The organism is Gracilibacillus thailandensis, assembly GCF_010994055.1.
GTDB lineage: Bacteria > Bacillota > Bacilli > Bacillales > Amphibacillaceae > Gracilibacillus > Gracilibacillus lacisalsi.
The window spans coordinates 1-44,148 of sequence record NZ_WJID01000058.1 but is presented as its reverse complement, the minus strand read 5'-3'; the positions used below and the strand labels follow the sequence as shown (position 1 = coordinate 44,148).

The following is a 44,148-nucleotide window of genomic DNA, read 5'->3' as shown; positions in this document are numbered from 1 at the left end:
AACACCGGCAGCTGATTCTTCCGAAATCGAGGCAATTTCCTCAACAGAACCATTAATTTCCTCACTGCTAGTTGCCATTTCTGACAAGTTAGATGTTACCTTCTGGATACTTACAACCATATCTGTTACCGCTTGGTTGATTTGCTCAAAGGTCTCACCTGTTTGCTTTATCTGCTCAGATCCAGCTTCTACTTCACTATATCCTTCTTCAAGTGATTGGGAAACATTCGTCGATTCAGCCTGAATGTTGGTAACAATCCCTGTGATATCAGTAACAGATTCAGCTACTTGTTCTGCTAATTTTCTCACCTCATCTGCTACTACGGCAAATCCTTTTCCGTGTTCACCTGCACGAGCAGATTCAATCGCTGCATTCAGTGCTAATAGATTTGTTTGTTCGGCTATATCTTTGATCACAGCGACCAGCTTCGATATTTCTTTTGTTTGCCCCTCTAATCCTTGTACCTTACCGACGGCATCTTTTACAATCGTGTGGGCTCGTTCCATTTGTGTTACTGAAGATTCCATCATATCCCGACCATCTTCTGTCATATCTAAAACATGAGAAGATTCTGATTCGATTTTGCTGCCATTGTCATTTGCTTCCTGTACCTTTTTGGAAAAGTCACTCATCTTAGCAGCAACATCTCCAGCATGAGTTGCTTGTGTTTCTGTTCCATCAGCTAATTCTCCCATTGTTGTCGCAATCTGCTCTGTTCCTGATTTAACTTCATTGGCCGAGGTGTTTAATTGTTCGCTTTGGCTACTTACCGTATTGGAAACGTCTGCGACTCGCTCAATGATATTACGTAAGCTGGAACTCATTGTATTCATTGCGTTTGCTAATTGTCCTATTTCATCCTTACTTTGATAGTTGAGATTTTCAACTAGTAAATTACCCTCAGCAATTTGATCACTAAAATCCACTACTTTATTTAAGTTTTTGGAGAGTTTACGATTCATCACAGTAATAAGAATAACACTGATAACTAGTGAAATAGCAATCGAACCAACTAATACAGCAATGGCGAACATTTGACTAGATTTTGCATTGTTTACGGCAAGCACACGTTGTTCATTTACAATTGTTTTCAACTTTTCTAATGCTTGTACTGCTTCTGCAGCTATTTGATTTGCCTCATTAGCAGTATTGATCGCAATTTCTTCCTCATCTTGTCGCATATATCCGATTACCTCATTAAATTTCCGATTCAATTGGTCATCCAAATCACTCATTTCTTGGAATAAAGCCACTTCAGCTTCTGTATTCATGCTTGGCTCCAACTGTTCCCGAAGTGCTTCAAATTGTTCGATTCGAGCATGGTATTCCTCATCAATTTTCGTAGATGCACTGTCGACATATTGAAAAATATTAATACTTTTAGCGCGAAGCAGAGATCCCATTTCGGTTACATTTACCGAACGATCCCCTCTTCTTTCCATCGCTTCAATTTCTGATTCGACATTTTGCAATAAGTACCATACGACACCAGTTGAGATTAAAAATAGTGCTAATACAATCGATAATATAATACCGTATTTTGTTCCAACCTTAACGTTTTTAAAATCGAATAATTTCCCCATAAAAGACTTCATCTGTATTCCCTCATTTCTCAGCTAGTCATTTTTTATATATGATTTAAAGTGAAATTGCATGAGTCTATCCTATCAAGAAAACGCATACATTACTATGTTTATTTATAGGTCTTTTAACCTCTCATTGATTCAAAATGCCTGAAAATCTAGATTAGTTTTCTTGTATGTTACAATATTATTAATAGACAATGAAAAGAAAGAAGGTTGTTGAAGATGCGTCTTCAATCTATTTCGGAAAATGCCATCATGATGACATTACAGTATACACCCGATTCATCTGCTTATTTGATTGCAGTGAAACAACAGCTGGAAAATCAATCATTCATTGTTGAAGCAGTAGTTGGTTACAGAACGCTTACCGTATACTTTGATCCTTTACGCATTACTCACCAAGAGATGAAAAAAGTGATTACTGCTGCTAGCGAACAGAAGCTAACAGACAAAATAAATGGTAGATTGCACCACATTCCCGTTTGTTATGACAAAACGTTTGGTATCGATATGGCACACGTCATGAAAAACAAAAAATTATCATGGCAGAAGGTTGTTGCATTACATAGCACCCCTACCTATAACGTCTCGTTTTTAGGGTTCTCACCGGGGTTCCCCTTTTTAACAGGAATGGATCAAACACTTGCTACACCGAGAAAAGACAAGCCCAGACTCGAGGTACCACAAGGATCTGTCGGAATTGCAGGCGGCCAAACAGGTATTTACCCGAGTACGTCTCCTGGTGGTTGGCAAATCATTGGGCGTACACCAGTAAATTTATTACCATTAGCTGATGACAGGCCGACATTATTAGCACCTGGGGATCAAATCAGATTTTATCCAATCACAAAAATGGAATTTGAACAGCTTCAGAATGAGGAGCGAATTATAAATGACCATTGAAATAATAGAAGAAGGATTACATACCACTATCCAGGACCAGGGACGACTTGGCTATCAATCCTACGGGTTCTCAGTCAGTGGTCCGATGGATGAGTTTGCTGCCAAAATGGCGAATATTCTCGTTAATAATGATACCGACGAAGCATTGATAGAGATGAGTTTCATTGGACCAACAATTAAATTCCATCAGCATGCGATTATTGCGATAACCGGCGGAAATATGTCTGCTAATTTAAATGACAGGCCGATACCGCTTGCCCAACCTATCCAAGTCAAAAAGGGCGATATCTTACAGTTTCGAACGGTGAAAACTGGTGGTTTTGGATATATGGCTATTAAAGGAGGCTTGGACATACCTGAAATCCTAGGAAGTCAAAGTACAGTTGTGAGAGCCGAGGTAGAAGGAGTTTTAAGAGGGAAATTAGCTGTGGGTGACATGATTTCCTTTTCTCACTCCTATAAGACCGAAAATCAGCTGCACTGGGGCATTACCCCTGCCCTTTTTAATTATATTGAACAACCTGCAAAGGTAATACGTTATCTCGAAGGTCCACAATATGATTGGTTTGAGTCCGACACATTTGAACAAACGAAATGGACTGCTTCCACACGATCCAACCGAATGGGATATCTCTTAGAAGGAAATCCGATTAAAAAAAGAAAAGATCAACAGCTTTTAACAGAAGCTACGTCATTTGGTTCCATTCAAGTACCCCCGAATGGCCAGCCAATCATTTTAATGGCAGACGGTCAACCGACAGGAGGTTATCCAAAAATCGGACAGGTTGCACGAGTTGATTTGAGTAAAGTAAGTCAATTAAGACCTGGCCAGCCTTTCAGATTTCAGAAGATAACGGTGGATGAAGCAATCATCCTTTTACAATGTCGTGATCGCTTAATTCGAACTATCCAGCGCTTTTGTCAGGAAAAATGGGGAGGGATAAAGCTGTGGCAGGAATAACACTGAATTGCGATTTAGGTGAAAGCTTTGGTATGTATCAAATCGGTAATGATGAAGCAATCATTCCATTAGTTGATGCAGTTAATATTGCATGTGGGTTTCATGCTGGTGACCCACATACGATGAATAAAACAGTACAGTTGGCTAAAAAGCATCAAGTTAATATTGGAGCACATCCTGGTTTTCAGGATTTACAAGGTTTTGGCAGAAGAAATATCGATATACTTCCAGAACAAGCCTATGACTTGGTTGTTTATCAGTTAGGTGCTTTGCAAGGATTTGTGACCATACATGATATGCAGTTAGTTCATGTGAAACCACATGGCGCTTTATACAATATGGCATGCAACAATCGTGAGCTTGCCATTGCTATCGCGCAAGCAGTACATGATGTCGATCCGAACTTAATATTAGTCGGTCTTGCAAATAGTGAGTTAATTAACGCTGGAGAAGAGCTTGGATTACAAGTAGCCAATGAAGTGTTTGCTGATAGAACCTATCAGCCAGATGGCAGTTTAACACCTAGAAGTGAAGCTGATTCCGTTATTCATGATATAGAACAAGCTATGAAACAAGTTTATGAAATCGTTACAACAGGAAAGGTCACTACAATTAATGGAGACCTTATCAATATCAAAGCAGATACTATTTGTGTGCATGGCGATTCAGGAGAAGCATTACATTTTGTCCAGAGAATTCGAGAAATCATTGGATAAGTAAGTGGATCTGGACACTTTTGGTGATTTTCTGGACACTTTTTACGATAATCTGGACAGTATTTCACGTTTTCTGGACACTTTTCGCTATTATCTGGACACTTTATAACATAATCTGGACACTAGTAAAAAAGAATATACGGAAACTATTGAAATGAATAGAATGGCAGAATGATCGAATGTTTTCTAGACTATTGCAATGGTAAACTAAACCGCATGAAAGCTGAATATCATGCGGTTTAAACATTGGTTAGCTAGTAACATTACACCTTCATACAACTTGCTGTTCAACTTTGATAGATAATTTATGAAAGATAAAATACATAGTAAATGCTAAAATACTCCCGAAGATTATCAGAAAAATCGGTGCAATCAAAGTGATTGTAATTACCCCAGTTATCGTTACCAACAGCAAAAGTGTATGAATAAAGTAACCTAATGAAAGAAATAAAGCATTCTTAAGCGTTTGTAATATGGAAAGTTCATAATGCACTAAAACAAAAAAAACATAAATAGTCATAAAAATAAATAGAATAATGGAAAATACCAATAAGGCAAATACTCCCGTCTTTCCAGTAAACTCTACTTGTTGCAGGATTGACCAATCAACAAATAAAATCAATCCTGCAACCGTCCATAAGACACCAATCATAAAGCTTTTTTTAAAATTTTCTCTAAATAGCGAAAAAAACAATCGAACCGATCCTGCATCTGTACCATCTGTGTGCCATTTACGGACAACTCCAAACAAAGCCGTAGTCGCAGGGAAAATAGTTACTATAGGTACAGAGCAAATAATCCAAAGCGCATTGAGCAATACAAAGTGAGCAAAAATATCAAGTATACGAAAGAAAATGTTTTCTGATTTATTCATGTCATCACCCTCATGTAGACATTGTTATATCCTTTTCGATTACACAGGAATCGCGGATAACTAGTTTTGGATCTACCAAAATGGAACCAGGTTCTGTGTTTCCATTGATTAAATCATGCAACATATACGCTGCTAACTTCCCCATCTTATCCTTATCTTGCTTTACAGTCGCAAGCGGAGGATCACTATAGCGACACGCTTCGATATCATCACAACCTACTAGCTTCATATCCTCAGGTACACGTATGCCCTCTTCTTTCAAAGCTTTTAATGCACCTAATGCCATCATGTCTGATGCCGTGTAAACTGCCTCTGGATATGGCTTATTAGCTAATATTTGTTTCATCGCCTGATAACCACTGTCTTCAAAGTAATTACCATATTGAATCCAATTTGATCTAACAGACATCCCAAAAAGGTTAATAAAGTGGATAAAAGCTTCCTTTCGAAGGTTAGAAATGATTGAATTTGATGGACCACCGATAAACGCAACCTTTTTAATGGAATTTAAATATAGATATTCTACTACTTTAGCAGAAACCTTTGCATTATCAGTAGATACATAGCTAGATCTTGGTCCCTTCAATTCAATATCAACTCCAACGCAAGGTACATTACTCTGGTCCAATTGGTTAACAGCTTCCTCTAATTGTTCACCTGCGATAATGACACAGCCATCCAGATGAAAATGTTTACATCTAGCCACGTAATCCTCTTTCATCTTATTAAACTTGTCATTAGAAAAAACTAGAATATCGTATCCTAGTTTTCCTATTGCATTTTTAAATGCATTAACCACTTCATTAAAAAAAGGGTGGCTAAACTCCACATGAACTTCCCCAGCATAAATCAAACCAATTAGATTGGATTTTTTGGTCGCCAATGACTTCGCTGAAAAACTAGGGTGATATCCTGTTTCTTCAATTATTTTCATTACTTTTTTTACCGTTTTTGGACTAATACTGCCGGTTTTGTTGATTACTTTTGATACGGTACCTGGTGACACACCTGCCATATTGGCTATCTCTCTGATTGTTAACTTCATGTGAATCCCTCTATTTTATAATGTATTACCCTAACTTTTTACCGCACCCTCTGTCAGACTTTGGATAAATAATCTATTTAATAACAAGAATACGATAATCAGCGGGACAGTAGCCCAAAAGGTTCCAGACAAGATCATACCATTATCACGCACATAGTTATCAATCAAACCACGTAAAGCAACCTGAATCGTAAATGATGATTCTTCACGCAAGACAACCAACGGCCACAGAAAATCATTCCAAATATACATAAATCGAATAATCGCTAAGGTAGCAAACGCTGGAATAATAACTGGTACGGCAATATTCCAATACACTCTAAAATTAGAGCAACCATCAATTTTGGCGGCATCCACCAGTTCATCTGGAACATTACTACTAATATATTGCCTCATCCAAAATATACCAAAAGCATCGATCAATCCTGGTACAATAATGGCTTTTAAATCGTTTAACCAGTCTAGTTTCGTAATGATGAAATATTGTGGAATTAAACCTAATTGCGGTGGAATCATCATTGTAACTAAAATAAAGATAAATAAGATGTTTTTACCTTTGAAGTCAAATTTAGCAAAAGCAAAGCCTGCTAGAGAACATAGAAATAATACACCTATTGTTGTAACAGTCGATACAATAAGCGAATTTCCAATTGCACCAAAGAAATCAATAGTATCTATTACTTTTTTAAAGTTTGTTACTAATTCTGCTCCAGGAATAAATGCCGGTGGAACACTATTAATCGCACTATTGTGGTTTGTTGCCATTACAAACATCCAATACAAAGGAAAGATGGATAGAAAGGTAGCAATGGCAAGTAGCACATACACAAATACTTTCGAAATGGAAACCTTTTTAGATCCGACCTTTTCACTCATTGACTAACCCTCCTTATCTCCCAATCCGATTTGCAATAAATACGTTAATTGAGGATATGATAATGATAATGATAAATAAGATAATCGCAGCTGCTGAAGCTGGACCAAATGCTAAATTAGAAAATGCTTCACGATATAAATAGAGCACTACAGTTATTCCTTCTTCTCTATAAGTTCGACCAATATAGATCAGTGGTTCGGTGAATAGTTGTAAGGCACCGATTGTTGACGTAAATACCGTTAAAATAATGATTGGTCGTAACATCGGAATCGTAATATATTGTATTTTCTGTCTAATTGTTGCTCCATCAATTTGAGCTGCTTCATACAGTTCATGTGGAATAGCTTGAAGACCTGCAAGATAAATAATCGTGTTGTAACCGACCCAACGCCAGAATACCATTGTGGATATTGCTATTTTTACCCCCCACCATGATGTTCCCCAGTTAACAGGATCCACTCCGAACATACCAAGAATTACGTTAAATAATCCAAATTCCTGGCTATTAAACATAATTCCGAACACGATAGCAACCGCAACCGTCGAAGTGACGTAAGGCATAAAGATAGAAACTCGGAAAAAGCTTTTCATTTTGATCAATGCCGAATTTAACGCATATGCCAGAATAATACCTATTAACAATTGTGGAAGCGTTCCCAATACCCACATAATTAGCGTATTAGTTAAGGAAGTCCAAAATATTCCATCCGTAAGCACCCATTTAAAGTTTTGCAAACCGACAAATTCCATTTCACCTAGACCATTCCACTTTTGAAAGCCAAGGTAAAAACTAAATAGAATCGGAAATAGTCCAAAAATAGCAAATAAAATAAAGAAAGGGGAAACATATAAATAACCTGATATCGCTTCTTTCGTTTTCTCACTCAAGGATGATTTTTTGTGCGTTTTTATCGATACATCTGTCCGGGACATTTCATTCTCTCCTTTCACTGATTTCAAACGGTCTATGAATGAACACCCATAGACCGTTTGATAATCATCCTTATTGTCTCTCTAATTGTGAGTTGATACGTTCAACTGCTGCATCCCATTCCTCTTGAGGGTCCGTACCTTCAACAGCAACATTTATAAGAGCTGTATTCAGTTCTGTGTCAACTATTGCATAATCAACTCCCATATAAACCGTTTTCACTGATTGTGCTGCTTCAGCAAAGATTTGTGCAGTAGGAGCACCATTGAAATATTCATCTGTAGTTGCTAAAAATTCTTCATTTTCATACACATCTGGTGTAGAAGGGAATAAACCTGCAATTTCAAATGATCTCAATTGTTGTTCCGGTGCAGTTAACCATGCAATGAAATCAAATGCTTCCTGTGGATATTCAGACTCAGCAGGAATGGTTAGGAAAGAACCACCCCAGTTACCAGCTCCTTCAGGAATAGATGCGATATCCCATTTTCCCCCTGCATCTGGTGCATTACCTTTCACATTAGCTACCATCCAACCAGGAGCACCAGGCATTGTCGCATAGCTTCCTTCAGCCATTGCATTTCCCCATTCAGGAGTCCAAAGTTCATTTTGGCCAATTAAACCTTCTTGAATCATTTTAGTTGTATAATCATAAGCTTCTTTCACCGTATCTTCGATGATTAATTCATCATCTTCATTAAAATATTGTTGTTCTTGCTGATCCCTTAGCGCATTGAAGACTAGCTGCGGAGCATCAGCCATAGGTTTACCGGTTTCCGCTTTAACGGTTTTAGCTGCCTCATAGTATGCATCCCATGTATCAATCTCTGCAGCAAGTTCTTCACGATCTGTTGGCAACCCAGCTTCTTCCATTACATCCGTACGATAGAACATTGTTGTTGGCCCAATATCAGTTGGTAAACCGATTTGGAAAGAGCCATCAACATTCTGCGCTTGAGCCCACTTCCAATCAAGGAAATTACCAGCAACATCTTCAGCTCCATAGTCGTTTAAATTGTAGAATTGATCTGATGCTTCTAAGAATTTTTCAATCTGGCTAATTTCAATCTGTGCAATGTCTGGTGCACCGCTTCCCGCTGAAATAGATGTAAACAAGTTGTTATGCATATCGTTCATTTCACCTTCGTTAATCGTGATTTCAACATTAGGATGTTCTTCCATGTATTCGTCTACTAACTCACCATAACCTGTACTTCCAAAGATCCAAAAATCTAACGATACCGTTTCACCATCGCCACCACCGTTATCACTACCAGCACTCTCATTGTCATCACTACAAGCAACTAAAGCGAATACTAGCGAAGAGAATACAACTAACATCAACCATTTTTTCATGATTCTAACCCCCATATTTTTATACTTAAATCTAACAACAAAAAAATAATATGAATCAGACTTTTCTACCCCTAGAATACTAAGTATTACTCCAGAAAAAGAAATCGGTTTCCTTAAAAGCGAAAAAAATAAACACATGATTACGCTGCAGCATAATGTATCCGCTTTCTTAATTCATTATATTACTTGAATATTGCAAAATCAATAGTTTTTTGAAATAATTCTTAATAAATTATCTTTATGAAGAAAACGGTTTCCTTTTCCGGTACATTTATGGCTATGATTAACAATTAAGATATGGTAACAACTTCTACAGGATAATCAAGCTATTATCCTCTAAGTCTTCTTTATCCATTATTTAACACTACTATTCATGAATTAAAAAAAATCGAACAAAACCAGCTCGAAAAAGTGGAGCTTCCCGCGGAAAACGAAGTAATTAGTCGGGGCTTGGCGAAAATACATCAAACATTTCAAAATAACTACTTCACTTAATACAGTCATTGCATTGATTTTATCCTTTCTGTACTTACAAGATAGAGCTCTCTATTAATACTTTACTATATAAATAAAACTGCTTCTCAACCTAAGAAGCAGTTAACGATAACGATATTTTAATAAGCACTGATCCAAAAAGTCTTGCGGTAATTTTTTGACAGCTTTTTGCCATATATTAATATGAATAAATGCAAAAAGACTTACACCTGCAATAATTGCCATCGGGAAATATAATCCTACAATTACAAAAATAGCACCTATGCCTCCAATTAATAATATGTCAGGCAAGATGGTAATCGAAGCAATCCAAGCGTGTTTCCATAATTTTAAGCCTTTTAAATGAGATGTGACGATTAATGGGAGCATTGCTATTAAGGTGAGAATAAAAATACTTGCTGCAAATAACCATATTACTTGCATAACAAAATGCAGAAACCCGTTAAATGTCGGAAGAATACTTGCATTCAAATTAAAGATAATCGCAATCACACCCACATTAATTCCCAAAAATAGCGTATTTCTAAAATTCAGTTTAAAAGCTTGATAAAACGTCTTCCATACCCCTGTTATATCTATCCCATGTTTCGACCATTCCAAGACAACAGCATACATAGCAACAGTTGCGGGAATAACGGTAACAATCCCTAATGAGAAGAAAAACCATAATAACTGTAATGCCAAAAACGAAGCAAATACATGTAGAATGCGAAACAGCATCGTCTCCGTCTGGTTCATCTCATCACCCATTTCTCCTATTATTTTAGAATATTGTGTTAACATTATAGCCGTTTTCTAAAATAATAAACGTCCTCAATGAGAAATAGCCAATTAAATTTGTCCGGAATCTCTGATAATTAATTCCGGGTCAACAAATACAGATTTCTGTACTTTCCTCTCATTTATTAAGTCATGCAATATATTCGCTGCCAGTTTTCCTATCTTCATTTGGTCCTGCTTTACTGTTGCCAAGGTAGGATCACTGTATCTACATGCCTCAATGTCATCACAACCAATTATTTTGATGTCTTTAGGAACCGATAATCCCGCTTCTTTAATCGCTTTCAAAGCTCCTAATGCCATCATATCGGACACAGCATAAACCGCCTCAGGTATACTTCCCTCTTCTAAGATTTCCTTCATTTTTTCATAGCCGCTCTCTTCAAAAAAGTTTCCATATTTAATCCAATGATCACGCAGGTCCATTCCAAAATCTTGCATGGATTGTTCATACGATGCTTTACGTACATTGGAGATTATCGAATCTTCTTGTCCACCAATAAATGCTAATTTTCGAATGCCATTCAAATAAAAATACTCAACAACCTGTCTTGAAATTTTTTCATTGTCCGTCATCACATAACTGGAATGCTCGCCAGATAATTCTAAATCGACAGCCACTGTCGGTATATCACTTTGATCTAATTGATAAATTGCTTCCTCGATATGCTCCCCTGCAATAATTAAACAGCCATCTAATTGGTAGTGCTTTGCTCGAGCTACATAGTCTTCTTTCCCAATATTAAACGATTGGTTTGAAAAAATAAGAATATCGTAGCCCAGCTGTCCTACCGTGTTTTTGAAGGAATTAATAACCTGGTTAAAGAAAGGATGGTTGAATTCAACATGAACTTCCCCAGCATATATAAGGCCAATCATATTCGATTTCTTTGTTGCAAGAGCTTTTGCTGAAAAACTTGGTTGATATCCTGTATCTTCTATGACTTTCTTTACTTTTTGAATCGTGTTTGGGCTAATGCTACCAGTTTGGTTAATTACTTTTGACACTGTTCCTGGTGAAACCCCTGCCATTTTTGCAATCTCTCGTATCGTCAACTTCATCATTTTATCCCTCTGCCTCTTTATCTAGTTAAAATGTCCGAATAACAAAACATTCTACACTCTATTTTTAGCTTTTTATTGCCCCTTCTGTCAAGCTAGAAAGCAAATAACTATTCATTTGTTATACGATAATTGAAATGTTCAGATGTAATAATTATCCAACAAATACTTCCTAGCTCTTTTTATAAACAAGTACTTTTTCTATATAGTTAGCTTATCTCAATAAATAATGAAAAAGCTACTCCCTGATCAGGGAGTAGCTTCTCATCTATTATTTCATTTCCGGAATTACTCTTACTTCCTTCTTCATTTCTGATTTACAGATTGGACATGCAGGTTCTTTTTCAAATGAATAATTCTCACGCATCCAGCCTTGACAATCATCACTTACACAGGACCAAACATTCGTCTCAACATTTTGGACAGGTTCTTTCTGGTTATTAAAATAAGCCATACGGCACTCCCTTTCATGGGTGATACCTCTATTATACGCTTATTTGTCCACAAATACAAAGTTATCTGGAAAAACCTTTTAATGTGAATTGATAACGGTAAGAGCGATTCGCATGCAATCGATATTCTGGATGAACCTGTTGACCCCAGCTATCATCTCCTCCAACACCCATTTGCCAACCATTAACACGAACAGAAACTTTATCTGATTCTGGCAATTTATAATGATGACTAGCTTCTTCTAATTCAAATGGTGTATAGGAAAGAGCATTTACTTCAACGGTAGGGTCTCCCGTTATCTTCAGTCCATTGCCTTCTCCATCGGAAAGCTCCAACCAACGGACACCACACTTATTTCCGCTTTCCTGTGGTTTTAAGTATGGCTGTAATTGATCGTTCACTTTACCATTATGAAGGGCTATTTTACCGCTTTTTTGGCGATCCCAATACGTTTCATGTGGTCCTTTACCATACCAAGTCAGATTCTCAAAAGTAGCACCCATTTCAAAGCGCATGCCGATCTCCGGTATATCCGCTGACCTTTCTCCAGGAAGTAATTGCTGTTCTACTTCAATCTCTCCCGTTGGATTTACCGTATAGGTTAAGTTAACCATCGAAATAGTAGATGTTGGCAGGCGATAACTTGCTTCAACTACGATCTGCTTTTCACTGTCATGAACCTTGAAATCAACCAATTTTCTTTCCAAACTAGCTTTACGCCATTCACCACTTGTTTGATCTACCTTTGCACCACGATCATTATCAGTCATTGCTCGCCAATAATTCGGTGTTAAAGGCTGTTTAATAAACTCCTTATCCTTCACTTGATAGGAGGATAATAAACCTGATACCTTATCAAACGTAACTGTAAATGATTCACCCGTCATTCGATAAACATGAGCATCCTCTTCGATATGCACATTGCCACGGACAGGTTCTTTATTTGAAGCAGCAGGGACAATAAATTGCTCAAAAGCCGCCTCATGGTCTGTTTCTGCCCAGAATGGTGGATACTCATAAATTACTTGTAATGTAACAATTTGCTCTTTTGTTGGCTGAAATTGTTCGCTTTGATAGGCTAATTTTACGATTTGTTCACTGCCTGGTTCCGCATCTAACGGGTGAATGCCAGACTCTATCACTTCTCCGTTCTCTTCTACAGTCCAAACTAATTTATAATCGTTTAAACGTTGGAAAAGATGTTTATTTACTACTTTAAATTCACCAGTCTTCCTATTAATAACTTCGAAATCAATATTACGATAGCATGCTTTCGTTTCTAGCAATTTTGGTGAAACAGTACCATCAGCAAAAATCAAGCCATCACCAGCAAAATTACCATCATGTGGGGATTCACCAAAGTCACCGCCATAAGCAAGAAATTCCGTTCCATCTTTCGTCTGATGTCTTAATGCTTGATCTTTCCAATCCCAAATAAAGCCACCTTGCAAGGAAGGATATTGATCAAAAAGCTCTGTATATTTATGGAGGTTTCCGGTGGAGTTCCCCATCGAATGACTGTATTCACACAAAATATACGGCTTTTTCTCTCCCGGCTGCTTTGCATAAAATTCTAACTCCTGCGGGCTACGGTACATGGTAGATTCCATATCAGAAGCAGCATCTGAAGGACGATAATGGAAAACACCTTCATAATGGACAAGACGAGTCGGATCCTCTTTTTTAAAATAATCATGCATTTTCAAGAAGTTATCTCCACCAAATGACTCATTCCCAAGAGACCAAATAACGATCGAGGGATGATTTTTATCACGTTCATACATAGATTTACATCGGTCTAAAACATTGGCAGTCCATTCTGGTTTACTTCCAGGTAAAGCATCCTCCAATGTTTCCTGACCATAACGCCAGGTACCATGGGTTTCTAGGTTGGTTTCGTCAATCACGTACAAGCCATACTGATTACATAAATCATACCACTTCGGATGGTTCGGATAATGGGAAGTTCGAACCGCATTAATATTATGCTGCTTCATCAAGACAATATCATCAATCATATCTTGTTCGGTTACAGCTCGTCCTCTGTCTGCTGTGAATTCATGACGATTAACCCCTTTGAAGATAATCCTTTTTCCATTGATATGCATCAAATTATCGATTAGTTCAAACTGACGGAACCCTACTTTTGTTGCAAATACCTCAACAACCTCATCATTGTCACCTGTTAAAGTAAAAACAAGTGTGTATAAATAGGGGTCTTCCGCACTCCATTTTTTAGGATTTGGTATCGTTGTTTTCGTTGTTACTTCTGCTTTTTCTTTACTCGCAATATCAAGTTCAACTGACTGTTTGGTAACGACTTCGTGCTCATCCGTTAATAATTCTACTTCTAGACGACTGGCAGAGAAGGGTTTTAGATGATAGTTGATTAGTTGTGCTTGCACTTCCAATTCTGCGTTCTCATAGTCTTGATCAAAAGTAGTGCGGACACGATGGTCATATAAGTGAATGTCCGGTAAAGCATATAAGTAAACATCACGAAAAATCCCACTCATACGCCAAAAATCCTGATCCTCTAACCAGCTTGCATCTGCCCAGCGATATACTTCCACTGCTAATTTATTTTCTCCAGTTTGTAAATACGGAGTCAGATTAAATTCAGCTGGTGTAAATGTATCCTCACTATAACCTACGAGCTCTCCATTTAACCACACGTAAAAAGCAGCTTCAACTCCTGCAAAATGTAAGACAACCGGTTGGTCAGCCCACTTTTCAGGCACCTTAAAGGTTGTAACGTATTGACCTACTGGATTATAATTAGTTGGAGCAAAAGGTGCTTTAATGTCATCATGTTCAATCCAAGGATATCTTGTATTGACATATTGAGGATAATCGTATCCTTCTAATTGCCAATGTGCAGGTACCTGAATCTTATCCCAATTGGAAACATCATAATCTGTCTGGTAAAATTCCTTTATTCGTTTGTCTGGATTTTCCGAAAAGTGAAAATACCATTTACCATTTAGATTTTGATAATAAGAGGACTGCTGTTCTTGTTGTGCCAAAGCCTGGTTGCGACTTTGATAAGGAATCGCTATGGCATGCTGTGGCATCCGGTTTAATTGAAATATATCTGGATTATTATTCCATTCCGGATAACCATTCTTTGGAGCTGTGTAATCTAACTTTGATTTGTTTAACATCAAAACCCTCCCCGTTGTGAAATCGTATACATTTTCTAACAAAAGATTGTGTTTTCTTAGCTAGTATAATAAAATAATTAGTAAAACTAGTCAAGTTAATTTTTACTTATTTTACTTAAAGGTAGTGAATAGCATGGCAACCATTAAAGAAATTGCCGAAAAAGCTGGTGTTTCGATCGCAACAGTCTCACGAGTATTAAATTACGATCCGAAGCTATCAGTAGGTGATGACACGAAAAAAAAGATTTTTGAAATCGCAGAATCCCTTTCTTATCAAAAGAAAGCGCCTCGGAAAAAATTAACGAGAAGAATCGCATTCGTACATTGGGTAACAGAAGCTGAAGAACTTACCGATTTATATTACATGGGGATCCGACATGGCATTGAAGAGCAAGCCAATCAGCATCATCTTCATTTATTAAAATATACAGTACATGAATTGGCGGATATTCCGAAAGATATAGACGGCATTCTTGCGGTCGGGCGTTTTAGCAAAAACCAAATTGACCAATTCAAACAGCTAACACAACATATTGTCTTGGTCGATTCTGACATTGAACATACTGGTTGTGACGCGGTACTGACTGATTTTCGCAGCGTGATCAGACAAGCAGTCGATCATTTTTTAACGCTTAATCTCAAGCAGATTGGCTTTATCGGCGGGAAGGAAACATTACAAGGAACAGCCGATCCTGTCCAAGATATTCGTGAACATTACTTTCGAGAATATTTGAAGGAAAAAGAATTATTAGATGAAAGGCTGATATTATTAGATCATTTTAATGTTGGCAGTGGGTATGATTTAATGAATCAATTTTTGCAAAGTCCATTGGAAAATAAGATTGGTTTTGTCGCCGCTAACGATCCGCTAGCTATCGGTGCACTGAAAGCAGTAAATGAAGCCAAAATCGAGATACCTGATCATATCAGCTTAATAGGTATTAATGATATTAGCGTTTCGAAATATGTTTACCCAGCACTCACAAGTGTTCGGATTGAAAAAGAGTTAATGGGGAAAACTGCGGTAGACCTGATGATGGAACGGTTGCGAGATGATCGGCAAATTTGCAAGAAAGTATATATCGATACAACCTTAATCAAAAGAGAAACAACCTGATATTCGTTATCAGGTTGTTTTATATATGGTATCTCTTAACATATGCAATGTTTGAGCATCTTTCAGAAATTGTCTTTCATCATCATCTTTGACAAATTCCATTAATACATAGCGATCATGTCCATCTTGCTGGATTGCCTTTAAATATTGTTGCCATTCTCCTTCACCACTTATAAGCTCCAAACGGTCCTCAAAAGAATGCCAGTGAAAAATATGGACATTCGTTATCCACTCTTTCACTAAATCGATACTCGCTAACCGTTCTGCTACGGAGACATTATTAGCAGGCTGCCAATATAGGAAAAGGTTAGGATGATTGATCTCTTCCATTAGTCGTCTGGCACTTTCTTTTGTATCTGTTAACGTGTGATCATGATATTCCAAATGTACAGTAATCCCTTTATCTGAGGCTAAATCTGCTACCCTTCTAGCATCCTCGACTACTTTTTTACGATCATGACCATTTGCCTCGTTACTTCCTTTCATACCTGCCCAAACACGAATTGCCGGTGCTTGTAATTTCTTTGCCGTCTCCAGAATTGTGGTAAAATCATATTCATTACCAGTATGGTCTGCTAGCCGATAGTAAGAACCGTAGGAACTTACCTCTAAGCCTCGCGATCTCGTGATTTCACCTACTTTTTCTGCATGCTCGTAATCTCTAGGTGGAACATGGACATCTCCGCCCCATTCAATCCCGTCTAACGAAACTTCCATCGCTAAATCTACAATTTGTTCTGGACTTTTATCACGAAATGTTACCGAGCACAAACCTATTTTCATGCTAAATCCCCTTTCTTAAGCCATTTTTTGAAATTGCTGCTTAGATACGGACCATTGGAGCGGTTCTTCGTTGATATATCGCTTTAATTCTTCTAACATATAGGCCCCCATTCTGCCACATTCTTCTCCTTCACTTCCGGCCAAGTGAGGTGTTAATACAACGTTTTGCATTTGATATAACGGAGAACCTTGCACTGGAGGTTCAGGATCCGTTACATCCAACACTGCGGTGATGTCTGTTCTATGTTGTAAAACATCGATCATTTCTTTCTCACGGACAACTGCTCCTCTAGCAGTGTTAATGAAGCTAGCCCCTTGCTTCATTACGCTGAAATGATTAGCCGTAATCATACCAATTGTTTCCTCCAACAATGGCGTGTGAAGGGAAACAACATCTGCTTTATGAAAAATATCTTCCAGTGAACACAGTTTTACCCCTAATTGATTGGCTTCTTCCTCTGAAACAAATGGATCGTAAGCTAAAATATCTATATCAAATGGTTTTAACAACTCTACTGTATGTCTCCCGACTGTACTTAAAGATATTAATCCGACAACACTCCGGTAAGCCCCTTTTATTGCAAAAGGTTTTGCTGGATATTGTTGGGTAGCCTCAATACTACGTACAAATTGCCAACCGTTTTTTAAACAAAATAGAATTTGTGATAAGGTAAATTCTGCTACTGGTTGTCCATTTGCCGAAACTGCTGTTGTAAATAGAATACCTCTTTCCCAGGCTGCTTCTGTTGCGACAGTTTTAATCGAGCCAGCTGCATATAACACCGCTTTCAAATTTGGTGCATGCTCTAGCAATCTTTCATCTAACGCTGGACAGCCCCAGCCAGTTAGTAATATCTCCACCTCTTGAAGTACTGATAAATCATCCAGCATTTGTTCTTTATTGATAGGCTCTGCTACTATATCAACCAATTGTTCAATCTCTTCTCTTACAAACTTTGGATATACTAGATCAAACGAACGCTGATCCATTACATAAATGGCTTTTTTCATTGTAAACACACCTTCTAACTTATAAATTATAAAATTACAAGCAACTATTCAATGAATTTGCTGTTGATTTCTACGGCTTGGATATGTTGGGCGACACTAACGTTTTATGGAGTGGACATTTAATCCGTTATTTAATGGAAAAACAGCTATTATTCGATGGTGGCGGACATTTAATCCCTTATTCGGTTACTTTTGATCAAAATAAGCGTTATTTTCGATGAATAGCGGAATAATTGTCCGTTAACACGCTAAAAACGGCACTTTTGTAACAAATAACGGAACAGATGTCCGCTCCCATTATCTAATGAGAAATCGACAAGTTGTTCTTGTCGATTTCTTGGTTAGGATTCTAATAACGTTTCTAAAAATTGTGTGGTTTTGTCATGGTTTTCTGAATTAATGGGGATAATTAAAACCTTATCCTGGAAAGGCTCGATATCATCAAAAACATCTAATTGGTTCGTATCTATCCCATATACCGACTCTGTTCCGAACTGATATAATTCCACACCATTCTGCTCCAATAATGATTCGTCAACCACTTCGTCTACTTCTAATATTCCTTCCTGTTCTACCATTTGTTCCGCTATCGTTTCATTCGTTACAATAATATCCACCATATTAGCCCCAATATTAGCCCAAAACTTTTGAATATCTGCATAGGACAAATCCGCAATAGATTCGCCTCCAGAAGTTATATTATTTACTGTTACTTGGAATTCATCAAAGTATTTCTCATTGACTTGATTGGAGAATTGCTCCGTAATATCATACGGTATTTGGCTGACAACCATCACTTCATAGGTTTCTTCTTTCTCCCCAAAAATAGTCGATAAAATGGATACTAGAAAAGCTACTCCTAATACAATCCCAATTATGTGGATTTTATAATATTCCCAAATATAATCTACAGCTTCTTTAAAAGACATCGTTTTCAACGTTTCCCATAATTTTTTCATCGCGCAACTTCTCCCCCTGCTACCATTCTGTCTTTAATTATGAGTATATCACATTCATGAGAAACTGAAATCGCAAACAAGAATTTTACATAAAGTTTCCGTCGTTTATAGATTTCATCGTAGTGAGCTTCCCTCAATAGGAAAGCAACTGATCTATCAACCAATCATACGACTTTCTTCCACTAATTTCATGGACCCCAGGAAAAATATCATAAGCGAATTTTTCAGAGCGATTATGATAGTATTTCTCAATTTCAGCAATTGCCTCTTCTACAAATTTATTGGGAAAAATCGGATCTTTTTCCCCTGATTCAATAAATAAACTTCTTGGTGAGATTAATGATATCCATTCCGGCAATTCCGCATAATTCAAAATCCCTGGTATATAATTATCAATACAATGATGCATCGCCATAATGCTTCCCTTAAAAGTATTCGGGAATCCTGTTAAGACAGTTGCACTTACACGAAGGTCTAGGGCAGCTGTATATGTCGTAATGACTGCTCCACCAGAAAAACCCATCATTCCTATTCGTGCAGTATCTACGTCAGAACAGGCTTCGATATAATCTAACATACGACGTGCCTCCCAAATCCGTAAACCCGCAAGCGTTTTCCCTTCCATTAACAGGTTTGTTGCCATTGCTTCACAAGAATTAATATTGCCAGCTTCCTTATCTCGAGTGAGCCGTCGATCTCCAAATCCCATTACTTCTGGTGCGAACACTTTTATACCACGTTTTACCAATTCTACTGCAAACTGCTTATGAATACCTGGCTCTCCTAGTTCTTCTTCTCCACTTTTAGTCAGTCCAACTGCTTCGTTAACACCATAGCCATGACCATGAAGTGCTAAAACTGCAGCATAGGTTTGTTGTTCATTTTTGGGTGTCAAGACATAGACTGGTATGTGGATTAATTCTGTAACTGGTAAGGAAATCAATTCTCTTGTATAGTCATCAAATTCTTTCGTTTCCTTAACTGTAGGTTTCAGCTCCACTCGTGTTTCGTCTAAATAAGAGAAGTCACCTAACAACTCTACTAAACTACTTTTTAAAGTTAGTTTTCGTTCGACGGGTCCAACCGCTTTAACCGTTTCTTCTAGTGCATTATCATAAAATTGGTTAAACAATCGATCTAACTGATTCATATGTCCAACTCCTTTTATATTACGTAGCTAAAAATGAAAACGTTTTAAAGTGTAATTCTATTATATACGATTTTGGTACTTTAAAAAAATAAAAAATCTAAAAGAAGTTTAAAATTATTGAAAGGGCTAACCTTCATTTTCGAAAGTTAGCCACAAATGAATTATAGTCCACCACAATTTCTGCCAGTTTGTCTTCTCAACATTTCATTTCTTTCTCCGCCATCCGATAGTTCTTCAGAAAATTCATGATCTTTCTTATTTTTTAGTTTGTCATTGGTATGCTTTGTTGATTGTTTTTTATTTTTCACCTTGTCCACCTGTTTCCGTTTTTAAATAATCATTACCAGGTTCCATTGATGCTTGTTGTAGTCTTGTTTCATCCCTATCAGGATGATGTGTTTCATGATTAATTTCAGGTATTGACTCTTGTTCAATTTCTACTCTTTTTTGTGGATTTTTCTCTTTCATACTAATCATCCTTTTTTCCATTTTATTCAAAGTTACGAGTTATTTCTTACTTGTTCTATTTCTTTGTTAGCAACATATTCATTCGCTTCTTCCAATTCTTTATGTGCGTCAACAGAGTCTCCTGCATAGCGCTCACGTGAATCTTCAAGATGTGCGGAATCTACGTCTTTTCTGATTCCCAATTCTCCATCCTGGTTTGCTGGGTTAGGCATTTGAAAGCTCTTTTTTCGCTTGCTTTTCATGATGATCACCTCAGCATTATTTTTTGCAGTGATTATGTTTTCATGCAGGAAGGTATTTAATAAGTAAAAAAATTTGAGGAATAAAACGATAAAAGTAGTAAAACATATGACTATGTATGATATCAAAAGATGATGTTAATTTAAGGAGGAAATAAAATGGCACGTATTGGAGTAGAGGAATCCTTAACAGCAGTACAACAACAATTACAGGAAAATGGGCATGAAGTCATCACATTAAGACAAGAACAAGATGCTAATGGCTGTGATTGCTGTGTAGTTTCTGGCCAAGACCAAAATGTGATGGGGATGCAAGACACTGCGATTCAAGGTTCAGTAATCAGTGCTCAAGGACTTAATGCGAATGACGTTTGTCAGCAAGTAGAGCAAAGGTTGCAACAGCAGCAGTAAATTTTATATAGAAATGAGAGCGAAAAACCAGCCTTCCAATTATGAAACGGCTGGTTTTCTTATTTTTATTTAACATGCTCATCTATGATGCTGTCGAAGTTGAAGCATCTAGCTTTTCTATCTATTCATCTGGACAATCACTCCCCATTTTACCCTTTTACCAAAGTATAGTTTTATCATTTTAATACAAGCTATAAGCATCAGTTTGTTATCAAAGGAGCTACACAAATGGAAGGTAGTTGGATTGCCATTATTCCGTTTATCGTTGTGATCGTAACAGCGATAAAAACAAAACAAGTATTCCCGGGATTAACTCTAGGACTGATCGTTGGGGCTTATTTCGTTGAGCCATCTCTAATAGGTGGTATCGAACAAGCAGCACAATATATCGTAGACAGCTTAACAGATATTAATAATTTAAAGATCATCATTTTCTTATATATGTTTTCTGGTCTTGTCGGGATTATGAAGGCTTCAGGTGGTATCAAAGGATTTGTTGCATTGACTTCTGAGAAAATTAATTCTAAAAGGGAAGCGTTATTGCTTACGTGGGCTTCGACACTTGGTACATTTAGTGCTCCTAGTTTCCGGATTGTAACAGTAGCACCAATTATGAAGGCATTATTACAAAAAATTAACATGACTCGCAAAGAACTTGCCTTTATGATTGAGACAAGTACACAACCCGTTATTGTGTTAATCCCGATTGCTACAGCTTTTGTTGGTTATATGGTTTCCGTTATCGAAATGGGTTTACAAAATCAAGGAATTGAAGCTGATCCTTATTCTATGTTTATTCGCAGTATTCCGTTTAATTTTTTTGCCATTTCAATGATTGTTATCGGGACGTTATTCGTTATCTTCCGCCACCCAAAAGAAATTGATCAAGATGAACGTGACCCTGAACGAATTAAAGATGAAGACAACAGCTCTGCCGATGATATCGAAGCAAAACCATGGAATTTAATCATTCCCGTATCATTAGTAATTATCTTAACTTTGTTCCTGACCTGGTGGGATGGTAATCAACAAGGATATGGATTTTTCCAGGCCTTTATCGAAGCCGATGTCTTACAGGCAATGGTGGTGGCATTATTTATTACCTTATTAATAACGGTCATCATGCAAATCATTCAAAAAAACTCGTTAAAAAACACTATACATGAGTTTATTGAGGCTGGAAATAATCTTATGTCTGTCATCCTTTTATTAGCTGTTGTATGGGGGTTATCTTCTGTTACGGAAGATCTTGGTTTTTCAACGTTTGTTACCAACAATGTAGATTGGGTACCTGCTATGTTGATTCCACCTGTCATGTTTTTAATTGGTTCGTTTGTGTCTTATTTTATTGGCTCTTCCTGGGGAACATGGGGTATTTTAATGCCACTTGGGGTCTCTCTAGCACAGGCTGCTGATGCATCCTTACCATTAGTAATAGGAGCGGTATTTGCAAGCGGATCATTTGGTTCAATCGCATCACCGTTGAGTGACAACAATAATACGATTGCTGGATTGTTGAACATTAATGCGATGCAATACGCTAGGTATAAATTAGTTCCAGCCTTAATCGCACTTGCTATTTCTGCCGTTCTATATGGTGTGATGACATTTATCTTATAGATGAACTTACATCAGCGGAGCTTACGGACGGTTATCACGGTTATAAAGCTAAAGTGGAGGTATATCATGTATTCGAGCAATTATATCCAATCAAAAGATGGCATTAACCTTTTTTATCAAACCTGGACACCTTCTCATCCAAAGGCAGTCATTATTATTGTGCATGGAGCCGGTGAACATTCTGGCAGATATCAGCCGATTACCGCCCAATGCGTCAACCATGAAATTGCTGTAGTTGCCCCTGACTTACGAGGTTTCGGGCAATCAGACGGAGCTCGAGGGCACATCAATACATTCCAGGAATATATAGACGACCTGCATACGCTCGTTGAGTGGGTATCCGCCCAGTTTCAACATATGCCCATTTTTTTATTCGGTCACAGCTTAGGTGGTTTAATTGTAATTCGTTACAGTCAAATTTACGCATATGAGACAAATGGTGTAATCCTATCTTCACCTGCATTAGCATTGCGTTTTGAGCTCCCTTCTTTTAGCAAGAAAATCTTGGCAGTTGCTTCTAGTGTATTACCAAACCTATCGATACGTCCTAATAAGTGGGAAAGGATTTTCAGAGCAATAACATCCTTAGAACCGTATCTACCAAAGAAAAAAGAACTAAAAAAAGACCCATTAATGACATCGCAATATACGCCACGTTGGCTATTTGAGTTAATCCAAAATGGAGTTGATGCGATAGCAGAAGCAGCCTTATTCCAATTCCCTGTTCTATTTGTCTACGATCAAAAAGATCCGATCATACATCCTCGTTTTATTCAAGATTTTTTCCATTCCGTTTCGATACCGGATAAGCATTTCGTTACGTTTAATGATGGATTCCATCACCCATTACAAGCCCACTATCGAGATTTAGCACTGGATAATGTTATGCAATGGATCAATAAGCGGCTATGAGTAATAAAAGAAGATAAATTCATTATTTATTCCGGGAAGGGAATGCTTTTCCCCGGAGCGAGATTTCGTTTCCGGGGATATGTGCTCCGCTTCCAGGGATATTCGCTTCTCTTCCCTGGATATATTCCCTTATCCATGGAACAGGAGGCCTTTTCCTCGGAAGGGAATGCTTTTTCCCCGGAGCAGGATTTCGCTTCCGGGGATATGTGCTCCGCTTCCAGGGATATTCGCTTCTCTTCCCTGGATATATTCCCTTATCCATGGAACAGGAGCTCTTTTCCCCGGAAGGGAATGCTTTTTCCCCGGAACAGAATTTCGCTTCCGGGGATATTCGCTTCTCTTCCCTGGTTATATTCACTTATCCAGGGAACAGGAGACCTTTTCCTCGGAAGGGAATGCTTTTTCCCCGGAACAGGATTTCGCTTCCGGGGATATCCAACAATTACTCAATAGTACGAACCGCAACTGAGACTAGACAAGTATAGTTACCTTTATTGTTTTCGCCAGTTAAAATCTATCGTATTTAAGAAAGCTTTTGCTAAAACCGTATGACCTGTGTGATTTGGATGAACTCGATCCCATGCAATTGCAGCCGGATAAATTTTCTCTAAAACGGTGTTAAATGCTTTTTGTGTATCAACAAATAATGTATCGTGTTCTTTCGCAATTCGCTTAACAACTTCACCATATTCATCCATCTTATAACGCATTGGATCATTGGAATTAGATTCGATATAAAAAGGTGTCATCAGCACTAATTGCTTTACTTCTGATTTTGTGTGCTCGACTAGCTCCCGATATATTTTCTCATATTCATCGATATAAACATGTCGATCTGGAATAAAGGGAGTATCGAATTGGCGCCACACATCATTAATACCGATCATGATGACTAACCAATCCGGCGCTTGGTCAAGTACGTCTTCCTGCCACCGATTCTTTAAATCTATAACATTATTTCCGGATATCCCTTTATTTACGACACGGATTCCTAATTCAGGGTATGTCGATTGTAGAAATGCATCAACAATGGAAACATATCCAGTTCCTAACGCTTGAAATAATCCTTCCCCTTCTGGTTTTGCACGATCACAATCAGTTACAGAATCTCCAATAAACAATAATTTTTGATTTTTTGCTAGCTTCATTTTGTCCTCCTATTATATTAAGATATTCGATTAACTCCAGGATTTGTAAAGATATCATACTCGTCACGACTTGTAGTAGAAAATTCGGAAACAACTGCACCTTGATCTGTTGCTTGGAAACCCCGATTGGTCAAACAGAAGGAAAGCAAGAAACATTTCGCTGTCGGGCAGGTAAAGTTTATTTATATGTAGAAGGAGAACCGACGGAACCGATCCAAGCAACAATTCCGAAAGAAAGTGAAGCATATTATACCGTATTTCACGAGATTGAATTAAACCCAGGTGAACAATATACGATTCCACCGAATACGTTGCATTGATGCTTATGCTCAGGGCATGTTTGATTTGGAAACAAGACAAGTTCTTTAGCACAATAGTGGGAATTATTTTCATATGTAATTAACTGTAAGCCTTCTTGCTCTAATCGATTTAGACCAAAATCAGCAATTTCCACACGTTGCTTTTCCTCTTCCGTTAAAAATAACCCTGCCTTTGTTAAAGTTTCAATAGTTTTACGTTGAGCTTCTTTTTGATTCATTTTATCACACCACCTATTCATCATGTATATTGTTATATATATCTATAATTCTAATTTGTCATTACATTTTTGCTTCAAAATAGCAGTTCTTCTTTAGCAAGTTTTAAAAAAGCTTCTCTTACATGTGTTTCTAGTAACGATATTGGGTAACATCTTTTTCCGATACTTTTTTCCTGGCTTTAGATACGATTCTTAACGTGCTCATATATTCTATCCCTAGCTGAAAGATGTAAATTATACATAACCTCTCCTAACCTTTCTAATAAACTAGTTTGTATTATCCCTTAACAGCACCTGATGCCATACCTTTAATAATTTGTTCTTGAAATAGAATATAAGCAATTAATACTGGAATAATGGAGATAATAACTCCTGCTGCAATTAATCCATATTCACTTAAATGCGAAGATTGAAAACTTGCTAACCCAAGTGGCAAAGTCTTTGTTACATCTGAAGAAATTAAAACGGTTGCAAAAATGTATTCATTCCATGCAGCGATAAACACTAAAATACCTACTGTAGCAAGTACTGGCTTACTCATAGGAATGACCACTTTCGAAAATACCTTCCAATAATTGCATCCATCAATTATCGCCGCTTCTTCCATTTCTTTTGGAACCCCTTTCATAAATCCTACTAGTAAAAAAACTGTTTTAGGTAAATTTAAAGCAGTGTACACAATGATTATTCCGAAAATGGTGTCTCTTAAACCTAACGTATGCATTTTAAAAAACATAGGAAATATCAAGGATTGAAGTGGGATGGTTAACCCGATAATAAATAGTAAATATATGAACGTATTTCCTTTAAACTCAAATCTTGATAATGCATAAGAAACCGTAGAACCAAGTACAAAACATAACAATACGGTAGCTACTGCAACAATTAGACTATTCAACAAATACATGACCATATTTACATCAAATAATGCAAAAATATAATTGTCAATATTAAATGATTCTGGTAAACCAAATGGATTTGAAAAAATCTCCCTATTAGACTTAAATGATGTTATTAATACCCAAAGAAATAAGCCGAAAGTCAGCGAGAAATATCCCCATATGAATAGATACTTTAAAGGGGATACAAAATTAGAAAAGACTTTACCCATATATATCCTCACCTCTCCATTATATATCTTTTGGTTGTAACATTCTATTTATTACCATTGTAAAAACAATAACAATAAACATCATGGTAATTGCTATAGCATTTCCATAACCGTATCTACTTTCACTGAATCCTTGCTTATACATATAGGTACCTGTAACTTCTGTTAAGTGTACTGGCCCACCATTCGTCAACAATAATACGTAATCAAACTGTTTAAAAGCATATGAGATACCCAGAACTAAACAAATTACTAATACATTTCGTAACGATGGTAAGATAACATAGACTATTTTTTGTAGTGGATTAACCCCATCCATTTCAGCAGCTTCTATCAATTCATCTGGAACAGATTGTAACCCTGAATATAATATTACCATCATCAAACCGATATAATTCCAAACAAATGGTAATGATACTGCCGTCATTGCAGTAATAGAATCTTGTAACCAAGCTGTTGTTAAGTTGTCTAAACCGATTAATTTTAAAAAGCTATTTAAGATCCCAAACTGTGCTTCGTATATAAATGAAAAGGCAAGTGACACAGCAACGGACGATGTTATAACAGGAATAAAATAAACAGTTCTTAAAAATTTATAACCTTTGACTCGCTGATAAATAAAATAAGCAAGAAAAAAACCGATTGGAATTTGAACTACAAGCACTAAAAACACCCAATAGAAAGTATTTAAAAGGGATTTATAAAAGATTGGATCGGTAAATAATTCTATATAGTTATCTACAAAGAGAAAAACTTTAGGTGAGATACCATCCCAATCAAACAAGCTATTGTAGAAGGTGTCTATTACAGGATTCAAAAAGAAATATATATAGAACAGCAATGTTGGTACGATGAAACATATAAGAGTTAGCATTCTTTGACGAACCAAATTAAACCACCCCTTTTATTTTGACAGAGGATAAAAGTGTTTTCTTCTATCCCCTGGAGAAATGATATTTATTCAAACTGTACATTTGGATGTTCACTTACAATGTCATTCATCTGATCCACATATTCTTGAGGGGTAATATCTCCTAACAATAAAGCATCCGTTAATGGCCAATATTCTCCTTCGACTGCAGATGCAAACAATTCTTCTTCGTATGAAGGTAAAAGCTTTTCAGCATTATCCATATCATCTAAGATTTGATTTAGTATCGGATTAACGTTTTCCTCATCATATTCAACGTTTAATGCCGTATTGTTCGCAATATCCTCGACAAATCCTTTTGCAACATCACGACCAGCAATTTTTTTCATTAATTTCCATGCAGCTTCTCGTTTATCAGGATCATCATAAGCTCGTTGACTCATATAAATAAAATGTCCTGTCCCCGCTAATACAGTAGGTTCTGATTGCTCATCACCTAGAGGAAACGGAATAATTTCATATGAATCTAATAATTCTTCATCGATCGAGCCGACTGTCCAACTATGTTGATAAAACATCGGTGCTTGTTCTGCATGGAAAATTTCTAAGGATTGGGCCGTTTCCAAATTCATATAACCTTCAGGAAATGCGCCTAATTCTGCTAGTTCCTGTGCTTTTTCTGCTGCCAGCAATAAATCTTCCCCAAATTCTTGTTCTGCAGTTGCATAACTTCTTAAATCTTCGGTAGTTTGTTTTTGTGCAAACCATGTTAATAACATATATCTTGCACTATGATTATTGGCAGCAAACGGAATCAAACCAACGTCCGTGAATTGTATAACGGCTTTCTTCAATTCTTCATAATTCGTCGGGATATCTACTCCATGTTCTTCAAACAGATCTTTATTTATCATTAGATAGTAACTATAACCCTGAAATGGTAACCCATAGATGCCCCCTTGATAAGTAACAGGTCCAAATGCTCCATCCATATAGAGTCCATCTAAATCTTGATCAGATTCGATCATGTCACTAATATCAGGTATTACACCATTTTTTATATAGTTTTCAGTTCTTCTCATTCCCCAATGTGTAAAAACATCTGGTGGATCTTCTGCTGCCATTTCCGTTCTGAGCTGTTCCAAAATATCGTTACCTGCTGCTGTTTGAATATTTAGTTGAATATCATCATGTTCTTCATCAAATGCTTCAAAAGCTGGTTCCATTACTGGTGCTTGCGGTTGAGAACCTGTAAAACTGTGTAGTACCCTTAAGTTTACGATATCATCCGATCCTTCTTTTTCGCCTGTTTCACTTTCATTCAAACTACTGTCTTCTTGACAACCAATTAACACAACGAAAAACAATATACCAGATAACATTTGAATCATTCTTTTCATAATAAAAGCCTCCAAATTAAAATTATAGTTGGCAAATGTAACCGAAGTAATTGGAGCTTCCAATTGCAGCCTGTCGCAATAAACTTTCATAACAGGTATCGATTCTATTCAAAATAATCCAAATATTGCTTTTTCAATTCTTTCGTTTCAAAATGAACTAAATTAAGATGATCAAGCATAACTTTTTCAGCCTTCTCTGGTTGACCACTGGATATATTATCGAAAATTCTAGTGTGTTGATCAAATAATATTTTCCAATCATGATTAGATGCTAATCTTAATACTCTCAATCTATCAAAATGGCTGTTCATTGATCTCATCAATTTCCATATTCTTAATTTATTGCACATTTCAAATAACAATCGATGAAACTCTTCATCTAAGCCAAAAAGTTCTTGATAGGAACCTTTCTCTATACAAAACTGTTGTAATTTAAGATTTAGTTCAAGATGCATGAAATAGTCATCATTTAATTTGTTACATGCCTCTTTCACTATCGCGCATTCAATATTCTCCCTCAAAAACCTCCCTTCCTCGACTAGATCCAAGTCGATTTTGGAAACTGCTGTATACCTTTGAGGATAAATTTTTATCAATTCTTCTTCAGCAAGCTTTAAAAATGCTTCTCTTACAGGTGTTTTGCTCACGTTATAATGCAGAGCAACATCTTTCTCAGAAATTTTTTCTCCTGGCTCGTAATCTAAATTAATTATTCGATTTTTGATATGTTCATACATTTTATCCCTAGCTGATAATTGTACATGTGTTCTGTCCTTATGCATAAAGGCTTTAACTCCTTTTTTATGTTAAAGAAATATGAAGCAACCCTTTAATGAAACCAGTAAAAACTTAAGATCGATCTAATGATTGGTTCAGATAATTCACAACGGAGGGATAACGCTTACATTTTTTTGAGGTTCAACTTGTTTTTGATCACGTGTAATATCTGTAAATCTCCTTAAACCACTAGTTCCATTGTTAGTAAAAAAACATCCCTTTTTTGTACATTTTTCACGCTCCAATCCATTTACTTAAAATATATAAATTTCTTCATCCTTGCATGGTAGCATTTTAATATCTTAGTATAATTAATATTCTTGAATTCAAAAATAATTCCGGAAATTCAAACTTTCTGTTTTTAATAAAATGGAAGTTGTAATAAAAGAAGATTCTCCAAAAAAAGACATCCACCAACTTTAGTGAATGTCTTTTTTTATAAACACCTATTCAATTTTCATTGCTTTTTCCTGTGCTTCAATAGATAATTCTGCTACTCTAAAAGCATGTTCCTGTGTCATAGCATTTTCTGTGTTATTTAAACAATCTAGAATAAACGCTCCAAAATATGGAAATCCTACTTTTCCAGATAACTCGAAATGTTTTTCTTCTTTATCATTGACTAGATACAGATGATTGGAGGTATTATGATTAGCAATATCAATATACTTCCTAATCTCAATATAGCCTTCTGTTCCTAAAATAATAGCTCTTCCATCTCCCCATGTACCTAGACCATCAGGTGTAAACCAGTCTACTCTGAAATAGAAGGTTGCACCATTATCTGCTACTAGTGTTGCATCACCAAAATCTTCAAAGTCTGGATGGTCTTTATATTGATAATTGGCAACTTTACTGTGTAAGACTTTAGCATCCTTCGCACCTGCAAAGTGAAGAAACTGCTCAATTTGATGGCTACCAATATCACAGAGAATACCTCCGTAGTATTCCGGATCAAAAAACCAGTCCGGACGATTGGCAGCATTTGCTCGGTGTGGACCAGTTCCAATTACTTGAATCACCCGGCCAATTTCTCCCTGTTCAATTAACTGACTTGCATAAATGGCACTTTCTACATGTAATCTTTCACTATAGTAAACGCCCCACTTCAAACCAGTCTCTTCCACTAATCGACGAGCTTTTTTTACTTGTTCCTGCTTAATGAAGGCGGGCTTATCCGCAAAAAAATGTTTACCGTGATGTAATGCTTTTTCCCCTATCTCATAACGACTTACCGGGATACTTGCACATGCAATTAAATGTATCGAATCATCATTATAGATAATATCTTCGTTATCAACACTTTTTACTTGAGGGAATTTGTTACAAAATGCTTCAACCTTCTTTGGATCAGGATCATAGACATATACTAAATCTGTTCCCGCTTCAATCAGACCATTACACATTCCATAAATATGACCATGATCTAAACCAATTGCAGCAATTCGAAATTCCCCAGGATCAACTACTTTATTGGATTTTCCTTCTGGTGCATAATTCATACCATCTTTTTTATTAACCATAGTAACCTCCTTACAACATCTATTCGTACTTACCACCAGTTGTAATTTCCGTATCAGAGAAATTCTCTACCGATGCTCCTTTTTCATAGAAGTGTTTCGCATTTTGTAAAATACCTTCTCTCGTGTAAAAAGGACTCTCTTTCGTTAATGGTAATGTCACCGTACGCTGGTAGTTGGCAGATTCATAGATTGCTGTAATCAACTCTAAAGTTTGACGTCCTTGTATGCCATCAACCAATACCGGTTTGTTTTCTATAATCGCATCAAGTACATTTTCAATCTGACCGGGATGTCCTTCATACTCTAAATCTGGCTGACTGTTAAATGCTTCTGTCAATAACCGCTCGAGTTCAGGATCATCATTCGGAAAGCCATTTTCCTTTGAAGTTGACGCCTTTACCTTCCATGGTACGGAGACACGCGCTTTCTTACCTTGGAAAATCAACTGCTGCTCTTCTCCATGATGAACAACAGAACTAGTGATTTGCGCTAAGCTCCCATCCTGATAACGACCAATTGCAATAGAAATGTCCTCTACTTCAGCATTGTCATGAGCCGTATTGCTTGTTACTGCCGTTATTTCGGATGGCATGCCTCTCATCCATTGGAAAATATCAATATGATGTACAGCATGATTTAATGTGCAGCCCCCGCCTTCTTTTTCCCAAGTACCTCGCCACCATAAATCATAATAGCTATGTCCTCTCCACCAGAAAGAATCAACTTGTGTATGGAGAATCGGGCCCATTAATTCTGTTTCGAGTACATGCTTCAATTTCATCATTGGTGTAGTAAATCGGTTTTGAGCAACAACCGATAGAATTTTGTTATTCCGTTTGCCGGCTTCAACCATTGCGTCACATTCTTCTAAAGAAGATGCCATCGGTTTCTCAACCAGTACATGTTTTCCAGCGTCCAAACTGTGTATCGCAATATCTGCATGAGTATATGGTGGTGTACAAATAGAGATTAGATCAACCTCTTCCTTGTCAATCAGATCCTGATAATTGTCAAATACATGCGCATCTAAGTTGAAATCTTGTTTGATTTTTTCCGCTTTTTCTGGATAAATATCACATAATGCAACAATCTTACACTTACTAGGAAATTGTAGATAACTCTTTACATGAGATGGACATATTGCTCCTGTACCAATAATTGCTACTTTTAACATGAAACCTCTCCAATCTATTAAAAATTAATTAACTTCCATATAGTAAAGTAATATTCGTGGTTGCGAGAAATATTTATTATTCTTTCTCAGCTCCTAAAACGATACCTTTAACAAAATATTTCTGGATAAACGGGTAGACAATCAACATAGGTAATGCTGAAATAAAAATTTGCGCTGACTCTACTGTACGTTGAGACATGTTCTTCAATTCCTCAGCGTCGGTAACATTACTCAAGTCTTTCCTAACAACAATGGACTGTAAGAAAGTCTGAAGGGGATAATTTCGTTCATTAGTCATATAAATCAGACCATCGAACCACTGGTTCCAGTGAAATACCATGGTAAATAAGGAAACCGTCGCAATTGCTGGAATCGAAATTGGCAAATAAATCTTTAAAAATATCGTAAAGTGACCGGCACCATCAATAAACGCAGATTCCTCTAATGACTTTGGTACGGACGTACGGAAGAAATTTAATAAAAGAATTAAGTTAAAAGCATTGATTGCTGTAGGCAATACTAATGCCCAAAGCGTATCACCTAGTCCAAGACCAGTGACAATAATATAGGTTGGTACAATACCACCGTTGAATAACATTGTAAATACGAAAAACCACATATACCATTTACGACCTTTAAACTCTTCGTCATACTTGGACAAGCCATAAGCGGCACATAATAATAACCCCATTGAAATGATCGTCCCTAATACTGTACGCTGTATAGCAATGAGTAAGGATCTGATAAAATTATCATTTCCTATTGTTTTGTCATAAGCATCCCATGTAAAATCAACTGGCCATAACGAGACCATATTACCTGACGCTGCTGCACTACCACTTAATGAAACTGCTAAAATATGAATAAGTGGCAAAATACAAATAATAGCAAGGAATGCTAAAAAAATGTAATTAAAGACAGTGAAAATTTTATAGCCTTTTGTTTTGTATATCATGCTATTACCTCCTAGAAAATTCTCCAGTTTGCATATTTATAAGCAAGACGATAACCTAATACGATTAGGAAGAAACTGATCACAGATTTAAATAAACCAACTGCTGTACCAAAACTGAAGTCACCATCTATTAAAGCTCGCCGATAAACATACGTATCAATGATATCTCCTGTCTCATAAACTAGTGGATTATACAGGTTAAAAATCTGGTCAAAACCAGCATTTAAAATATTTCCAAGAGATAATGTTCCGACAACAATAATAATCGGCATCATTGCTGGCAACGTAATATATAACGTTTGTTTCCATTTATTTGCACCATCAATATGTGCTGCCTCATATAAATTTGGATTTACTGCTGTAATAGCTGCTAAAAAGACTATAGTGTTAAATCCTGTTTCTTTCCATAAATCTGTTACAACAACTGTAGGCACAAACCAAGTATTATCACCTAAGAAAAAGATTGGTTCTATACCAAATATCCCTAAAAACTGATTAAACAAACCACCTTCTGGCGACAGTAAATCTAGCAAAATACCTCCAAGGATTACCCACGAAAGGAAATACGGTAAATAAATGACCGTTTGCACTGTCCTTTTATATACAGTGTGGTAAACTTCATTTAATAGTAAAGCAATTGCAATCGGAACAATTAAACCAAATATAAGTTTCAAGACTGAAATAACCAATGTATTCCAAATCACCTGTTTTGCATGATCTGTTTGAATAATGGTTTGAAAATGCTCAAAACCTATCCATTCAGATTGAAAAAAACCTAACCACGGTTTATAATCTTGGAATGCCATGATCAAACCACCCATTGGAGCATATTGGAAAAATAATGCTACAATAACAGCTGGTAATATTAATATATGTAAGGGCCAATTACGTCTCATGTTCCACTTTTGTTTTTTCTTTACCTCCATCTCATATCCTCCTTTACTAACGATCTGTATAAATGAAGGAAGGTGTGAATTAAATAAATAAAAATATTTAATTCACACCTGATGCTTCACAAATTATTGGCTATTATTCTACACTTTGTACTTCTTGGTACCATTCATTTACTTCTTCTGTAACTTGATCTCCACCATTATCTTTCCACTCTTCAACAAAGCTATCAAATTCTTCTAACTCTACATTACCCATCACTATATCCGCAAAAATCTCTAATTCGAGTTGTTCTAGGTTAGACCATTGATCGGCCATCGTTTCTGTAGGAGCACCAGTAAATTTGTTTTCAATTCGAATGTCATTGGAACGGTTGATGATAGCTGCTGCTTCAATATATTCTGGATCTCTTTGAGCTAAGTCTGTTTCATATGCACCAGATGGCTCTTTATCAGGGTTCTCATGAAATTCTTGTAACAAGCCATACATTTTATATGGGAATGTTGGAACATTTGTTGGTAAGAAATAGCGACCTGGATCGACTTTTTCCTCACCAGTTTCTTCTTCAATAACATCCGGATCGTAGACAGGCTCACCATCTACCATAATATAGTCATAACCTTCAAATAAGCCATCCTCAAAGTATTCAGAATCATTTAAAATATATCCATATGTCTCATCCCAGTATTCAAAGAACTTCTCCCAATCATCAAATTCGGAACTAAACAAGAATGATCCTGTCAATAATGATTCACCTTTACGACCTATTTCACCATCCGGACCACTAGGAAGTTGATAAGGCTTAATAACAGCATCTGGGTCATTCGATGTTATTTCTCCAAATGGCCAATCCCATGCCCAAGGAGGACCAAATGCTATTCCTGTTTTACCAGATACGAAATTCTCTTGTGCCTGATCTGCTGCAGCTACTGCAAGTTCTTGAGAAATATATCCCTTATCCATCCATTCCTTCATCTTATTTAAACTATCTTTCATGCTTTCTTGAATGGATCCATATACTAGATTTCCATCTTCACCTTCCGACCAGAGTCCTGGAACATAATCACCATACATACCGAATACCGGGCTAGTATCACCAATATTTGTTCTACCAAAACCAACTTCACCAGCAGATAGTAACAAACCAAAGGTATCATCTTTACCATTACCATCTGGATCTTTATTTACAAAAGCATCCATCACTGCTTCTAATTCTTCTAATGTTTCCGGTGCCTCCAAGCCAAGATTATCTAACCAATCCTGACGTACCCACATTAATGATTCTGTACCATTACCACCAGAGAATCTTGGAAGCCCGTATCTTTTTCCATCAATAGTAGCTTGGTTAAAGGCATCAGAAAATTCATCAAAAATATCCTTTAAGCGATCTGGAGCATGCTCTTCAATTGCTTCTCCTATCGGTTGAACCTTTCCCGACTCAACCAAGTCAGCAATTAATTGCGTATCTGTTACTTGAAATACATCTGGTAAAGGCTCATTGGATGACATCATTAAACGAATTTGTTGATTATACTGTTCATCATTTGGACGTGTCCATAAGTATTCAAAGTTAATGCCTAATTCCTCTTCAGCCCATCTTGTTACAACATTGTCGTTAACATCTTCACCATCCTTGTAAACGGTACCATCATCTTGTGTACGTACCGTCGTGATAGTTGTTAAACCATCTTCCTCAGAGTCGTTACTGCTATCACTACTTTCCATACAACCTACCAATAAAGTAATGGTAATGAACACAAACAATGCACTGAATAATTTTTTTTGCACTTGCTGACCCTCCCGAGAAATTTAATAAATTGTACCTAATTAACCCTACCTCAATACCTGATATAACGCTTTCATTTTTTGGGTATTTACTGGAGATTCATCACCCCTTTCACCGGATATTCCAAATACTTCATTACTTGGAATAGGTGTTGGTACTAAAATAAAATAAGCGATAACACTCCTACTTCCAACTATTAATCTGCTATGTATGGCACATAAGAAATACTAGTATGGTAGTTTAGATAATAGAATGTATTGCTCCTCTATGCATTATTTGATATGATAAAGGAAACAATCTGATATAACTAGTATACTAGTGAACGATTAATTTATTTAATTATAACGCGTTTTTATTAAATGTACAATATTTTTTTCTGGACAATTGTCAATATGCTAAGCAAAAACCTAATGTAGAGGTGAATACAATGAATCAAAATGGGTTGATTACAAAACTTTATACAGTGATGGAATGGATAACAAGAATTGCGTATGTCAATGTTCTCTGGATTTTATTTAGTGTGTTTGGTCTTTTATTATTCGGTGTTGCGCCAGCTACTGCATCGATGTTTACAATAACTAGACAATGGTTGAAAGGGAACATTGACATTTCTGTTTTTAAAACGTTTTGGCGATCCTATAAAACACACTTCGTCCAAGCAAACCTTTTGTTATGGCCAATAGCTGTTCTTGCCTACTTGTTATATATTAATTATCAATATTTGTTTTTAGTTCCTCCGTCTATCTATTACCTAATGCTCTTTATTTTTGCAACATTGTCACTTATTTTTTTAATATTATTGTTTTATATCTTTCCAGTGTTGGTGCACTTTGATCACAAAACATTTGATTATTATAAAATCGCACTATTAACAGGAGTCTCTAATCCGTTTCTTACGATTACCATGTTTGTTACTACTTTGCTGATCGGATTATTGACAGAACGTATACCGGGGATTTTGCCATTTTTCCCTATGTGTCTTTCCAGTCTTATTATCATGCACCTGGCATTATTAGCTTTTAAAAAATTACAAAAAAAGAGTATAAATCGACCAATAAGAAAAGCGCAAAGCGCCCGCTAAAAAACGTAGCGGCTGGAGCGAATCAACTGAGATAAAGGAATCACTGAGAATAGTGAACCGATGATGACTTATCGTAGGGCGATTCGTGAAATCGCCTAGTTTTTGGGCGCTCGGAGCTAGACATCTGCGTAAATTTTATACGTTGCTTACTTATTAAAAAAACGAACGCAAGGACATCTAGCTAGTCTTTGCGTTCGTTTTATATGAATCCAGTTAAAACGCTATTACAAATAAACTTTCTCACCTTTTTCTGCACTTTCTATTGCTGCAAATACCATTTTCATACTATGAATATTATCATGACAATCTGTTTCAGCTTGACGATTTTCTTCCAAAGCAGCAAACATTTCATCTAAGCAGCCAGCATGTTCTTCTTTCCCAGTCCAACTATTTAGTATCGTGCTTTGTTCTGTTTCTTTCAAAAAAGCTGTGTCAGATGGCTTCTTGACGATTTCGGTTGTAAGATGATCAAAGCCGTCCCATTTAGCTGTCCCTTTCGTTCCGATAATTCGCCAATCCCCGTTCCATGACGTGCGAAATCCTTCTGCTGCCCAGGAACCACGGAATGTAAATACAGACCCATCTGCCATTTCAAAAATACAAATAGCAGAAGCATTACCGTTATACCATGAACCCGTCGGATTGAATTCATGACAATAGACAGAGACAGCATTGCTTTTTGAAATATATCTCGCCTGATCAAATGTATGTATTGCCATATCGACAATTAACGGATGATCCATTTGCTCACGAAATCCGCCAAAATGAGGACCTAAGTAGAAATCAACGTTTACTGTATGAACTTTCCCTAATCCATCCCTTTCCAAGAAATGGCGAAGGGATCTTATTTCTTTGAGATACCGTCGATTTTGCATGACACTATATGTTCTGCCTGTCCGTTCTGCAATTTTTTTCACTTCCAGAGCATCGTTTAAAGATTCCGCCATCGGTTTTTCACCGAATACATGACAACCAGCTTCAAGTGCTGTTGTAACAACTTGTTTATGAGCAGCTGGAATGGTCACATCGAAGACGAGATTGGCTCCTGTTTCTTTTATGGCTGTTGCTATATCTGTAAAAATAGGTACGTGTAAGTTTCGTTGATCAGCCTTTTTCTGAGCTGCTTCCTTATTGAGGTCGACCAACCCTACTATTGAGGCATTTTCACGTTGTTCCACGTAGTCCAACCAAACATTTGCCATACCGCCACATCCTCCAACTATAATGTGATGTTTTGTAGACATAAACTCACCCCTTCACCACTCCATGATAACGGATTCATTCAGAGAATACTAGAATTTAGTATTCGCGAGATAAGTGTAAATATCTCGCGAATACTCTGCATTATATTTCAATTGTAACGTTTTGTTTTCCAGCGTTTACGGATACTTTCTTATGGCCGACAATTTCAATATGATAGGCTTGCTCGACACCGGTTGTCTGTACTTGAATCTTATTAGCATTTCGTTCTGCTACAATTGCCCCAATCTCTTCACCTTTTGCGTTAACAAGTGTGCGTTCCGCTTTTTGTTTGTTTGATAACTGATAGATTTTAAAGGTTACACCATCGGTATAGTCATAGACAGGATTCTCTTCACTTGTTCCTAAAGGTAAAATGGTATTCGATTTTACAAAAAGCGGTAGACTAAAGTAATCGTAATGTTCTTTTATCCATGTACCACCATTCACTATTTCTCCGGTTAAAAGGTGTGTCCATCTACCTTCTGGCAAGTAGAAAGAGCCGATTCCTTCCTCATTGAAGATTGGTGCTACAAGTATGGAATCTCCCAACATATATTGACGATCTAATGTTTCACATAGTGGATCATCTGGGAATTCTAACAACATCGAACGCATAACAGGGACGCCTGTTTGACTATTTTCTACTGCTTGCCCATAAAGATAAGGCATTAAACTATTTTTTAACTTAGTAAAGTGACGCGCAACATCTACGGCTTCGTCATCAAAGTTCCATGGTACTCGATAGGAAGAACTACCGTGAAAACGGCTATGGCTTGAAAGTAAACCGAATGCTGTCCACCGCTTGAATACATCCGGAGTCGCAGTATTTTCAAAACCACCGATATCATGACTCCAATAACCAAAGCCTGAAGTTGTTAATGATAAACCGCCACGTAAACTTTCGGCCATCGCATCGTATGTCGAGTCACAGTCACCACCCCAGTGTACTGGGAATTGTTGTCCACCTGTAGTGGCTGATCGCGCAAATACAACCGCTTCCTCTTCACCTTTTACATCTTTCAGTAAATCAAACACTACTTTGTTGTATAAATAAGCATAGTAGTTGTGCATTTTCTGCGGATCTGATCCATCATGGTACACGACATCCGTCGGGATTCGTTCACCAAAATCTGTTTTAAAGGAATCTACACCCATATCCAATAATACCTTCAGCTTGTCTTGGAACCATTTGCATGCATCTGGGTTCGTAAAATCAACAATTCCCATACCTGCTTGCCATAAATCCCATTGCCATACATCACCGTTTGGCTTCTTTAATAAATAACCTTTTTCCATTCCTTCATCAAAAAGTACTGACTTCTGTGCAATATATGGATTGATCCAAACACAAATCTTCAGTCCTTTGTCTTTCAGTCGCTTTAACATCCCTTCTGGATCTGGGAAATTACGGCGATCCCAAATAAAGTTACTCCACTCGAATTCTTTCATCCAGAAACAATCAAAATGAAAGACACTTAGTGGGATACCACGTTCTGCCATGCCATCAACAAAATGATTAACCGTTTCCTCATTATAGTCTGTCGTAAAAGAAGTGGATAACCATAAGCCAAATGACCATGCAGGAGGTAAGGCAGGTTTTCCTGTTAATTCTGTATAACGACTGACTACTTCTTTTGGTGAAGGGCCATTAATAAAGTAATAATCTAGATATTCTCCTTCAACACTAAACTGAGCGCGAGATACCGTTTCAGAGCCTAACTCATAGCTCACTTCTTCAGGATGATTGACAAAAACACCATACCCTTTACTACTTAAATAAAAAGGAATATTTTTATATGATTGTTCAGAGCTTGTGCCACCATCTTTGTTCCAGATATCAACTGATTGACCGTTTTTTATAAATGGCGTAAAACGTTCACCTAAACCATAAAGATGCTCTCCTACTCCAAGGCGTAATTGACCACGCATATAGGTTTTATTTGCCGGCCCATCAATCCATGCTAGTCCTTTTCCATCAGCATCTGTTAATCTACCATTAGCATTTTCAAATGATAATGCAAAATTTTGTTTAGATATTTGTAAGCGAAGAGTTCCACTCGTGAAAGAAACATACTCTTCATTCTCTTCTAACGCTATCGAATTGTGTTGATCACTAATATCAAAGTTTGGATATTTCGCTTTGCCACCTTTAAAATGCCATGTTTCAACACGAATCACTTCATCAATAGGGGATGAAATTTTAATCGTTAACAATGGGCCATCTAGAGTGTCTCCACGATGATTGAGATATTTACATGGTGCATATAAGGTTACCGAACCATCTATCTCTTCCACCTCATGAATTAGTTTTGGAAAATGTATTTCATACCCCTCTCTTACTAACCAATTACCGTCTGTAAACTTCATATCTTTTCCTCCTGTATTAAATTATTTAACTGCGCCTTCAGAAATACCATCAATAATATATCTTTGTAGGAACATATATAAAACAATTATTGGAATCATCGCAATAACTAAAGCTGCTAAGGCAAGATGCCATTGTGTGGAATATTCACCAAAGAAATAGAACGTTTTCAACGGAATGGTATACATCCCTTCTTTATTGATCACAAGTGATGGAAGTAAGTAATCATTCCAGAACCAGATCGCATTCAGAACAATAACCGTTACCGTCGTTGACTTTAACATGGGCAACATGATGTACCAATAAACTTGAAATCTATTACAACCATCAATAATCGCCGCTTCATCTAAAGCTTTCGGAATCCCTTTCATTGCACCTACGTATAAGAAAACTGCTAGACTAGACCCTAACCCTAGATACATAATGGCTAAACCAGTGCGATTTAATAAATCTACTGCACCAAATAGCGAAACTAAAGGAATCATAATAGGATGGAGCAAAAATATGTTTTTGCTCCATCTTTCCTGGGGATCTTTAACGCATTTCTGAAAATGCATTGCTAGTTGCTTCCTTAAATTCTTCCCAGCTTTGTTGTTCACCTAAATATTTTTGAAACTCTGGATGTAACGCTTCAGAGAAAAAGCCATCAGGATACTGGTTATTCGCCCAAATTTTCCCTTTTCCATCTAATAAATACTGATATACTTCCGCTGATACTGGATCTGAAATGGAATCGGTATCATAACCTTCATGGGAAGGAACATATTTAAAATCTTCGACAATTAATTCTTTTCCTTTGTCAGAAGTATACATCCAATCGATAAATTTCTTAGACTCTTCTACTACTGCTTCATCTTTCTCTTTATTAATACCCCAATACCATGACGGACCGGCAACAAGTTTCCCTTCGGTATCGGAAGAAACAAAGAGAGGAAGAATGCCAAGTTTTTCTTGTGCAAAACTTTCGTCCATACTATTTAATGTTGGAACGATCCAGTTACCTTGGTGAATAATCGCTGCTCTATCATTTGCAAATAATTCTTCTACTGACGTACTGTAGTCTAATGATAGAATAGGTTGATAGTTATAGTTGTTAAATAAATCTGTATATTCTTTCATACGTTCACCATACTCAAAGTTCAGTTCCTCTGATTCGAAAGCTGTCTTAACATCATTACCAAATTCCGGAGCTGTAAAATGGCTTGAGAATTGACTTACGACCCAGTCTTCTTTTGCACTAAAGGCAAATACCGAATCTATCCCTAATTCTTCTTTTTGAGAATCAATAGTTTCTACTGCTTCCACAAATTTGTCGTAACTATCAATCGTTGACGGATCTACCCCTGCTCTTTCAAAGATATCTTTGTTAATCATCCAACCATATCCTTCAATATTTAAAGGAATGCCATATGGTGTACCATTCATAGAAGCACCCTCTAAAGTGCCGTCAATAGCTGTTTTAGCACTCTCCATATCTGATACATCTAACAAATATTCACTATATTTTTCGACATCCGACAGACCACCTAATAAAAAGATCGATGGTGCTTCACCAGAAGAAAACTTAGCTTGTAATGCCGATGGAGCATCTTGCCCACCACCAACTGTTGTTACATTAATTTTTACATTTTCATTTTCACTCTCATAAATATCGATTAAGTTATTTAGTTGATCCGTTGTTTCTACTTTTATATTAAACAAATCAACAACTACTTCATCCCCTTGACCTGATGACTCTCCATTGTCACCGCTTTCATTTGAACTACACGCAACAATTAAACACATAGAAGCTAACATTATGAACGAAATAAAAACTAATCTAAATTTCATCATTGACCTCCTTAGATTTGATATCAATAGTTGATAGAATTGGTACCTGTTCAACTTTCACCTTCCCATGATGTACGTACATCATTTCAAGGTGAAAAAGTAGATGAAGCACGCTATAAAAGCGCATTCATCTTTAGGTAACTCATCTATTTATTAATATGATATATCAGAAAATGATGTACGTCAATCATTTTCCTGTTTATTAATCAAATTATTTTCGTTATTGATATAATATTTTGCATTAGCCTTCGTTACGATTTCAGGTTTGACAATATATGAACTGATATCGTTGATATTATCATCTAAAAAGTAGTTCATTATTTTTTTCAATGAAAAGTTAGCTTGTGCTACCGGATCTTGACAGATTGAAGCAGTGATAAGATCCTTTTGAAACGCATGATAAATAGTTTCGTTAATATCATGACCGATGATGACAGGCTTTTTCTCCCATTTCTCTATATTTGGGATAAACTTATCTAATAAACCACCAGCTACATAGATAGCATCTGCAGCCAGCAGTAATTCTTTATGGTCTTTTAACAATTTTTCTACTTGTTCCTCTTCGATATAAGCAGATGTATCATACTTAATTTTTTGTAATTGATAATTTACGTTCAATTTTTTGAAATAATCAGTAAATCCATTTTCTTTATTTTGCATTTGGAAGGTGTTTTCTTTTTCTCTTATAAATACAATATGTTGTGCGCTTCTACTAAATAAGTAGATTAGCTCTCCAGCCAGAAAACCCGCATCATAATAGTCACTACCTACATATGCTATACGTTGACTATTTGGTACGTCTGTGTTTATAGTAAACACTGCTATCTCTTCTTTTGTTGCTTGATCGATAATTTTTTCAAGTGGTTTCGTATCATGTGCCGCTATCACAATTCCTTGATATTCCTTCGAATCTACAATTTCCTGCAAATATTCTACTTGCTGATTTTCAGGCACTGTATGTACTCGATGGACATCGACTTTTAATCCGAACTCAGAATAAAGCATGGCTCCTTCTTTAATTTCAAAATCTAAGTCGTCCCAAAAATAATTAGGAAATACAGGAAGAATAAAGGCAATATTAATTACCTTTTGCGTTGCTAAGAATTTAGCTGCTCTATTCCGTTGATAACCTAACTCGTGAGCTTTAGATTTTACTTTCTGTATCGTCTTTTCACTTACCCCTTTCCTATTATTTAAAACTCGATCAACTGTAGCTGGAGATAAACCTAGTTCATCTGCTATCATTTTTGCTGTTACTCGCATTTGTTAGCCACCTCTATACAAGAATGTTTTACTTTTATGTAATCGTCCTCATTATTTACACTTTTTATCTGATTGTCAAGTTTTTCATAGGATAAGAAAAGCGCAGAGCGCCCGTTTAGAAACGTAGCGACTGGAGCGGATCAACTGAGATAAAGGAATCACGGTGAGTTTACGAACCGATGATGACTTATCGTAGGGCGATTCGTGAAGTCGCCTAGTTTCTGGGCGCTTGCGTAGACAGGCACCCAATTTTTATACTTTCTTTATAAGAAAAACCGGAAAAGCCCACCCGGTCCTGTCCAAAGTAGTTATTTTGACA

Annotated in this window: 40 protein-coding genes and 2 pseudogenes; 9 read left to right on the top strand and 33 right to left on the bottom strand. The window is 36.8% G+C overall.

Annotated features, from left to right (window positions below):
* Window positions 1-1,596: methyl-accepting chemotaxis protein (locus GH715_RS16265; protein WP_163578721.1), on the bottom strand; the 1,596-nt coding region annotated here is incomplete at its 3' end.
* 213 nt (window positions 1,597-1,809) lie between these two features.
* On the opposite strand from GH715_RS16265, the gene pxpB reads away from it, so the two are divergent.
* Genes pxpB through GH715_RS16250 form a run of 3 tightly spaced genes read left to right on the top strand, consistent with a single transcriptional unit; the run spans window position 1,810 to window position 4,167 of the window.
* The gene (pxpB, locus tag GH715_RS16260) at window positions 1,810-2,490 is read left to right on the top strand and encodes a 5-oxoprolinase subunit PxpB (protein ID WP_153835832.1); all 681 of its coding nucleotides are present in this window, start codon (window positions 1,810-1,812) and stop codon (window positions 2,488-2,490) included.
* Window positions 2,480-3,451, top strand: a complete 972-nt coding sequence (locus tag GH715_RS16255) for a 5-oxoprolinase subunit C family protein (protein WP_153835833.1) — start codon at window positions 2,480-2,482, stop codon at window positions 3,449-3,451. The genes pxpB and GH715_RS16255 overlap by 11 nt, the downstream gene beginning before the upstream one ends.
* The gene (locus GH715_RS16250) at window positions 3,439-4,167 is read left to right on the top strand and encodes a 5-oxoprolinase subunit PxpA (RefSeq protein WP_163578720.1); all 729 of its coding nucleotides are present in this window, start codon (window positions 3,439-3,441) and stop codon (window positions 4,165-4,167) included. Before GH715_RS16255 ends, GH715_RS16250 begins: the two co-directional genes overlap by 13 nt.
* Window positions 4,168-4,438: 271 nt before the next feature.
* Here the strand turns inward: GH715_RS16250 and GH715_RS16245 are convergent, their stop codons facing one another.
* The 9 genes from GH715_RS16245 to lacZ all read right to left on the bottom strand — a co-directional run bounded on the left by GH715_RS16245 (window position 4,439) and on the right by lacZ (window position 15,204).
* Window positions 4,439-5,041 (bottom strand): YesL family protein, encoded by a 603-nt coding sequence (locus tag GH715_RS16245; RefSeq protein ID WP_153835835.1) that lies wholly within the window; start codon window positions 5,039-5,041, stop codon window positions 4,439-4,441.
* A gap of 10 nt (window positions 5,042-5,051) precedes the next feature.
* Window positions 5,052-6,086: a LacI family DNA-binding transcriptional regulator gene (locus GH715_RS16240; protein WP_153835836.1), complete on the bottom strand. Its 1,035-nt coding sequence runs from the start codon at window positions 6,084-6,086 to the stop codon at window positions 5,052-5,054.
* A gap of 30 nt (window positions 6,087-6,116) precedes the next feature.
* On the bottom strand, window positions 6,117-6,962 hold the full coding sequence (locus GH715_RS16235) for a carbohydrate ABC transporter permease (protein WP_153835837.1): 846 nt from the start codon (window positions 6,960-6,962) through the stop codon (window positions 6,117-6,119).
* Window positions 6,963-6,975: 13 nt separating this feature from the next.
* A complete protein-coding gene (locus GH715_RS16230; protein WP_153835838.1) occupies window positions 6,976-7,896 on the bottom strand; it encodes a carbohydrate ABC transporter permease in 921 nt (306 codons plus the stop codon).
* A gap of 70 nt (window positions 7,897-7,966) precedes the next feature.
* Window positions 7,967-9,250, bottom strand: a complete 1,284-nt coding sequence (locus GH715_RS16225; protein ID WP_153835839.1) for an ABC transporter substrate-binding protein — start codon at window positions 9,248-9,250, stop codon at window positions 7,967-7,969.
* Window positions 9,251-9,847: 597 nt separating this feature from the next.
* A complete protein-coding gene (locus GH715_RS16220; RefSeq protein WP_153835840.1) occupies window positions 9,848-10,528 on the bottom strand; it encodes a YesL family protein in 681 nt (226 codons plus the stop codon).
* A gap of 48 nt (window positions 10,529-10,576) precedes the next feature.
* Complete coding sequence (locus GH715_RS16215; RefSeq protein WP_276208124.1) at window positions 10,577-11,611, bottom strand: LacI family DNA-binding transcriptional regulator; 1,035 nt, start codon at window positions 11,609-11,611, stop codon at window positions 10,577-10,579.
* Window positions 11,612-11,858: 247 nt separating this feature from the next.
* Window positions 11,859-12,041: a cold-shock protein gene (locus tag GH715_RS16210; RefSeq protein ID WP_018931074.1), complete on the bottom strand. Its 183-nt coding sequence runs from the start codon at window positions 12,039-12,041 to the stop codon at window positions 11,859-11,861.
* A gap of 61 nt (window positions 12,042-12,102) precedes the next feature.
* On the bottom strand, window positions 12,103-15,204 hold the full coding sequence (gene lacZ, locus GH715_RS16205; protein ID WP_153835842.1) for a beta-galactosidase, LacZ type: 3,102 nt from the start codon (window positions 15,202-15,204) through the stop codon (window positions 12,103-12,105).
* Window positions 15,205-15,337: 133 nt separating this feature from the next.
* Between lacZ and GH715_RS16200 the strand changes: the two genes are divergently transcribed.
* A complete protein-coding gene (locus GH715_RS16200) occupies window positions 15,338-16,321 on the top strand; it encodes a LacI family DNA-binding transcriptional regulator (protein WP_153835843.1) in 984 nt (327 codons plus the stop codon).
* Between the two features lie 9 nt (window positions 16,322-16,330).
* Here GH715_RS16200 and GH715_RS16195 read toward each other — a convergent pair whose 3' ends face one another.
* The 7 genes from GH715_RS16195 to GH715_RS16165 all read right to left on the bottom strand — a co-directional run bounded on the left by GH715_RS16195 (window position 16,331) and on the right by GH715_RS16165 (window position 20,934).
* Window positions 16,331-17,104 (bottom strand): sugar phosphate isomerase/epimerase family protein, encoded by a 774-nt coding sequence (locus GH715_RS16195; protein WP_153835844.1) that lies wholly within the window; start codon window positions 17,102-17,104, stop codon window positions 16,331-16,333.
* Between the two features lie 15 nt (window positions 17,105-17,119).
* Window positions 17,120-18,115, bottom strand: a complete 996-nt coding sequence (locus tag GH715_RS16190; protein ID WP_153835845.1) for a hydroxyacid dehydrogenase — start codon at window positions 18,113-18,115, stop codon at window positions 17,120-17,122.
* A gap of 341 nt (window positions 18,116-18,456) precedes the next feature.
* A complete protein-coding gene (locus GH715_RS16185; protein ID WP_153835846.1) occupies window positions 18,457-19,074 on the bottom strand; it encodes a hypothetical protein in 618 nt (205 codons plus the stop codon).
* Between the two features lie 133 nt (window positions 19,075-19,207).
* Window positions 19,208-20,224 carry a dienelactone hydrolase family protein gene (locus tag GH715_RS16180; protein ID WP_153835847.1) on the bottom strand — a complete coding sequence of 339 codons (1,017 nt, stop codon included), beginning with the start codon at window positions 20,222-20,224 and terminating at the stop codon, window positions 19,208-19,210.
* Between the two features lie 161 nt (window positions 20,225-20,385).
* Window positions 20,386-20,532 carry a hypothetical protein gene (locus GH715_RS16175; protein ID WP_153835848.1) on the bottom strand — a complete coding sequence of 49 codons (147 nt, stop codon included), beginning with the start codon at window positions 20,530-20,532 and terminating at the stop codon, window positions 20,386-20,388.
* Window positions 20,522-20,713 (bottom strand): hypothetical protein, encoded by a 192-nt coding sequence (locus GH715_RS16170; RefSeq protein ID WP_163578719.1) that lies wholly within the window; start codon window positions 20,711-20,713, stop codon window positions 20,522-20,524. Before GH715_RS16170 ends, GH715_RS16175 begins: the two co-directional genes overlap by 11 nt.
* An 11-nt stretch (window positions 20,714-20,724) precedes the next feature.
* The gene (locus GH715_RS16165) at window positions 20,725-20,934 is read right to left on the bottom strand and encodes a hypothetical protein (RefSeq protein ID WP_153835850.1); all 210 of its coding nucleotides are present in this window, start codon (window positions 20,932-20,934) and stop codon (window positions 20,725-20,727) included.
* A 156-nt stretch (window positions 20,935-21,090) separates the two neighbouring features.
* Between GH715_RS16165 and GH715_RS16160 the strand changes: the two genes are divergently transcribed.
* The 3 genes from GH715_RS16160 (at window position 21,091) to GH715_RS16150 (ending at window position 23,874) form a co-directional block, all read left to right on the top strand.
* Window positions 21,091-21,342: a YkuS family protein gene (locus GH715_RS16160; protein ID WP_153835851.1), complete on the top strand. Its 252-nt coding sequence runs from the start codon at window positions 21,091-21,093 to the stop codon at window positions 21,340-21,342.
* 228 nt (window positions 21,343-21,570) lie between these two features.
* Window positions 21,571-22,962, top strand: a complete 1,392-nt coding sequence (locus tag GH715_RS16155) for a Na+/H+ antiporter NhaC family protein (RefSeq protein WP_153835852.1) — start codon at window positions 21,571-21,573, stop codon at window positions 22,960-22,962.
* Between the two features lie 66 nt (window positions 22,963-23,028).
* Complete coding sequence (locus GH715_RS16150; RefSeq protein WP_163578718.1) at window positions 23,029-23,874, top strand: alpha/beta hydrolase; 846 nt, start codon at window positions 23,029-23,031, stop codon at window positions 23,872-23,874.
* Between the two features lie 491 nt (window positions 23,875-24,365).
* Here GH715_RS16150 and GH715_RS16145 read toward each other — a convergent pair whose 3' ends face one another.
* Window positions 24,366-25,022 carry an SGNH/GDSL hydrolase family protein gene (locus GH715_RS16145; RefSeq protein ID WP_153835854.1) on the bottom strand — a complete coding sequence of 219 codons (657 nt, stop codon included), beginning with the start codon at window positions 25,020-25,022 and terminating at the stop codon, window positions 24,366-24,368.
* A gap of 122 nt (window positions 25,023-25,144) precedes the next feature.
* On the opposite strand from GH715_RS16145, the pseudogene GH715_RS16135 reads away from it, so the two are divergent.
* Window positions 25,145-25,339 (top strand): annotated as a pseudogene (locus tag GH715_RS16135) (cupin domain-containing protein); the annotation flags it as partial.
* On the opposite strand, the gene GH715_RS16130 reads toward GH715_RS16135, so the two are convergent.
* From GH715_RS16130 to GH715_RS16085, 10 genes are all read right to left on the bottom strand, one after another.
* Complete coding sequence (locus GH715_RS16130; RefSeq protein ID WP_194928276.1) at window positions 25,282-25,560, bottom strand: cupin domain-containing protein; 279 nt, start codon at window positions 25,558-25,560, stop codon at window positions 25,282-25,284. The pseudogene GH715_RS16135 and the gene GH715_RS16130 sit on opposite strands and share 58 nt — an antisense overlap.
* A 277-nt stretch (window positions 25,561-25,837) precedes the next feature.
* A complete protein-coding gene (locus GH715_RS16125; protein WP_153835855.1) occupies window positions 25,838-26,671 on the bottom strand; it encodes a carbohydrate ABC transporter permease in 834 nt (277 codons plus the stop codon).
* 19 nt (window positions 26,672-26,690) lie between these two features.
* The gene (locus GH715_RS16120; protein WP_153835856.1) at window positions 26,691-27,560 is read right to left on the bottom strand and encodes a carbohydrate ABC transporter permease; all 870 of its coding nucleotides are present in this window, start codon (window positions 27,558-27,560) and stop codon (window positions 26,691-26,693) included.
* A gap of 68 nt (window positions 27,561-27,628) precedes the next feature.
* The gene (locus tag GH715_RS16115) at window positions 27,629-28,942 is read right to left on the bottom strand and encodes an ABC transporter substrate-binding protein (RefSeq protein WP_163578717.1); all 1,314 of its coding nucleotides are present in this window, start codon (window positions 28,940-28,942) and stop codon (window positions 27,629-27,631) included.
* Window positions 28,943-29,046: 104 nt separating this feature from the next.
* Window positions 29,047-29,724, bottom strand: a complete 678-nt coding sequence (locus tag GH715_RS16110; protein ID WP_153835858.1) for a GntR family transcriptional regulator — start codon at window positions 29,722-29,724, stop codon at window positions 29,047-29,049.
* A gap of 441 nt (window positions 29,725-30,165) precedes the next feature.
* Window positions 30,166-31,242, bottom strand: a complete 1,077-nt coding sequence (locus GH715_RS16105; protein WP_153835859.1) for a Gfo/Idh/MocA family protein — start codon at window positions 31,240-31,242, stop codon at window positions 30,166-30,168.
* Between the two features lie 19 nt (window positions 31,243-31,261).
* Window positions 31,262-32,416, bottom strand: coding sequence for a Gfo/Idh/MocA family protein (locus GH715_RS16100; protein ID WP_153835860.1), 1,155 nt, complete (start codon window positions 32,414-32,416; stop codon window positions 31,262-31,264).
* A gap of 76 nt (window positions 32,417-32,492) precedes the next feature.
* The gene (locus GH715_RS16095; protein WP_153835861.1) at window positions 32,493-33,371 is read right to left on the bottom strand and encodes a carbohydrate ABC transporter permease; all 879 of its coding nucleotides are present in this window, start codon (window positions 33,369-33,371) and stop codon (window positions 32,493-32,495) included.
* Window positions 33,372-33,382: 11 nt separating this feature from the next.
* Complete coding sequence (locus GH715_RS16090) at window positions 33,383-34,297, bottom strand: ABC transporter permease (RefSeq protein ID WP_153835862.1); 915 nt, start codon at window positions 34,295-34,297, stop codon at window positions 33,383-33,385.
* A 103-nt stretch (window positions 34,298-34,400) separates the two neighbouring features.
* Window positions 34,401-36,050, bottom strand: coding sequence for an extracellular solute-binding protein (locus tag GH715_RS16085; RefSeq protein ID WP_163578716.1), 1,650 nt, complete (start codon window positions 36,048-36,050; stop codon window positions 34,401-34,403).
* Between the two features lie 425 nt (window positions 36,051-36,475).
* Between GH715_RS16085 and GH715_RS16080 the strand changes: the two genes are divergently transcribed.
* Window positions 36,476-37,129, top strand: a complete 654-nt coding sequence (locus tag GH715_RS16080; protein WP_153835863.1) for a YesL family protein — start codon at window positions 36,476-36,478, stop codon at window positions 37,127-37,129.
* Between the two features lie 224 nt (window positions 37,130-37,353).
* On the opposite strand, the gene GH715_RS16075 is transcribed toward GH715_RS16080, so the two are convergent.
* The 5 genes and pseudogenes from GH715_RS16075 to GH715_RS16055 all read right to left on the bottom strand — a co-directional run bounded on the left by GH715_RS16075 (window position 37,354) and on the right by GH715_RS16055 (window position 43,829).
* Complete coding sequence (locus tag GH715_RS16075) at window positions 37,354-38,373, bottom strand: Gfo/Idh/MocA family protein (RefSeq protein WP_153835864.1); 1,020 nt, start codon at window positions 38,371-38,373, stop codon at window positions 37,354-37,356.
* 100 nt (window positions 38,374-38,473) lie between these two features.
* Window positions 38,474-40,738, bottom strand: coding sequence for an alpha-xylosidase (yicI, locus tag GH715_RS16070; RefSeq protein ID WP_153835865.1), 2,265 nt, complete (start codon window positions 40,736-40,738; stop codon window positions 38,474-38,476).
* Window positions 40,739-40,759: 21 nt separating this feature from the next.
* Window positions 40,760-41,224: pseudogene (locus tag GH715_RS16065) on the bottom strand (carbohydrate ABC transporter permease); the annotation flags it as partial.
* Window positions 41,225-41,270: 46 nt separating this feature from the next.
* The gene (locus tag GH715_RS16060; RefSeq protein WP_153835866.1) at window positions 41,271-42,566 is read right to left on the bottom strand and encodes an ABC transporter substrate-binding protein; all 1,296 of its coding nucleotides are present in this window, start codon (window positions 42,564-42,566) and stop codon (window positions 41,271-41,273) included.
* A gap of 183 nt (window positions 42,567-42,749) precedes the next feature.
* Window positions 42,750-43,829: a LacI family DNA-binding transcriptional regulator gene (locus tag GH715_RS16055; protein WP_153835867.1), complete on the bottom strand. Its 1,080-nt coding sequence runs from the start codon at window positions 43,827-43,829 to the stop codon at window positions 42,750-42,752.
* Between the last annotated feature and the right edge of the window lie 319 nt (window positions 43,830-44,148).

Bases quoted from the DNA above. Each gene is read 5' to 3' on its own strand.
- GH715_RS16255 (WP_153835833.1), top strand. From the start codon at position 2,480: ATGACCATTGAAATAATAGAAGAAGGATTACATACCACTATCCAGGAC.
- GH715_RS16100 (WP_153835860.1), bottom strand. From the start codon at position 32,416: ATGTTAAAAGTAGCAATTATTGGTACAGGAGCAATATGTCCATCTCAT.
- GH715_RS16190 (WP_153835845.1), bottom strand. From the start codon at position 18,115: ATGAAAAAAGCCATTTATGTAATGGATCAGCGTTCGTTTGATCTAGTA.
- GH715_RS16090 (WP_153835862.1), bottom strand. From the start codon at position 34,297: ATGGAGGTAAAGAAAAAACAAAAGTGGAACATGAGACGTAATTGGCCC.
- GH715_RS16220 (WP_153835840.1), bottom strand. From the start codon at position 10,528: ATGTTAACACAATATTCTAAAATAATAGGAGAAATGGGTGATGAGATG.
- GH715_RS16170 (WP_163578719.1), bottom strand. From the start codon at position 20,713: ATGGAAAAAAGGATGATTAGTATGAAAGAGAAAAATCCACAAAAAAGA.
- yicI (WP_153835865.1), bottom strand. From the start codon at position 40,738: ATGAAGTTTACAGACGGTAATTGGTTAGTAAGAGAGGGGTATGAAATA.
- GH715_RS16235 (WP_153835837.1), bottom strand. From the start codon at position 6,962: ATGAGTGAAAAGGTCGGATCTAAAAAGGTTTCCATTTCGAAAGTATTT.
- GH715_RS16115 (WP_163578717.1), bottom strand. From the start codon at position 28,942: ATGAAAAGAATGATTCAAATGTTATCTGGTATATTGTTTTTCGTTGTG.
- GH715_RS16095 (WP_153835861.1), bottom strand. From the start codon at position 33,371: ATGATATACAAAACAAAAGGCTATAAAATTTTCACTGTCTTTAATTAC.
- GH715_RS16185 (WP_153835846.1), bottom strand. From the start codon at position 19,074: ATGAAAAAATTATGGGAAACGTTGAAAACGATGTCTTTTAAAGAAGCT.
- GH715_RS16210 (WP_018931074.1), bottom strand. From the start codon at position 12,041: ATGGCTTATTTTAATAACCAGAAAGAACCTGTCCAAAATGTTGAGACG.
- GH715_RS16110 (WP_153835858.1), bottom strand. From the start codon at position 29,724: ATGCATAAGGACAGAACACATGTACAATTATCAGCTAGGGATAAAATG.
- GH715_RS16225 (WP_153835839.1), bottom strand. From the start codon at position 9,250: ATGAAAAAATGGTTGATGTTAGTTGTATTCTCTTCGCTAGTATTCGCT.
- GH715_RS16105 (WP_153835859.1), bottom strand. From the start codon at position 31,242: ATGGTTAATAAAAAAGATGGTATGAATTATGCACCAGAAGGAAAATCC.
- GH715_RS16150 (WP_163578718.1), top strand. From the start codon at position 23,029: ATGTATTCGAGCAATTATATCCAATCAAAAGATGGCATTAACCTTTTT.
- GH715_RS16130 (WP_194928276.1), bottom strand. From the start codon at position 25,560: ATGAATCAAAAAGAAGCTCAACGTAAAACTATTGAAACTTTAACAAAG.
- pxpB (WP_153835832.1), top strand. From the start codon at position 1,810: ATGCGTCTTCAATCTATTTCGGAAAATGCCATCATGATGACATTACAG.
- GH715_RS16160 (WP_153835851.1), top strand. From the start codon at position 21,091: ATGGCACGTATTGGAGTAGAGGAATCCTTAACAGCAGTACAACAACAA.
- GH715_RS16055 (WP_153835867.1), bottom strand. From the start codon at position 43,829: ATGCGAGTAACAGCAAAAATGATAGCAGATGAACTAGGTTTATCTCCA.
- GH715_RS16230 (WP_153835838.1), bottom strand. From the start codon at position 7,896: ATGTCCCGGACAGATGTATCGATAAAAACGCACAAAAAATCATCCTTG.
- GH715_RS16075 (WP_153835864.1), bottom strand. From the start codon at position 38,373: ATGTCTACAAAACATCACATTATAGTTGGAGGATGTGGCGGTATGGCA.
- GH715_RS16195 (WP_153835844.1), bottom strand. From the start codon at position 17,104: ATGAAAATAGGTTTGTGCTCGGTAACATTTCGTGATAAAAGTCCAGAA.
- GH715_RS16080 (WP_153835863.1), top strand. From the start codon at position 36,476: ATGAATCAAAATGGGTTGATTACAAAACTTTATACAGTGATGGAATGG.
- GH715_RS16200 (WP_153835843.1), top strand. From the start codon at position 15,338: ATGGCAACCATTAAAGAAATTGCCGAAAAAGCTGGTGTTTCGATCGCA.
- GH715_RS16145 (WP_153835854.1), bottom strand. From the start codon at position 25,022: ATGAAGCTAGCAAAAAATCAAAAATTATTGTTTATTGGAGATTCTGTA.
- GH715_RS16155 (WP_153835852.1), top strand. From the start codon at position 21,571: ATGGAAGGTAGTTGGATTGCCATTATTCCGTTTATCGTTGTGATCGTA.
- GH715_RS16060 (WP_153835866.1), bottom strand. From the start codon at position 42,566: ATGAAATTTAGATTAGTTTTTATTTCGTTCATAATGTTAGCTTCTATG.
- GH715_RS16245 (WP_153835835.1), bottom strand. From the start codon at position 5,041: ATGAATAAATCAGAAAACATTTTCTTTCGTATACTTGATATTTTTGCT.
- GH715_RS16125 (WP_153835855.1), bottom strand. From the start codon at position 26,671: ATGGGTAAAGTCTTTTCTAATTTTGTATCCCCTTTAAAGTATCTATTC.
- lacZ (WP_153835842.1), bottom strand. From the start codon at position 15,204: ATGTTAAACAAATCAAAGTTAGATTACACAGCTCCAAAGAATGGTTAT.
- GH715_RS16240 (WP_153835836.1), bottom strand. From the start codon at position 6,086: ATGAAGTTAACAATCAGAGAGATAGCCAATATGGCAGGTGTGTCACCA.
- GH715_RS16180 (WP_153835847.1), bottom strand. From the start codon at position 20,224: ATGAATCAGTTAGATCGATTGTTTAACCAATTTTATGATAATGCACTA.
- GH715_RS16165 (WP_153835850.1), bottom strand. From the start codon at position 20,934: ATGAAAAGCAAGCGAAAAAAGAGCTTTCAAATGCCTAACCCAGCAAAC.